At 69.4% G+C, this 54267-nt stretch carries 56 protein-coding genes and 3 pseudogenes (2 of these 59 cut by a window edge); 27 read left to right on the top strand and 32 right to left on the bottom strand.

Translation table 11 applies throughout. The features are described from left to right. From LCY71_RS06725 to LCY71_RS06770, 9 genes and pseudogenes are all read right to left on the bottom strand, one after another. Positions 1-832 carry the 5' portion of an acetolactate synthase large subunit gene (locus LCY71_RS06725; protein ID WP_225335593.1) on the bottom strand. 743 nt of this gene lie to the left of the window's left edge, so only the first 832 of its 1575 coding nucleotides appear in the window; its start codon is at positions 830-832; the stop codon falls past the left edge of the window. Next, complete coding sequence (locus LCY71_RS06730; RefSeq protein WP_225335594.1) at positions 829-2190, bottom strand: NAD-dependent succinate-semialdehyde dehydrogenase; 1362 nt, start codon at positions 2188-2190, stop codon at positions 829-831. The genes LCY71_RS06725 and LCY71_RS06730 overlap by 4 nt, the downstream gene beginning before the upstream one ends. A 198-nt stretch (positions 2191-2388) precedes the next feature. Continuing rightward, entirely contained in the window at positions 2389-3717 is a 1329-nt protein-coding gene (locus LCY71_RS06735) for a DUF389 domain-containing protein (protein WP_225335595.1), read from the bottom strand. Positions 3718-3819: 102 nt separating this feature from the next. Next, on the bottom strand, positions 3820-4209 hold the full coding sequence (locus tag LCY71_RS06740) for a hypothetical protein (protein ID WP_225335596.1): 390 nt from the start codon (positions 4207-4209) through the stop codon (positions 3820-3822). 73 nt (positions 4210-4282) lie between these two features. After that, positions 4283-4752: pseudogene (locus tag LCY71_RS21660) on the bottom strand (GNAT family N-acetyltransferase); the annotation flags it as partial. An 11-nt stretch (positions 4753-4763) separates the two neighbouring features. Beyond that, entirely contained in the window at positions 4764-5399 is a 636-nt protein-coding gene (locus tag LCY71_RS06755) for an IS6 family transposase (protein ID WP_225335599.1), read from the bottom strand. Positions 5400-5539: 140 nt separating this feature from the next. Continuing rightward, complete coding sequence (locus LCY71_RS06760) at positions 5540-7267, bottom strand: excinuclease ABC subunit C (protein WP_225335600.1); 1728 nt, start codon at positions 7265-7267, stop codon at positions 5540-5542. Positions 7268-7350: 83 nt separating this feature from the next. Next, positions 7351-8013: a hypothetical protein gene (locus LCY71_RS06765; RefSeq protein WP_225335601.1), complete on the bottom strand. Its 663-nt coding sequence runs from the start codon at positions 8011-8013 to the stop codon at positions 7351-7353. A 103-nt stretch (positions 8014-8116) separates the two neighbouring features. Continuing rightward, positions 8117-9303: pseudogene (locus tag LCY71_RS06770) on the bottom strand (RNA-guided endonuclease InsQ/TnpB family protein). A gap of 345 nt (positions 9304-9648) precedes the next feature. On the opposite strand from LCY71_RS06770, the gene LCY71_RS06775 reads away from it, so the two are divergent. Next, positions 9649-10590 (top strand): branched-chain amino acid transaminase, encoded by a 942-nt coding sequence (locus LCY71_RS06775; RefSeq protein WP_225335602.1) that lies wholly within the window; start codon positions 9649-9651, stop codon positions 10588-10590. Positions 10591-10754: 164 nt separating this feature from the next. Here LCY71_RS06775 and LCY71_RS06780 read toward each other — a convergent pair whose 3' ends face one another. Then, entirely contained in the window at positions 10755-11429 is a 675-nt protein-coding gene (locus LCY71_RS06780; RefSeq protein ID WP_225335603.1) for a DUF502 domain-containing protein, read from the bottom strand. An 84-nt stretch (positions 11430-11513) separates the two neighbouring features. Next, positions 11514-12350: a proline dehydrogenase family protein gene (locus LCY71_RS06785; RefSeq protein ID WP_225335604.1), complete on the bottom strand. Its 837-nt coding sequence runs from the start codon at positions 12348-12350 to the stop codon at positions 11514-11516. A 112-nt stretch (positions 12351-12462) separates the two neighbouring features. On the opposite strand from LCY71_RS06785, the gene LCY71_RS06790 reads away from it, so the two are divergent. The 7 genes from LCY71_RS06790 to LCY71_RS06820 all read left to right on the top strand — a co-directional run bounded on the left by LCY71_RS06790 (position 12463) and on the right by LCY71_RS06820 (position 18196). Then, complete coding sequence (locus LCY71_RS06790) at positions 12463-13008, top strand: CDP-2,3-bis-(O-geranylgeranyl)-sn-glycerol synthase (RefSeq protein ID WP_225335605.1); 546 nt, start codon at positions 12463-12465, stop codon at positions 13006-13008. A 78-nt stretch (positions 13009-13086) separates the two neighbouring features. Further along, positions 13087-14268 (top strand): hydroxymethylbilane synthase, encoded by a 1182-nt coding sequence (gene hemC, locus LCY71_RS06795; protein ID WP_225335606.1) that lies wholly within the window; start codon positions 13087-13089, stop codon positions 14266-14268. Beyond that, positions 14265-15065, top strand: coding sequence for a uroporphyrinogen-III C-methyltransferase (cobA, locus tag LCY71_RS06800; RefSeq protein ID WP_225335607.1), 801 nt, complete (start codon positions 14265-14267; stop codon positions 15063-15065). The genes hemC and cobA overlap by 4 nt, the downstream gene beginning before the upstream one ends. Continuing rightward, complete coding sequence (locus tag LCY71_RS06805; RefSeq protein WP_225335608.1) at positions 15058-15864, top strand: uroporphyrinogen-III synthase; 807 nt, start codon at positions 15058-15060, stop codon at positions 15862-15864. The genes cobA and LCY71_RS06805 overlap by 8 nt, the downstream gene beginning before the upstream one ends. A 74-nt stretch (positions 15865-15938) precedes the next feature. Then, on the top strand, positions 15939-17477 hold the full coding sequence (gene recJ / locus LCY71_RS06810; RefSeq protein ID WP_225335609.1) for a RecJ family nuclease: 1539 nt from the start codon (positions 15939-15941) through the stop codon (positions 17475-17477). Positions 17478-17550: 73 nt separating this feature from the next. Further along, a complete protein-coding gene (locus LCY71_RS06815; protein WP_225335610.1) occupies positions 17551-17784 on the top strand; it encodes a hypothetical protein in 234 nt (77 codons plus the stop codon). Between the two features lie 91 nt (positions 17785-17875). Next, positions 17876-18196 carry a DUF5783 family protein gene (locus tag LCY71_RS06820; protein ID WP_225335611.1) on the top strand — a complete coding sequence of 107 codons (321 nt, stop codon included), beginning with the start codon at positions 17876-17878 and terminating at the stop codon, positions 18194-18196. 42 nt (positions 18197-18238) lie between these two features. On the opposite strand, the gene LCY71_RS06825 is transcribed toward LCY71_RS06820, so the two are convergent. Both LCY71_RS06825 and LCY71_RS06830 read right to left on the bottom strand, forming a co-directional pair. Beyond that, a complete protein-coding gene (locus LCY71_RS06825) occupies positions 18239-18907 on the bottom strand; it encodes a class I SAM-dependent methyltransferase (protein WP_225335612.1) in 669 nt (222 codons plus the stop codon). 43 nt (positions 18908-18950) lie between these two features. Continuing rightward, the gene (locus tag LCY71_RS06830) at positions 18951-19397 is read right to left on the bottom strand and encodes a helix-turn-helix domain-containing protein (protein ID WP_225335613.1); all 447 of its coding nucleotides are present in this window, start codon (positions 19395-19397) and stop codon (positions 18951-18953) included. A 127-nt stretch (positions 19398-19524) separates the two neighbouring features. On the opposite strand from LCY71_RS06830, the gene LCY71_RS06835 reads away from it, so the two are divergent. Further along, positions 19525-20130 (top strand): DUF8170 family protein, encoded by a 606-nt coding sequence (locus LCY71_RS06835; protein ID WP_225335614.1) that lies wholly within the window; start codon positions 19525-19527, stop codon positions 20128-20130. 81 nt (positions 20131-20211) lie between these two features. Next, on the top strand, positions 20212-20592 hold the full coding sequence (locus tag LCY71_RS06840) for a NifU family protein (RefSeq protein ID WP_225335615.1): 381 nt from the start codon (positions 20212-20214) through the stop codon (positions 20590-20592). 78 nt (positions 20593-20670) lie between these two features. Here the strand turns inward: LCY71_RS06840 and ligA are convergent, their stop codons facing one another. The 4 genes from ligA to LCY71_RS06860 form a co-directional block, all read right to left on the bottom strand. After that, positions 20671-22941 carry an NAD-dependent DNA ligase LigA gene (gene ligA, locus LCY71_RS06845; protein ID WP_225335616.1) on the bottom strand — a complete coding sequence of 757 codons (2271 nt, stop codon included), beginning with the start codon at positions 22939-22941 and terminating at the stop codon, positions 20671-20673. A gap of 93 nt (positions 22942-23034) precedes the next feature. Then, the gene (locus LCY71_RS06850; protein ID WP_225335617.1) at positions 23035-24147 is read right to left on the bottom strand and encodes a pyridoxal-phosphate-dependent aminotransferase family protein; all 1113 of its coding nucleotides are present in this window, start codon (positions 24145-24147) and stop codon (positions 23035-23037) included. Positions 24148-24257: 110 nt separating this feature from the next. Continuing rightward, entirely contained in the window at positions 24258-24944 is a 687-nt protein-coding gene (locus LCY71_RS06855) for a hypothetical protein (RefSeq protein ID WP_225335618.1), read from the bottom strand. A 77-nt stretch (positions 24945-25021) separates the two neighbouring features. Beyond that, positions 25022-25579 carry a hypothetical protein gene (locus tag LCY71_RS06860; protein WP_225335619.1) on the bottom strand — a complete coding sequence of 186 codons (558 nt, stop codon included), beginning with the start codon at positions 25577-25579 and terminating at the stop codon, positions 25022-25024. Positions 25580-25744: 165 nt separating this feature from the next. On the opposite strand from LCY71_RS06860, the gene LCY71_RS06865 reads away from it, so the two are divergent. The 3 genes and pseudogenes from LCY71_RS06865 to LCY71_RS06875 all read left to right on the top strand — a co-directional run bounded on the left by LCY71_RS06865 (position 25745) and on the right by LCY71_RS06875 (position 27731). Further along, positions 25745-25939 (top strand): hypothetical protein, encoded by a 195-nt coding sequence (locus tag LCY71_RS06865; protein WP_225335620.1) that lies wholly within the window; start codon positions 25745-25747, stop codon positions 25937-25939. Positions 25940-26065: 126 nt separating this feature from the next. After that, positions 26066-26700 (top strand): annotated as a pseudogene (locus LCY71_RS06870) (IS6 family transposase). A gap of 56 nt (positions 26701-26756) precedes the next feature. Continuing rightward, positions 26757-27731, top strand: a complete 975-nt coding sequence (locus LCY71_RS06875; RefSeq protein ID WP_225335621.1) for an aldo/keto reductase — start codon at positions 26757-26759, stop codon at positions 27729-27731. Between the two features lie 30 nt (positions 27732-27761). Here the strand turns inward: LCY71_RS06875 and LCY71_RS21395 are convergent, their stop codons facing one another. Together LCY71_RS21395 and LCY71_RS06880 are read right to left on the bottom strand one after the other, a co-directional pair. After that, positions 27762-27890, bottom strand: a complete 129-nt coding sequence (locus tag LCY71_RS21395; RefSeq protein WP_263654239.1) for a hypothetical protein — start codon at positions 27888-27890, stop codon at positions 27762-27764. Positions 27891-28156: 266 nt separating this feature from the next. Then, a complete protein-coding gene (locus LCY71_RS06880) occupies positions 28157-29017 on the bottom strand; it encodes a sulfurtransferase (protein ID WP_225335622.1) in 861 nt (286 codons plus the stop codon). A 356-nt stretch (positions 29018-29373) separates the two neighbouring features. On the opposite strand from LCY71_RS06880, the gene LCY71_RS06885 reads away from it, so the two are divergent. Further along, positions 29374-30168 (top strand): sulfurtransferase, encoded by a 795-nt coding sequence (locus tag LCY71_RS06885; protein WP_225335623.1) that lies wholly within the window; start codon positions 29374-29376, stop codon positions 30166-30168. An 84-nt stretch (positions 30169-30252) separates the two neighbouring features. Here the strand turns inward: LCY71_RS06885 and LCY71_RS06890 are convergent, their stop codons facing one another. Next, positions 30253-31251, bottom strand: a complete 999-nt coding sequence (locus LCY71_RS06890; RefSeq protein ID WP_225335624.1) for an AI-2E family transporter — start codon at positions 31249-31251, stop codon at positions 30253-30255. A gap of 256 nt (positions 31252-31507) precedes the next feature. Here LCY71_RS06890 and LCY71_RS06895 point away from each other — a divergent pair, with 256 nt between their 5' ends. Beyond that, entirely contained in the window at positions 31508-31933 is a 426-nt protein-coding gene (locus tag LCY71_RS06895; RefSeq protein WP_225335625.1) for a Pycsar system effector family protein, read from the top strand. Between the two features lie 176 nt (positions 31934-32109). On the opposite strand, the gene LCY71_RS06900 is transcribed toward LCY71_RS06895, so the two are convergent. Continuing rightward, positions 32110-32793, bottom strand: a complete 684-nt coding sequence (locus LCY71_RS06900; RefSeq protein ID WP_225335626.1) for a class I SAM-dependent methyltransferase — start codon at positions 32791-32793, stop codon at positions 32110-32112. 255 nt (positions 32794-33048) lie between these two features. On the opposite strand from LCY71_RS06900, the gene LCY71_RS06905 reads away from it, so the two are divergent. Together LCY71_RS06905 and LCY71_RS21815 are read left to right on the top strand one after the other, a co-directional pair. Then, positions 33049-33627 carry a DUF7090 family protein gene (locus LCY71_RS06905; protein ID WP_225335627.1) on the top strand — a complete coding sequence of 193 codons (579 nt, stop codon included), beginning with the start codon at positions 33049-33051 and terminating at the stop codon, positions 33625-33627. 95 nt (positions 33628-33722) lie between these two features. Next, on the top strand, positions 33723-33881 hold the full coding sequence (locus LCY71_RS21815; protein WP_226011219.1) for a DUF7563 family protein: 159 nt from the start codon (positions 33723-33725) through the stop codon (positions 33879-33881). A gap of 123 nt (positions 33882-34004) precedes the next feature. Here the strand turns inward: LCY71_RS21815 and glmM are convergent, their stop codons facing one another. Both glmM and LCY71_RS06915 read right to left on the bottom strand, forming a co-directional pair. Next, positions 34005-35312: a phosphoglucosamine mutase gene (gene glmM / locus LCY71_RS06910; protein WP_225335628.1), complete on the bottom strand. Its 1308-nt coding sequence runs from the start codon at positions 35310-35312 to the stop codon at positions 34005-34007. Positions 35313-35394: 82 nt separating this feature from the next. Further along, positions 35395-35556, bottom strand: a complete 162-nt coding sequence (locus LCY71_RS06915; protein ID WP_225335629.1) for a hypothetical protein — start codon at positions 35554-35556, stop codon at positions 35395-35397. Between the two features lie 78 nt (positions 35557-35634). Between LCY71_RS06915 and rpiA the strand changes: the two genes are divergently transcribed. Further along, positions 35635-36318: a ribose-5-phosphate isomerase RpiA gene (gene rpiA, locus LCY71_RS06920; RefSeq protein WP_225335630.1), complete on the top strand. Its 684-nt coding sequence runs from the start codon at positions 35635-35637 to the stop codon at positions 36316-36318. Between the two features lie 295 nt (positions 36319-36613). Here rpiA and LCY71_RS06925 read toward each other — a convergent pair whose 3' ends face one another. After that, positions 36614-36781 carry a DUF1931 domain-containing protein gene (locus LCY71_RS06925; RefSeq protein ID WP_225335631.1) on the bottom strand — a complete coding sequence of 56 codons (168 nt, stop codon included), beginning with the start codon at positions 36779-36781 and terminating at the stop codon, positions 36614-36616. Positions 36782-37050: 269 nt separating this feature from the next. On the opposite strand from LCY71_RS06925, the gene larB reads away from it, so the two are divergent. The 3 genes from larB to LCY71_RS06940 all read left to right on the top strand — a co-directional run bounded on the left by larB (position 37051) and on the right by LCY71_RS06940 (position 38511). Further along, complete coding sequence (gene larB / locus LCY71_RS06930) at positions 37051-37818, top strand: nickel pincer cofactor biosynthesis protein LarB (RefSeq protein ID WP_225335632.1); 768 nt, start codon at positions 37051-37053, stop codon at positions 37816-37818. Positions 37819-37889: 71 nt separating this feature from the next. Further along, a complete protein-coding gene (locus LCY71_RS06935; protein WP_225335633.1) occupies positions 37890-38039 on the top strand; it encodes a DUF7563 family protein in 150 nt (49 codons plus the stop codon). Between the two features lie 226 nt (positions 38040-38265). Continuing rightward, the gene (locus tag LCY71_RS06940) at positions 38266-38511 is read left to right on the top strand and encodes a GIY-YIG nuclease family protein (protein WP_225335634.1); all 246 of its coding nucleotides are present in this window, start codon (positions 38266-38268) and stop codon (positions 38509-38511) included. 28 nt (positions 38512-38539) lie between these two features. Here LCY71_RS06940 and lipP1 read toward each other — a convergent pair whose 3' ends face one another. Continuing rightward, positions 38540-39481 carry a LipP1 family hormone-sensitive lipase gene (gene lipP1, locus LCY71_RS06945; protein WP_225335635.1) on the bottom strand — a complete coding sequence of 314 codons (942 nt, stop codon included), beginning with the start codon at positions 39479-39481 and terminating at the stop codon, positions 38540-38542. A gap of 144 nt (positions 39482-39625) precedes the next feature. Here lipP1 and LCY71_RS06950 point away from each other — a divergent pair, with 144 nt between their 5' ends. Next, complete coding sequence (locus LCY71_RS06950) at positions 39626-41017, top strand: phosphoglucomutase/phosphomannomutase family protein (protein ID WP_225335636.1); 1392 nt, start codon at positions 39626-39628, stop codon at positions 41015-41017. 165 nt (positions 41018-41182) lie between these two features. Here the strand turns inward: LCY71_RS06950 and LCY71_RS06955 are convergent, their stop codons facing one another. From LCY71_RS06955 to samp2, 4 genes are all read right to left on the bottom strand, one after another. Next, positions 41183-42925: a hypothetical protein gene (locus tag LCY71_RS06955; protein ID WP_225335637.1), complete on the bottom strand. Its 1743-nt coding sequence runs from the start codon at positions 42923-42925 to the stop codon at positions 41183-41185. Between the two features lie 819 nt (positions 42926-43744). Continuing rightward, positions 43745-44155 carry a hypothetical protein gene (locus LCY71_RS06960; protein ID WP_225335638.1) on the bottom strand — a complete coding sequence of 137 codons (411 nt, stop codon included), beginning with the start codon at positions 44153-44155 and terminating at the stop codon, positions 43745-43747. A gap of 92 nt (positions 44156-44247) precedes the next feature. Continuing rightward, positions 44248-44628: a GNAT family N-acetyltransferase gene (locus tag LCY71_RS06965; protein ID WP_225335639.1), complete on the bottom strand. Its 381-nt coding sequence runs from the start codon at positions 44626-44628 to the stop codon at positions 44248-44250. Between the two features lie 5 nt (positions 44629-44633). After that, positions 44634-44834 (bottom strand): ubiquitin-like small modifier protein SAMP2, encoded by a 201-nt coding sequence (gene samp2, locus LCY71_RS06970; RefSeq protein WP_225335640.1) that lies wholly within the window; start codon positions 44832-44834, stop codon positions 44634-44636. A gap of 92 nt (positions 44835-44926) precedes the next feature. Here samp2 and LCY71_RS06975 point away from each other — a divergent pair, with 92 nt between their 5' ends. Beyond that, positions 44927-45898 (top strand): replication factor C small subunit, encoded by a 972-nt coding sequence (locus LCY71_RS06975; RefSeq protein ID WP_225335641.1) that lies wholly within the window; start codon positions 44927-44929, stop codon positions 45896-45898. 15 nt (positions 45899-45913) lie between these two features. Here the strand turns inward: LCY71_RS06975 and LCY71_RS06980 are convergent, their stop codons facing one another. Then, positions 45914-46699, bottom strand: a complete 786-nt coding sequence (locus LCY71_RS06980) for an ABC transporter permease subunit (RefSeq protein WP_225335642.1) — start codon at positions 46697-46699, stop codon at positions 45914-45916. Continuing rightward, complete coding sequence (locus LCY71_RS06985; protein ID WP_225335643.1) at positions 46696-47604, bottom strand: ABC transporter ATP-binding protein; 909 nt, start codon at positions 47602-47604, stop codon at positions 46696-46698. Before LCY71_RS06985 ends, LCY71_RS06980 begins: the two co-directional genes overlap by 4 nt. Positions 47605-47799: 195 nt before the next feature. On the opposite strand from LCY71_RS06985, the gene alaS reads away from it, so the two are divergent. The 3 genes from alaS (at position 47800) to LCY71_RS07000 (ending at position 51525) form a co-directional block, all read left to right on the top strand. Next, complete coding sequence (alaS, locus tag LCY71_RS06990; RefSeq protein WP_225335644.1) at positions 47800-50589, top strand: alanine--tRNA ligase; 2790 nt, start codon at positions 47800-47802, stop codon at positions 50587-50589. Between the two features lie 118 nt (positions 50590-50707). Continuing rightward, on the top strand, positions 50708-50998 hold the full coding sequence (locus tag LCY71_RS06995) for a UPF0175 family protein (protein WP_225335645.1): 291 nt from the start codon (positions 50708-50710) through the stop codon (positions 50996-50998). After that, a complete protein-coding gene (locus tag LCY71_RS07000) occupies positions 50995-51525 on the top strand; it encodes a PIN domain-containing protein (RefSeq protein ID WP_225335646.1) in 531 nt (176 codons plus the stop codon). The genes LCY71_RS06995 and LCY71_RS07000 overlap by 4 nt, the downstream gene beginning before the upstream one ends. Before the next feature lie 33 nt (positions 51526-51558). Here LCY71_RS07000 and LCY71_RS07005 read toward each other — a convergent pair whose 3' ends face one another. Further along, positions 51559-53409 carry a cation:proton antiporter gene (locus tag LCY71_RS07005; RefSeq protein ID WP_225335647.1) on the bottom strand — a complete coding sequence of 617 codons (1851 nt, stop codon included), beginning with the start codon at positions 53407-53409 and terminating at the stop codon, positions 51559-51561. 102 nt (positions 53410-53511) lie between these two features. On the opposite strand from LCY71_RS07005, the gene LCY71_RS07010 reads away from it, so the two are divergent. Next, positions 53512-54267: the 5' portion of an alpha/beta fold hydrolase gene (locus LCY71_RS07010; RefSeq protein WP_225335648.1), read on the top strand. 18 nt of this gene lie beyond the right edge of the window; only the first 756 of its 774 coding nucleotides appear in the window; the start codon lies at positions 53512-53514; its stop codon lies off the right edge, out of view.

Consider the following 54267-nt stretch of genomic DNA (forward strand, 5'->3'; position numbering starts at 1 on the left):
GGTCGTGCTCGGCGACGTCGTAGCCGACGGCCACGAGCAGGTCGGCCGCCGCGATGGCCTCCGCCGCCGCGCCGTCCCCGGAGGCGACCGTCATCAGCGAGCGCTCGTCGGCGTCCGAGACGGCCCCCTTGCCCATGTACGTCGAGACGACGGGGAGGTCGGCGGCCTCGACGAGGGCCCTGAGGCGGTCGACCGCGCGGGCGCGGACGGCGCCGTTGCCGGCGACGACCAGCGGTCGGTCGGCCGCCGCGAGCAGGTCGACGGCGCGGTCGAGCGCATCCGGGTCGGGAGCGCCCGGACGCACGGGCTCCCGTTCCGGAAGGGGACGCTCCTGGGTGGCCTCGCCCGCCACGTCCTCGGGGAGTTCCAGGTGGGTCGCGCCGGGCTTCTCGTACTCGGCGACTTTGAACGCCTTGCGGACGGCCTCGCCGACGACGTCGGGGTCGTCCAGCTGCGCGTTCCACTTCGTGACGGGCTCGAAGAGGCCGACGACGTTCAGCGCCTGGTGGCTCTCCTTGTGGAGGCGTTCGAGCCCGCCCTGTCCCGTGACGGCGACGAGCGGGCTCTTGTCGAGGTGGGCGTCGGCGACGCCGGTCAGCAGGTTCGTCGCCCCCGGCCCGAGCGTCGAGCAGCAGACGCCGGCCCGCCCGGTGAGGCGGCCGTGGACGTCGGCCATGAACGCCGCGCCCTGCTCGTGACGAGTGGGGACGAAGGTCACCTCGGAGTCGTCCAGCGCGAACAGCAGGTCCTCCAGTTCCTCGCCGGGGATGCCGAAGACGTGCTCGACGCCCTCTCGTTCGAGGCAGGCGACCAGCAGCTCGGCGGCGTTCATTCGATCCACACCGTCTTGCGGTTGACGAACTCGTGGATTCCGGGCTCGGAGAGCTCGCGGCCGTAGCCCGACTCCTTGACGCCCCCGAACGGCACCCGCGGATCGGACTTGACGAGCTGGTTGACGTAGGTGCAGCCGGCGTCGATCCGCCGGGCGATCCGCTCGCCGCGCTCGCGGTCCTCGGTCCAGACGCTCGCGCCGAGGCCGAACTGGGTGTCGTTGGCCTTCTCGACGGCCGCGTCCTCGTCCTCGACCTCCCAGACGGCCGCGACGGGGCCGAACGTCTCCTCGTCGTCGGCGGGACACCCCTCCGGCACGTCGGTCAGGACCGTCGGCGGGTAGAAGGCCCCCTCGCGGTCCATGGGCTCGCCGCCCGTCACGACGGTCGCGCCGGCCTCGACGCTTTGCCGGACCTGCTCGTGGAGGTCCTCCATGAGGTCTTCGCGGGCCTGCGGGCCGACGTCGGTGTCCTCGTCCGTCGGGTCGCCGACGGTGAGGTTCTCGATCTCGTCGACGAATCTGTCGAGGAAGTCGTCGTAGACGTCCGTGTGGACGATAAAGCGCTTGGCGGCGATGCAGGACTGGCCGGCGTTCTGGTTGCGGGCCCACGCGCCCGTCTCCGCGGCCGCGTCGAGGTCGGCGTCGTCGAGGACGACGAACGGGTCGCTGCCGCCCAGCTCCAGGACGGTCTTCTTGAGGTTCTCCCCGGCGGTGGCGGCCACGGACCGGCCGGCGGGGCCGCTGCCCGTCAGCGTCGCGGCCCGGACGCGGTCGTCCTCGATCGCGTCGTCGACGAGGTCGGAGGGGATCAGCAGCGACTGGAAGACGCCCTCGGGGTAACCGGCCTCGCGGAACACCTCCTCGATGGCGACGGCGCAGCCCGGGACGTTGGAGGCGTGCTTCAGGAGGCCGACGTTGCCCGCCGTCAGGTAGGGCGCGGCGAAGCGGAACACCTGCCAGAACGGGAAGTTCCACGGCATCACCGCTAGCACGGGACCGAGCGGCTCGTAGACCGTCTTGACCGTCGAACCCGGGGGGCTCGGGTGGTGCTCGGGCTCCAGGTAGCTGCTTGCGTTCTCGGCGTAGTGGTCGCAGGCCCAGGCGCACTTCTCGACCTCCGAGACGCCCTGGTCGATCGGCTTGCCCATCTCGCGGGCCATGATCTCGGCGTACTCGCGCTTGTTCTCCCGCAGCACTTCGGCCGCGTTCTCCAGGAGTTGCTCGCGTTCCCGCAGCGGGCGGTCCTTCCACTCCGCGGAGGTCTCCGTCGCCCGGTCCAGCGCCTCGTCGACGTCGGACTCGGAGTGGTCCTCGTACGATTCGACCGCCTCGCCGGTGGCGGGGTTGACGGAGTCCATGCGAGCGGGTTCGGTCCCCAGACGGTTAACCTTGAACAGCTAACAGGAATCTGGGGTTCGGCCGATGAAACGCGGGTGATAGCTGTCTCAGGGGCTCTACTGTGGATTCCGCAGTACCGCTCTGGACCACCGTTCCTCGGCCGTAAATCGATAGCTGCTATATCGAATCTGCCCGGTACCGCGAATCGGCGTCCGGGGTCATGGGGTCACTGTCGCCGTGGACTCGGTTCCGTTCGCGGTCGCGTTCGCCTCGCTGTCCACCTGATAGGTGACGAACTCGACCCGCACTCGCGGGTTCCGGTCGGTCGCGTTCGCGATGCGGCGGTCGATGGCCTCGGCGATCGACGGCGGGTCGCCGCTCCCGGAACGACTGAGCGTGACGGTGACCGTCTCGTTCGGTCCCCAGGGGAGCACCCCGGCGTACTGGACGCGGACGGAGATCGGTTCGAGCCCCGCGTAGGCCGGTCGCTCCAGCGTCGCCTCGACTTGCTGGTCGACCGCCCGCTCGTACTCGATCTGCTGGACGGTCGCTACCCCGACGCCGGCGACGAGCACCGCGAGCGCCAGCACGCTGGCCGCGGTGAGCGCGCGCCGCGTCGCGCCCTTGGGGAGGACGCTCCACTCCTCGTCCGCTCCGTAGCCAAGCGCCCGGAGGACGGCGATCGTCCCGGCGTTGACGACGAGCAGCGTCAGCGCGACGAGCGCCAGCGACCCCGCGGCGATCCGGGGCGCGTCCCAGACGGCGGCGACGCCGACGGTGGCGGCGGCCGGGACGAGCGCGGCTGCGATCATCACGCCGATAAGGGACGTCGGGCCCTTGGTCGCGATGCCGAACGCGGCGGCCGCGCCGGCGGCGAGGCCGATGACGACGGTCAGCAGCGACGGCGCGATCCGCAGCGCGATCAGTTCGATCGAGCCGACGTCCAGCCCTGCCGGGACGAAGCCGGCCGCCTTGACGCCGTAGGCGAACGCGGCGGCCCCGAGCATCGCCGTCGCCAGCCCGGCGACCTGGAGGGCGACGCTGTTGCGGAGCATCTGTCCGTCCCCGGTGATCGCGCCGACCGAGGCGGTCAGCACCGGGCCGACGATGGGCGCGATCACCATCGAGCCGACCACGACCGCGGGCGAGTCGACCAGGAGCCCGGCGGTCGCGATGACCGCGCTCAGCAGGATCAGCGAGAGGAACGACCGCGCGTCGTGGCTGATGTCGTCGGCCTTGGCGCGGAGCTCCTGGCGGGTCAGCGGGTCGAAGTCCGTGGCGAACCGGTCCTGCAGCGCCTCGGAGCCCGGCGTCATCGCGACCTCGAGGCTGCCGACGACGGTGTACCGCTCCGGGTCGACGTCGGCCGCCTCGAGCCGGTCGAAGACGAACCCCACGGCGTCGGTCGGAACGGGGGCCTCGACGATCCACTGCTCCTCGCCGTCGCGCCAGGCCCGCTGCCGGACCGCGTCGATCCCCTTCTCGTCGAACGCGTCGAGCACCGCATCGAGGTCGTCGTCCGGGACGAGGACGCGGATCAGTCGCACACAGATCGTAGGGTTGCCACCCGAAAAAGCGTTGTCTGGAGTGACTGTTCCGGGCAGTGAGAGGGGCGGCGGCTCCGGAGCGCCGCCAGGGCCGCTGCTCGCTCAGCCCCGTCCCAGGTCGAACTGCTCGTCAAGCCGCTCGCGGAGATCCCTGATCGTCTCCGCCTCGCCCTCCGAGGAGCCCTCCTGCTCGGCCAGCGCGCGGTCGACCTCGGCGGCCTCGCCGCGGGACAGCTGTACCTCGTGGGTGCCGTCCTCCTCGTCGCCGAACAGGTTCGACGGGTCCAGCGTGAGGATCCCGTCGTCGTCGCCGGGGTCCGACTCCTGGAAGTCGGGCTCCTGGAAGTCGAACTCCCGCTGCAGGAACTCACGGACGTTGAGCGCGCGCTCCTCCTCCGGTCCCGACTCGGTGGCGATCTCCGTCGAGAGCGCGTTGATCACTTCCTGGGCCTCCGGCCGGTTCAGTTCGATGGTGGCGGTGTCGTCGGCCATGCTGATGCCTCGCTCAATTATTGTTGGCAAAGCAATAAATGGGTGTCCGCGGCCCGCGGGCGGACGCCGGCGATCAGAAGGTGTGGGCCATCATGATCTCGTCGACCGCCTCGTCGTCGATAGTGTAGTGGTCCCGTCGGATTCCCTCGGTCTCCCAGTCGTACGCTTCGAGAAACGCCATCGCACGCTCGTTGTGCGCCGGGACGCTGTTGTACACCTTGCGGTAGCCGTTGGCTTCGGCCCAGTCGAGACCCCGCTCCATCAGTCGGTCGCCGATGCCCTCCCGGCGGTGCTCCCCGCGCACGCCACGGTCAACTGGGCGATGTCCTGTAGCTTGTCGACCTGCGGCAGGTCCAGGTGCGTCCACCCCACCACTTCGCCGTCGACGGTCGCGACGAAGAACACCCGCGAGCTGACCGTGTTGTGCCGGTGGACGGTGTCGTCGTACAGCAGTTCCTCGGCGACGGTCTCCGCGACGACGTAGGGCTCGTCGTCGGTGGCGTCCCTGATCGCGTCGACGATTCCCTCGAAGTCGTCCTGCTTGGCGGTAGTGTTCAGATTAGCTGATTCCATGCGAAGCTGAACGATTTGAGCCAGTCGTCGGCTGTGTCCGCTTCGGCGTTGCTGAAGCAGTTTGAGAACGAAGATGTCCGTCGTTTTATTTCTCGAAAGACACGTTCGACACTGTTTCGATTTCCATGGCGTTCATATCTGAAATCGAGGCCGTGTCGCTGGCAGGCGTCTTTCAGCGGTGTCGCACCATCGACGAGAAAGACGGCGTCGTCGACATCGTGTTTCTCGCGGAGCTCGGTGAAGAACGCACGAGCGAGAACGTTTGTTTTGGTCGGTTCAAGCTTTGTATGGAGTAATTCGTTCGTGTCTGGATCGACGGCAGCGTACAGCCAGTAGTGCTCGTCATCGAGTTGGATCACGGTTTCGTCGACCGCGACGTGATCCGGTTCTCGCCCATCCTGGGGCTGTAGATCGGCTTTGTGAACCCAGTTGTGAACGGTTGACCGAGCGCGTTGGACACCGAATACCTCAAGAAACGAGACAGTATTCGAAAGCGAGAGTCCAGCCAGATGCAACTGAATACTGAGCTTCATCAGTAGTCGCGGTGTCGCTTCTCGCTCCACAAACTCTAACTCGATCAGGTCCAAACAACCGCTGAGGCGGTCGGTTTTTGGCATAGAGCACTAAAAAACCGCATCTGCCTCACCTTTCAAGCTTATCTGAACACCGCCTCGAGTTCCCCCATAATACACGAACGTTCATGACGAACTCGGTTAGTTCTTGCTGAAGCGTCGCAGTCCGCGCGCGGGCTCACCTCTTACGAGAGGTGGCTGGCGATGGTGTCTGCGGTCGCCTCGCCGACGCCGTCGACGGCCAGCAGTTCGTCCTCGGAGGCCTCGCGCACGCCGTCGACGCTGCCGAACCGGCGGAGCAGACGCTTGCGTGTCTCCGGGCCGACGCCGGGCACCTCGTCCAGCGCGGTCCCCACGTCGTCGCGGACAGTCTGGTGGTACTGGACGGCGAAGCGGTGGGCCTCGTCGCGGACCCGCTGGAGCAGATGGAGGCGCTCGTCGTCGTCCGCCCAGTCGCGGGTGCCCGACGGCGTCACGACCAGTTCCTCCTCCTTGGCCAGCGCGACGGCGGGCACGTCCCACCCCGCCATCGCCAGCGCGTCGCGGGCCGCGCCGAGCTGTCCCTCACCGCCGTCGATCAGCAGGAGGTCGGGATCCGGCCGGTCGTCGCGGCCCTCGACGGCGCGTTCGGCCCGCCAGCGGACGAGTTCTCGCATGTTGCCGTAGTCGTCGTTCTCCTCGGTGAGCTTCTTGCGGCGGTAGTCGGCCTTCTCCGGGCTCCCGTCGACGAAGGTCACGTTCGAGCCGACCACGGACGTCCCGTGGGCGTGGCTCACGTCGAACCCCTCGACGCGGTCGGCGGCGTCGAGGCCGAGCGCGTCGGCCAGCGCCGCCGTCTCGTCGCGGGCGGGACCGGACCGGCGGGCGTTCTTCAGCGCCAGGTCGACGAGCGTGGCCTCGCGGCCGGCGCCGGGGACGCGGACGTCGACGCCCTCGCCAGCGAGCCACTCGACGACGTCCCCGTCGGGCCGCTCCGAGCACAGCACCGCGTCGGGCAGGTCCCGCTCGGCGTAGTACTGCGTGACGAAGGCACCGAGCACCTCCCCGACGCCGTCGCCATCGGGAGCGTCCAGCCGGTGGCGCTCGCGGTCGACCAGCTGGCCGTCGCTGGCGTGGAGCCGGGCGACGGTGGCCCGCTCGCCCTCGCGGACCGCGCCGAGCACGTCCATCGCGCGCTCGTCCCGTGTCGTCTGGACGGCGTCGTCGGCGTCGCCGTGCAGCGCCTGCACGGCTTCCAGTTTGTCTCGGAGGTTCGCCGCCCGCTCGAAGGACGCCTCCTGCGCGGCGGCCTCCATCTCCCGCCGGAGGGGGTCGGCGAGCACGCCCGTCTCGCCCTCGAAGAACCGCCGGACGCTCTCGACGTCCTCGGCGTAGGCGTCTTCGCTTATCTCGCCGGTACAGGGCGCGGTGCAGATCCCCATCTCGTAGTCCAGGCAGGGCCGCTCGCGACCCTGGTACTTGTGGTCCGAGCAGCCCCGCAGTCCGTAGGTCTCCCGGAGGGCCTTGACGACGGTCTCCACGCGACCCTTGTCGGTGAACGGGCCGTAGATGGTCGCCCCCTCCTCCGGGTCGCGAGTGACCTGGATCCGCGGGACGGGGTGGTCCGTCAGCTGGACCAGGGGATAGGACTTGTCGTCCTTCAGCCGGACGTTGTAGGGCGGCTGGTGGCGCTTGATGAGGTTGGCCTCCAGCAGCAGCGCCTGCGTCTCCGTGTCGGTGACGCTGTACTCGATCCCCTCGGCGCGCTCGACCATCCGCGCGATGCGGGTCGAGCGCGGGTCCGCGTACGACCGCACCCGGTCCCGCAGGTCGATGGCCTTCCCCACGTACAGCACCCGGTCGGCGACGAAGTGGTACACGCCGGGCTCGGTCGGCAGGTCGGCGGCCCGGTCGAGAACCGTCGCGGCGTCCATCGATCCTCCCTTTCCGCTCGACGGGGTTCAACGTCACGCACCGCGGACGCCCCGACCGCAGGACGAGGGGCCCCGCCGCGCGTTCAGGACTCGCCGGGCCGGATCGCCCGCTCCAGCCTGTCGACGGGATCTGCCCCGGGCCCGTCGCCCGGTGAACCGGCGGCGTCGACAGTCCCGTCCTCGTATCCGTCCGGCACGAATCCGTCGCCCCCGCTCCCGCCGTCACCGTCCGACAGCGACACTGTGACGTCCTCGTCGCCGGCGACCTCGACGACGAGGACACGCTCGCGCGTCCGGGCGTAGGCCCCGAGGAGGACGACCCCCACCAGCAGCGCCAGCGCCCCGACGACGGTCACGACCTCGTCCAGGTGCGCCAGCAGGTCGAGCATCGTCTGCACGGTCGAGAGAACGCCGCCCATGCCGACGGCGCCGGTCCCGCTCGACAGCGAGACGTCGCCTATCAGCGAGTTCATGTCGATCGCCAGCCCGGCCCCGGTCAGCGCGAGGCCGACGACGACGACCTTCGCCGCGACGCCCAGGAGCCGGTCCTCGCCGGTCGCCCGCCGCTCGACGCCGGCCACGTTCGGTCGCTCGACGGCCTCGTAGTTGCTCCCCTCGGCGTCGGGCGTGAACGCCAGCACGCGGTGAGTCGTGACCACGACGCCGCCGCCCCCGACCGTCACCCGCTCGACCGTCTCCTCGCCCTCGTAGAGTAGCTCTTCCGCCCGGTCGAGCCAGCGCGTCATACCCTCCGCTCTCTCGCCGCGGGCCATGAACGCTCGGGGCCGATTATCAGCAGTGTAAATCGCCTCGGGGTCAAGCCCCGAGGCTTTCGCGTGGACTCCCGTTCTATGCCTCAACCGAGGCAGGGGGGACGTACTCCCCGCTCACGTTCAGCGTCCCGCGATTCAAGCGCACATCTACGGGTGCGCCTCCATCGTCTGCGTTTTGCCGACGACGGAGATACTGCAAACCGATGTGCTTGGAAGCGTTGTAGTCCGCGTGGTTCTCGTACCCGCACTGCTGACACTCGAACGACTCCCCGTTACGGTTATCGTCGTGGGTAAACCCACACGTCGAGCAACGCTTCGACGTGTTGCGCGGGTCAACCTGTACGGCTTCAACACCGTGTTCTTCGGCCTTGTATTCGACGTACTCGTAGAGGCGTCGGAACGCCCAGACGTGTTGCCACGTCGCCTCGGGGATGTTCTCCCGAATGTAGGTCAAGTCCTCGAACACGATGTGCGAACAGTCGGTCTCGACGGCCTCCTCGATAAGTTCGTTCGCCACCGTGTGCAGGTGTATCTCGAACCGTCCATACTCTTTCTGTCCGACTGACTCGATGTTTTCGTGGGCGTGACGAGAACCACACTGCTGGAGTGATGCACGACGTTTCTCGTATTCTCGTCGCCAGTGGTTGAACTCGTCTGCCGACCAGAATCGCCCCGTCGAAGCGACGGCGAGGTTGTTCACGCCCACATCCACACCAAGGACTGTTCTGTGCTTGGACTCGGATTCGGACGGTTCCTCGTCTGGTTCGACTTTCCGCATCGAAGCATGGAGATACCAGTCGCCGTCGCGGTACTGTAAGTGCGCCATCCGAAACTCGAAATCCGCGTCGGAGACGTACTTCGTCGGCGGTGTCTCCGAGTCGTCGGGGAGAATGTAGTTGCACTCGACGCGCCCGTCTACGGTCGAAAGCGAAACGTGGTCGCGGTGGAACGTCGCACTCCGCTTGTCGTAGACTGCGCTGTCTGCCGAGAAGTACGGTTGCGACGTGTTCTCGCCACGTTCGAGACGCCGCTTTTGACGGCCTCGACCGCCCTGCGAATCCCCTTCTGGACGAGATTCGCGGTGAGGTCTGTTTCGTCGCGGAGTCGGTCGTAGAGGGCGCGTTCGGCTTTGGCTTTCGAGGTGACGTGGTAGCCGTCGTCGCCGTGCCAGCACCAGTCGCTCGCGGTGTTGGCGCAGTGTTTGAACTGCTCGACAGTCTCTCGAAGCGAATCGTCGGCTCCTTCGGGAGTGTCGAGTTTGATGACGGCGGTACGACGGTATTCTACTGTGTTTCACATATATGGACGGTATTACTTATATGTTGGAGAGTCGGCCTGCCATCGTAGTGTGGTTTGTGTCATCGGTTGTCGGCTTCCTCCCCGACCTCAAGGGTCGGGGCATCCGCCTCGTATCGCCTGTGAACAGCCAGCCAGGGCTTTCTGGCTCGCTCCACTCGTCGATACAGGACACTCACTGCGTCCGCGCCGGTGCGGGAGGCGCTGGCACGGATAGTTAAGGCTCTTAACGGTGGCCATCTAGGGAGCCGATATGGCTCCAGAGACACCGCGTGAACGGGGTACCGAGGCCGAACTCCGGGGGGACCGGCGATGACCGACCGTCCGGAGATGTTCGAGGGCGTCGACCGCATCTGGCAGGACGGCGAGTTCGTCAACTTCGAGGACGCGCAGGTCCACGTCCTGACCCACGCGCTCCACTACGGCACGGGCGTCTTCGAGGGCGTCCGGTGTTACGACACCGCCGAGGGGCCGGCCATCTTCCGGTGGGACGAGCACCTCGAGCGGCTCTACGAGTCGGCGAAGGTCTACGACATCGAGATCCCCTACGAGCCCGCGGAGCTGACCGAGGCGACGATCGAACTGATCCGCAGCGAGGGGCTGGAATCCTGCTACATCCGACCGATCGCCTTCTACGGCTACGGCCCGCTGGGACTGAACCCCAGCGAGTCGCCCGTCGAGACCGCTATCGCGGCCTGGCCGTGGGGCGCTTACCTCGGGGAGGAGGCCCTCGAAGAAGGCGTCGACGTCGCCGTCTCCTCCTGGCGGAAGTACTCCTCCGACGAGATCCCGACGAACGCCAAGACGACCGGTCCGTACGTCAACAGCGTCCTCGCGTCGCTGGAGGCGCGGGGCAACGGCTACACCGAGGCCGTCGTCCTCAACGAGGAGGGCAACGTCGCGGAGGGTCCCGGCGAGAACGTCTTCCTGGTGCGCGACGGAGAAATCTACACGACCGGTCTATCCGAGTCGATCCTCGACGGGATCACCCGCCAGACCGCCATCACGCTCGCCGAGGACATGGGCTACGAGGTCCACGAGACGACCATCTCCCGGGGCGAACTGTACACCGCTGACGAGCTGTTCTTCACCGGGACGGCGGCAGAGGTGACGCCCATCCGCAGCGTTGACGGCAACCAGATCGGCGCCGGCACGAAGGGCCCGGTCACCGACGACCTCCAGTCGGCGTTCTTCGACCTCTTCGAGGAGCGGCCTGCCGAGTACGACGACTGGTTCACCGACGTCGAGGTGTAGCGGAATCGAACCGGGGGATCGACCCCGTCGCTCTGTCTCCGCAGCGAATCGACCACTCGCAAGCGTCCGGGGAAACGTATCGTCCGGCGCCTGAGAACACACCTGTCGTCGACGTTCACCGCCGTCGGCCTCGAGGCCCAGCGGCGACCGGAGCGCGGCCCGCTTCAGTCGTCCGTGGCCTCGCCCTCCTGGCCGTCCTGGGCGTTGATCGGGAGTTTGACGTTGTCCCGGTCGGAGTCGCCGAAGCCGGCCGAGAGGATCCGGGTCAGCGCGTCCTCGACGCGCTCGTTCAGTTCCTCGTACTCGTCGGGCTCGACCTCGACGACGTAGCCGGTGGTGATGTTCGGCGCGGTCGGGAGGAAGAGGACGTCTCGCCCGTCGTTGGTTGTCTTACCGGTCTTGAACGCGGTCATCCGCATCCCGTCCCAGGTTTCGATCTTCACGGGCTTCTGGAGTTCGTCGGTGCCCGAGACGGCCGTCTCGACGGCCATCTTCGACGCGTTGTACACCACCCGCAGCCCGGGGACCTGGTTCATGAGGTCGTCCAGCGCGCTCTCCATGAGATCGCCGAAGGCCGTCCGCATGAGATAGCCGATCGAGAACACGAGCAGCACGAACACGCCCAGCGTCGTCACGACCCGGATGAACGTGACGACGGCCTCCGCCTGGAGGTATCCGGGGAGGCCGAGATCGTTGAGCGTCGCGACGTTGATGTCGGCCGCGAACGGCAGTCCGGCCAGGATGCCGTAGAGGTACGCGAGGACGTAGATGGTGACCAGGACGGGGAGCAGGACGATGAGTCCGCTCGCGAAATCGCGCTTCCACGAGGCCGGCGCCATGTCAGCCGAGTGGCCCGCCCCGGTTATCAGCCTTCCCTTCTCCCACGCCACCGGGCGGGAGGCCGCTTCTGGTCCGCCCCTCACTCACCCGCTCAGAACGGCCCGGAGCGCGAACAGGGCGTTCTGCCGGCGCTCGGCGACCCGCCGGTAGAAGTAGGAAAGCCACCTGTCGCCGTAGGGGACGTACTGCCAGACCTCGCAGTCGTCCGCCAGGTCGAACAGCGCGTCCTCCCGGACGCCCATCAGCATCTGCACCTCGTAGGGCGTGCCGAACTCCTCGTGGAGCGAGTCCGCCAGCGACAGCATCTCGGGGTCGTGGCTCCCCACCGCCACGCCGTCCTCGAAGTTCGCGAACATGTATCGCAGGCAGTCCCGGAACTCGGCGTCGACGCGTTCCTTGCGCCGGTAGGCGACCTCTTCCGGCGGGTCGTAGGCCCCCTTGACCAGTCGGACCGAGCCCGGCAGGTCCCCCAGCCGCTCCAGGTCCGTCCGCGTCCGCCGTAGGTTGGCCTGCACGCAGACGCCGACGTCCCCGCCGGTCGCCTCGGCGTGGTGCTCGTAGGCGTTCAGCGTCGCGTCCACCGCCGGATGGTCCTCCATGTCCAGCCAGACGAACACGCCGCGGTCGTCGGCGCGGTCGACCACCCGCGCCAGGTTCTCCCGGAAGACGTCCTCGCCGACGTCCAGACCGAGCTGGGAGGGCTTGACCGAGACGCGGGCTCGCAGGCCGGCGTCGGCGACGTCGTCGACGAGCCGGCAGTAGGCAGCCGCGTCCTCGTCGGCCGGCCCGCGCTCGTCGTAGTGCTCGCCGAGGCGGTTGCAGATCGTCCCCACGTCCCGGGCCTGTAACCGCCGGGCCCGCTCCAGCACCTCGGCGGCCGTCTCCCCGGCGACGAACCGCCGGGCGAGTGGCGGAATCATCGTTCGTAGGCAGGTACCCCGGCGGCAAGAGGTTTGTCACGTTCCCGAGACCCTCGCCTCGCGGCAGCGTCGTCCGCCGCCGTTAAGCCCCCGGGCGTCACACGTCCGCGACATGACGCTGTTCGGTGCGCTCGCGACGGCGCTGTGGGCGATGCTACCGGCCTACGTGCCGAACAACGCGGCCGTCCTCGCCGGCGGGGGACGGCCCATCGACGGCGGCCGGACGTGGAACGGCCGCCGGGTGCTCGGCGACGGCAAGACCTGGCGCGGTACGGCGGCGGGGACGCTGGCCGGCCTCGCGCTGGCGCTGGCGCTCAACCTCGTGGTCGAACCCGCCGGCGCGGCGCTGGGCGTGGACCTGCCGGCGTTCCCCCTGCTGGCGGGCCTCGGCCTGGCGCTGGGGGCGATGGCGGGCGACATCGGCGCTTCGTTCCTCAAGCGCCGGACTGGCCGAGAGCGGGGTGCCGCCTTCCCCGGGCTCGACCAGCTCGACTTCGTGATCGGCGCGCTGGCGCTCGCGGCGCTGTTCGCGCCCGACTGGACGCTCTCGACGTTCACGCCGCCGGTGCTCGTCGCCGTCCTGATCGCCACGCCCGTCCTCCACGTCGTGACGAACGGCATCGCCTACGCGCTGGGGCTGAAAGACGAGCCCTGGTAGGGCAGCCCCGGCGTCGCTGCCCGGCTCGACCATCGCCGTATCTGTACACTTTTCAGGGGTCGTCGCCGATGGACGGGTATGAGTACATCGCGGACGCTGCGACTGGCCACGCGGGGCTCGGACCTGGCCCTGCGCCAGGCCGCCGCCGTCGAGGAGGCCCTCGGTCGGCGGTTCGACGTCGAGATCGTCGAGGTCGAGACGACGGGCGATCAGGTCCGCGACGAGCTGATCCACCGGCTGGGCAAGACCGGGGCGTTCGTCCGGAGCCTGGACGAGCAGGTCGAGGCGGGCGACGTGGACGCGGCCGTCCACTCGATGAAGGACGTCCCGACGGAGGGCGACGGGCTGGTCGTCGCGGCCGTCCCCGAGCGGGCCGATCCGGCCGACGTGCTGGTCACGCCGGACGGGAAGACCCTCGACGAGCTGCCCGAGGGCGCCACCGTCGGCACGTCCAGCCTCCGCCGGACGGCCCAGTTGCTCGCCGAGCGGCCGGACCTCGACGTCCAGCCCCTTCGGGGTAACGTCGACACCCGAATCGAGAAGCTGCTGGCGCCGAGCCTGCAGGCCGAGCACGAGGACCGCAGCGAGGCCGAGAAAAAGCGGAAGGCGACGGCGGGAGAGACCGTGGAGACGCCGGAGGGCGACGAGGCGGACGTCGAGGTCCCCGACGACTGGGAGTTCCCCTACGAGGAGGACGTCGAGGAGTGGTTCAGCGGCCTGCGCGAGATCGAGCGGCAGGCCCTGGGCCGGGACGTCGACGTGGCGTACGACGCCATCGTGCTCGCGCGCGCGGGACTGGAACGGGCGGGCCTGCTCCACCACGTCGAGGCCCAGTCGCTGCCGACGGAGACGTTCGTCCCGGCACCGGGTCAGGGCGCGCTGGCGGTGACGGCCGTCGACGGCGACCTGGCGCGGGACCTCAACGGCGCGCTGGACCACCCGCGATCGCGCGTCGAGACGACGGTCGAGCGGACGATCCTGGGCGAACTCGGCGGGGGCTGCGTCGCTCCGCTGGGCGTCTACGCCGTCCTGCAGGGCAGCGTCGTCCGCACGACGGTCCGCGCGCTCTCGCGGGACGGCGAGGAGGAGGTGTCGCTGACGCGGGACCTGCCCGCCGACCGCCACGGCGAGGCGGCCCGGGAACTGGCCCGGGACCTGGCCGATCAGGGCGCGCGGGAACTGATCAAGCGGGCCAAGCGCGAGAGCGGCGCGGCGGCCGAGGACGACGCGGCCACGGCCGCGGAGACGAGCGAGGAATGACGGGCACCGTCTACCTCGTCGGCTCCGGCCCCGGCGATCCGGACCTGCTGACGGTCAAGGCGAAGCGACTGCTGTCGGAGGCCGACGTCGTCCTCCACGACAAGCTCCCGGGCCCGGAGATCATCGAGCAGATCCCCGAGGAGAAGCGGGAGGACGTCGGCAAGCGCGCCGGCGGCGAGTGGACGCCACAGGAGTACACCAACCGCCGGATGGTCGAACTGGCCGAGGAGGGCAAGGACGTGGTCCGCCTGAAGGGCGGCGATCCGACCGTCTTCGGCCGCGGCGGGGAGGAACTGGTCCACCTCGCCGAGCACGAGGTCCCCGTCGAGGTGGTGCCGGGAATCACCTCCGCGGTGGCCGGTCCCGCGGTCTCAGGGATTCCGGTCACCCACCGCGACCACGCCTCCTCCGTCTCCTTCGTCACGGGCCACGAGGACCCCACGAAGGAGGAGTCCGCTATCGACTGGGCGGCGCTGGCCGCGACCGGCGGCACCGTCGTCGTCCTGATGGGCGTCGGCAGGCTCCCGGAGTACACCGCCGCGCTGCGGGAGGCCGGCATGGATCCGGACACGCCCGTCGCGCTGGTCGAGCGGGCGACCCGGCCCGACCAGCAGGTGGCCACGGGGACCCTCGATACGATCGTCGACGTCCGCGACGAGGCCGGCATCGAACCGCCGGCGATCACCGTGATCGGCGACGTGGCCGGCCAGCGCGACCGGGTGATCGAGTTCCTGCGGACCGACTACGGCGGGAGCGGCGACGGGAGCCGGACCGACGGAGGGGATCCCGATGCGTGAGGAACCCCGCCTCCGGGTCGCGTTCTTCCGTCCCGACGACGAGCGGACCGACGATGCCGTCGAACTGCTGGAGTCGCTGGGCGCCGACCCCGTGCCCGATCCGATGCTGGCGGTCGAGCCGACCGACGCGACGCCCAAGACCGACGCCGTCGGATCCTCCGGCTCCGACGAGCCCTCGCCCGTTGTCCCTCGCGAGGACGCCGACTACGCGGTCCTCACGAGCAAGACCGGCGTCGAACTCGCCGCCGAAGCCGGCTGGGGCCCCGGCGAGGCGGCGGTCTGCGCCATCGGAGAGCCGACGGCCGACGCGCTGCGTGCGGCCGGCTACTCGGTCGATCTGGTGCCCGACGAGTACTCCTCGTCGGGCCTCGTGGACGCGCTCGCGGACGACGCCGCAGGCGCGCGCATCGAGGTGGCCCGCTCCGACCACGGCTCTGACGTGCTGACCGACGGGCTGGAGGACGCCGGCGCATACGTCCACGAGACGGTCCTCTACCGGCTGGTCCGTCCCGAGAGCGCCGGTGAATCGGCCGAACTCGCCGCCGGGGGCGACCTGGACGCGGCGCTGTTCACCTCGTCGCTCACCGTCACGCACTTCCTGGCCGCCGCCGACGAGCGCGGCGTCCGGGACGCGGCCGTCGACGGGCTGAACGACGCCGTCGTCGGCGCCATCGGCGAACCGACCCGCCGCACCGCCGAGGACGCCGGGATCGAGGTCGACGTCGTGCCCGAGGCGGCCGACTTCGACGCCCTCGCCGCCGAAGCCGTCGAGGAAGCCGCACCCAGCTACGACGAGTAGGGCGGGGAGGGTGCGGTCGGAAGCCGGGCACGCGACCGGAAGTTTATATCCGGGCAGGCGCGAACGTCGCCTCGATGGGACCCGCCCCCGACCTCGACGACCGCGCGCGGACCTGCGCCCGCCGCCTGCTCGACGCCGACGCGGTGCTGCTGGCATCGCACATCGACGCCGACGGCCTGACGAGCGCGGCCGTCGCCGCCACCGCGCTGGAGCGGGCGGGGCTCCCCTTCGAGACCGTCTTCAAGAAACAGCTCGACGCCGAGGAGATTGCCTCCATCGCCGCACGCGAGTACGACACCGTTCTCTTCACTGACTTCGGCAGCGGGCAACTGGACGCCGTCTCCGAGCACGTCGCCGCGGGCGACTTCGAGGCCGTGATCGCCGACCACCACCAGCCCGCCGCGCCGGAGGACTGCCACCCCGACGCGGTCTCCGAGACGGACGGCTACGCCGACTTCGAGTACCACTGCAACCCGCTGCTCGTCGGCATCGACGGAGCCTCCGAGCTGTCCGGAGCGGGCGCCGCCTACGTCCTCGCGCGGGCGCTCGCCAAGGAGGGCGGCGCTGCCACGGACGGCGGCGAAACGGCCGCTGACGGGGATACAGCGACAGCGGCTGGCGACGCCGCGGGGACGGACGGCGACCCGCTCAACCGCGACCTCGCCGGCCTCGCCGTCGTCGGCGCCGTCGGCGACATGCAGGCCACGAGCGGCGAGCTCGTCGGCGCGAACCAGGGCATCGTCGAGGAGGGCGTCGAGGCGGGCGTCCTCGCGGAGGGGACCGACCTCACGCTCTACGGCAAGCAGACCCGGCCCCTCCCGAAGCTGCTGGAGTACGCCACGGAGGTCCCGATTCCGGGCATCTCCAACGACGAGGCCGGCGCCGTCCGCTTCCTGGAGTCGCTGGGGCTGGACCTCAAGCGGGACGGCGAGTGGCGCACCTGGGCGGACCTGACCGACGACGAGCGCCAGACGGTCGCCAGCGGCCTCGTCCAGCGGGCCGTCGAGCGCGGCGTCCCCGCCGACGACATCGACTCCCTCGTGGGCACCACCTACACGCTGACCGCCGAACCGGTCGGCACCGAACTGCGGGACGCCAGCGAGTTCTCGACCTTGCTGAACGCCACCGCGCGCTACGAGCGGGCCGACGTCGGACTGGCGGTCTGCCTGGGCGACCGCGAGGGCGCGCTGGAGCGGGCCCGGAGCCTGCTCGCCAACCACCGCCGGAACCTCTCGGAGGGCCTGTCGCTCGTCCAGGAGCGCGGGGTCACCCGGGAGGACAACGTCCAGTGGTTCGACGCCGGCGACGCCGTCCGCGAGACCATCGTCGGCATCGTCGCCGGGATGGCGCTGGGCACCGACGGCGTCGACTCCGACAGGCCCATCGTCGCCTTCGCGAGCAAGGGCGACGAGGAGACGAAGGTCTCTGCCCGCGGCACCGGCCCGCTGGTCGGCCGCGGCCTGGATCTCTCGGTCGTGATGAGCGAGGCGGCCCGCGCCGTCAGCGGCGACGGCGGCGGCCACGACATCGCCGCCGGCGCGACCGTCCCCGCGGGCGAGGAAGCGTCCTTCATCGAGGCCGCCGACGAGATCGTCGCCCGGCAGCTGGACTGAGGGCGAGGTTCCGACCGGAGGGAGGAACCTCGCTGCCAACAAGACTAACTTCATCGCCACGAGAGAGCCACCGATGCGAGAGCGCGACGTCTTCGACCTGTTGCTCGTCGCGGCCGTCGGGGTCGCCGCGTACGTTCAGGCGTTCGGCATGGCCGACCCCATCGCGACCTTCGACGAGCTCGTGACGACGCTGGCCGCCGTCGACGAGGGCGTCTACCTCGTGCTCGGGGGCGTGGTCGGCATCTTCTTCGTCGGCTATCTGGTGCTGTACCTCCCCAAGAAGGACGCCGGGCGAGCGCCGCGATAGCCGCTCTGACTACCCTGTCCGCACGGCGGCCGCTGGCGACCGCTGGCCGCCCATCGGCCGACTTTTTAGGTGCGCTCGCCGACTGTCCTACATGGCCGAGTTCGACCCGGAGAAGTTCGATGACAAGTACCAGCACTACTTCACTGAGCTCCAGAAGGCCTACAAGCAGGCCTTCGAGGTGATGAACGACCAGTACGACTCGGAGCTGATCCACGCCATCGACCAGCAGATCCTCAACGAGTCCGAACCGGTCTACGAGGGCGACGGCGAGTTCGGCATCGACCTGCCCGAGGACCCGATCGATCGCGTGACGGCGATCATCGTCGACGACGAGAAACTGGCAACCGTGCTCGACCGGTACGTCGACGAACTGGAGCGCCAGCACCGCCTGATCTTCGGGTTCGAGGAGTAAGCGCGCCCGCCTCTCATACGGGCACAGCGACGCCAGTCCGTCTCAGCGCGGGACGGTCCCCGCGATCGCGTAGTAGTCGTGGCGCGGCTCGCGCCCCCACAGCACCGGATCGTCCAGCGGTTCGTACTCGACGTCCCGGAGCCCCGCCTCCCGGAGGAACTCGCGTAGCTCCCCGGGCGGGCGGCCGTGATACAGCGGCAGGTCGCCGTGGATCGCCTCGTACTCGTCCCGGGGCTCGGGGTGGTCCCAGTACCCCTCGATCAGGAGGAGCCGGCCGCCGGGGCCGACGACGCGCTGCCACTCCTCGACGGCCGCTTCGGGATCCGGGAGCGTCCAGAGGAGGTGGCGCGCCGTCGCCAGGTCGACCGCGTCGTCCTGAACACCGAGGCCCTCCGCGTCGCCGCGCTGGAACGCGACCGACAGGCCGGCGCGGCGCGCCTTCTCCCGGGCCTGCTCGAGCATCGCGGGCGCGACGTCGACGCCCGTCACGTCGTGTCCCAGGCCCGCCAGCAGTAGCGAGACGACGCCGGTCCCGCACCCGACGTCGAGGACCCGCTGCGGCGGCTCGCCCGTCCGCTCGCCGAGGACTGACAGCCACCGCTCGCGCTGGTCCTCGCCGTGGATGCCGTGGTGGACTTCGTCGTCGAACGTCTCCGCGCGGTTGTTCCAGTGTCGCTCGACGAGTTTCTTGACGTCGTCGCGTTCGGTCACGCGTACCGTCCTCCGATCGCTTCCATCCGCAGAACGCGTGCGTTCACTCGCGGGTCGTCGCCGGACGCGGCATCTCCTCGATCTCCCGGATCCGGGGCGTCTTCTCGACCGACTGGTACTGGCGCCGCCACGCCTCCTCCGGGAACAGCCCGTTGCGGTCGAACAGTTCCCGGGCGTCCTCGGTGAGCGCGTAGAACTTGTAGGGGTAGTCCCGGAGGCGCTCGCCGGGCTCGAACTCGCATTCCCGAACGACGCCGACGTCGGCCAGCGTCCGGAGGTGACGGCGGATGGCGTCCTCGCTGAGGGGCGGATTCATGTAGTCCAGCTCCTCGACGCTGGGCGCTCCCTTCGGGTGGCCGACGACGTCCGCGAGGATGTCCGCCCGCTTCTTGTCGGTCGCCTTCTGGAGCGCTCGCCACTCGCTGAACCCCTCGCTGGCGACACCCCGGGCACCGCGCCCCGAACCGGCGCTCTCCGTGTCGGGCCTCATACTCGTGACTTAGTTCGCCACTACCATAAATACTCTCACTGAGATGAGTTTGATATCGCAGACGGTATCGTAACTAATCAGACGGAGAACGAATATTTGATATAGGTGCCAATTCCGCGTCCGATTGATGGATTCAGACGACGGCGGGCCTGAACTGGGGGCAGGGGACGAGCCGGCAATACCGAGCGAGGAGGAGATTCTGGCCGAAATAGAGGGCGTCAGCCTCACACCCAGCGAGCACCAGCGCGTCAAGGACCTCGTCAACGGCGAGCAGATGACCCGCATCAAGGGTCACGACAGGCGATACCTGGTCGCGGGGGCGGGCGGTGAGACGGGCGCTGCGACACGACGGACGATCGTCTACGATCTCCTCGACGCGCGCAGGAATCCGCCCGCAGTCGCGTTCCAGCTGGAGGACTTCGGGCTCACGCCCGAGGAGATTCGGCTCTGGCACCGCGTATTTGATATTCTCTGCGGCATGGCGACCCACATCGTCGGGGTCGTAGAGGACTTCGACGGTGGCTACGTCTGGGAGCTCGGACTGCTGTTCGCGCCCTCGTACCGGGAGAACGTGTGGGTGCTGAAGCGGCGCTACCCGAACGACGAGGAGGAACGCGAGCGGTACGATAACGGCATGGCTGCCTCGCACGTACAACAGCTCCTGACGGGCGACCGCTGTCACGAGTGGGCGGACACCGACGAGCTGCGAGACGCCGTCGAACACGTTCCGTGACGGAACGTGTACTGTCCAGCGACGGCGAGAAAGATGTGAGTCCAAAGGTCTAAGCCCCGTCGCGGACTACCGGTAGGTACTATGAGCACCGAGACCGAGGACGGCGGCGACGACGACCTGCGCGAGCGGATCACGAACTTCCTGCGCCGCAACTTCCCGCAGATCCAGATGCACGGCGGCAGCGCGGCGATTCAGGAGATCGACCGCGAGGAGGGCAGCGTCACGATCCAGCTGGGCGGCGCGTGTTCCGGCTGTGGCATCTCGCCGATGACGATCCAGGCGATCAAGACCCGCATGACCAAGGAGATCCCGGAGATCGACACCGTCCACGCCAACACCGGCATGGAGGGCTCCGAGGGGATGGCCGGCGGCGCCGGCGGCATGAGCCCGTCGATGCCCGGCGACTCCCGCGGCGGTTCGATCGGCGACGACGACGACGAAGGCCCCGAAGCCCCCTTCTAACTCCGGCTCTCTATCTCCCCGTTTTCCAGCCGAACAGCGGCGGCACTGGACTGAACAGTACGCACTGAACGCCGCCGGCTACAGCACGCCCCGCTCTTCCAGCAGCGCCTCGAACTTCTCCTCGTCGACGATGTCGACGCCCTCGGCCTCGGCGTCGTCCCGCTTGCTCTGGCCGGGGTCGTCGCCCGCGACGAGGTAGTCGGTGTTGCTGGAGACGCTGCTGGTGGCGGACCCGCCGTGGCGCTCGACCAGTTCCTGTGCCTCGCTGCGGGTGTAGCCGTCCAGCGAGCCCGTGAACACGAACGTCTCGCCGTCGAGTTCGTCGCCGCCCGTCTCCTCGGCGGGCTGGGGGTGGACGTGTTCGAGGAGGGCCGCGAGCACCTCGCGGTTGCCTTCGCTCTGGAAGAACTCGACGATGGAGTCCGCCACCTCGGGGCCGACGTCCTCTACGGCGAGGAACCGCTCGCGGGCGGCCTCGGGGTCCTCCACGACCGCTTCGACGGCGGCGTCGGCGTCGTCGCTCTCACTGTCGCCGTCCGCGTCGCCGTCGCCCTCGCCGTCCCCGCTCCCGTCGTCCTCCACGAACGCGGAAAGCGTCGCGGTCTTGCCGTCGACGGTCCCGGGGCCGGTCGATCCGCCGTCGCCGACTTTCCCGGCGAGATCGCCCGCGCCGGCGGCCGCCAGGATCGACTCGAAGTCGCCGAACTCGTAGGCGAGGTTGCGGGCGACGACGGAGCCGACGTCGTGGATGCCCAGCGCGGTCAGGAAGTCGGGTAGTGACGGCTCCCGGGTCCCCTCGATGGCGGCGACGAGGTTCCGGGCGCTGGTCTCGCCCCACCCCTCCAGGTCGGCCAGGTCGTCGACGGTCAGTTCGTAGAGGTCCGCGGGCGACTCGATCAGGTCCGCTTCCAGCAGTTGCTCGACGGCCTTCTCGCCGAGGCCCTCGACGTCCAGCGCGTCGCGGCTGGCGTAGTGCCGGATCGCCCGCTCGCGCTGGGCCGGACAGGAGAGTCCGCCCGAGCAGAAGGCCATCGGGCCGTCGCGCTCGACAGGACTGCCGCAGACGGGGCACTCGTCGGGGAACGCGTAGGTGCCCTCTGCGTTCTTCTCGACGACCTCCACGACGTCGGGGATGACGTCGCCGGCGCGCTTGATGCGGACCTCGTCGCCGCGGTTCACGCCCAGTTCCTCGATCTGCGCGGGGTTGTGCAGCGAGGCCCGGGAGACCGTCACGCCGCCGACCTCGACGGGGTCGAGCAGGGCGACCGGCGTCAGGCGGCCGGTTCGACCGACCTGGACGGCGATGTTCCGCAGGGTGGTGCGCTCCTTGCGCGCGGGGAACTTGTAGGCGAAGGCCCACCGCGGCGCCCGGGCGGTCCACCCGAGCTCCTCGCAGGCGTCGAGGTCGTCGACCTTGACGACGACGCCGTCGATCTCGTAGTTCAGGTCGTCGCGCGCCTCGAGCTGACGGTCCCGGTAGTCGACGGCGGCGTCGACGTCGCCGACCGTCTCGATGCGCTCGGTGACCCGCAGGCCCCACTCGGGAAGCCGCTCGTGGATCCCGGTGTGGCTCTCGAACTCGGTCGAGGCGTCCAGCACGCCGAAGAAGAAGATCGACAGCGGACGCTCGGCGGTGATCGACGGGTCGAGCTGGCGGAGCGTCCCGGCGGCGGCGTTGCGCGGGTTGGCGAAGGCGTCGTCGCCGGCCTCGACGCGCTCGCGGTTGAACTCGTTGAACGCGTCGCGGGGCATGTACACCTCGCCCCGTACCGCGAGGAAGTCGGGGTAGTCGCCGCGCAGGCGCTCGGGGACGCTGGCGATGGTGCGGACGTTCTCGGTGACGTCCTCGCCGACCTCGCCGTCACCCCGCGTCGCCGCGCGCTGGTAGACCCCGTCCTCGTAGACGACCTCCACGGAGAGGCCGTCGAACTTCGGCTCGCAGAAGTACTCGACCTCGCCGACGCCCTCGCGGACCCGGCGGTCGAACTCGCGGACCTCGCTCTCCTCGCCGCCCTGGTCGATAGAGAGCATCGGCGCGACGTGCTCGACCTCACCGAGTTCGTCCAGCGGGTCGCCGCCCACCCGCTGGGTCGGGCTGCCCGACCGGTCCAGATCGAAGGCGTCCTCCAGGTCCCACAGCCGCGAGAAGAGGGCGTCGTACGCCCGGTCACCGATGACCGGGTCGCTCTCGACGTAGTAGCGGTGGTCGTGATACCTGACGGCCTCGCGGAGCCGCTCGGCCTGCTCGCGGGCCTCGTCCTCGCTCAGTTCCGCGACGGGGTCGAACTCCGTCGGCGGGTCCTCGACGTATGGGTTGTCGCGGAGTCCGGGGTCGTCGACGGCAGTCATGTGACTGGGACGCGGGCCCGGACGCTTAAAGCGCACTACTCCCGGCCGGCGCTGCTCGGTCCCGGCCAAGGCACCAGTGATCGCGGCGGTCGGTCACAGGCCGGCGACGTCCTCGATAGCGTCGGTCAGCGCCTCGATCGACTCGACGTCGTGCTCGCCCATGTGGCCGATGCGGAACGTCTTCTCGCCGAGTGCCGACCCGTAGCCGTTCGAGAAGACGAAGTCGTACTCCTCGGAGACGGCCTCGATGGTCTCGGCGACGTCGATGCCCTGCGTGTTCTCGATGCAGGAGACGGTCTGGGACTCGTAGCCCTCCTCGGGGAACATGTCGAAGTGCTCGCGGGCCCACTCGCGGGTGTACTCGGCCATCTCGCGGTGGCGCTGGTCGCGGGCGTCGTGGCCCTCCTCGAGCATGTACTTCATCTGCTTGCGGTAGGCCAGCATGACCGGGATGGCGGGCGTCGAGTGGGTCTGGCCCTTCCGGTCGTAGTAGTCCAGCGAGCGCTGGAAGCCGCCGTACCACGAGGCGGACTCGCTCTCGAGTTCGCGCTCGTAGGCGTCGTCGCTGACGACGCAGACGGCCAGTCCCGGCGGCATGGCGAAGGCCTTCTGGACGGAGGTGAAGATGACGTCGATGCCGTGCTCGTCGATGTCGACGTAGTCGCCGCCCAGCGCGGAGACGGCGTCGACGACGAAGTAGGTGTCGGGGTACTCCGCGACGACGTCGCCGATCTCCTCGATGGGGTTGCGGACGCCGGTCGAGGACTCGTTCATGACGCAGGTGACGGCGTCGTAGTCGGTGTCGCGGGTTTCGAGGGCCTCGCGGACGTCCTCGGGTTTGACCGCCTGACCCCACTCGTACTCGAGGGTATCGACGTTCTTGCCCAGCCGCTCGGCCACGTTGGCCTGGCGCTCGCTGAAGCTACCGCAGGTCGTGACCAGCACGTCCTCGTCGACGAGGTTGAGCATCGCGCTCTCCATGAACTCGGTCCCCGAGGCCGTGAGGACGATGAGCTCGTTGTCCGTGTCGAGGAAGTCCTTCGTGTCCTCGACGACGGTCGTGTAGAGGTCCGTCATCCGGTCCATCCGGTGACCGAACATCGGCTGGCTCATCTCCTCGATGACGTCCTCGCGCACCTCGGTCGGGCCCGGGATGTACAGCGTCTTGTCGGGGTACTCCCCCGTGTATTCGCGTTTCTCGGTCACGGAAACCACCTAGTGTGGCGTACCTCTCGACCGGACGGTATGGTAGTTATGATGCTGTTTCGCCCGCGGCGCACCGGCCGTCTCGTGCGGGTCGTTGACGACTCCCGCTCTCACTCGGCCTCCTCGCCAGTGGGCGCTCGCTTGCCGATCCAGTAGCCGGTCCCGGCGATCAGCGCGGCGACGGCTCCGAACGGCACTTCCGCGATCGCGAACAGGAGCACCTGTCCCGCGAACGTGCCGCCCTTGGCCGCGTCGGTGAGGACGATCGTCGGCACGCAGACCACAAGGACGGCGACGGCGTAGCAACCCAGCCGCGCCGTCTCGTGGACGCTCCGGCGGGTGATCAGGTAGCCGGTCCCGGCCAGCCAGAGCGCGAGCGCGACGAGCAGGCTCCACACGCTCCGCGTGAGAACGAGGCCCAGCAGCGCCGCGCCGACGCCGACGACGACGCCGAAGCCGACGCCCGCCACCAGCGTCAGCGCGTCGTCGGCGAGGCCGTCCGGATCGAGCAGCGGCGCGTCGTCGCTCGCCGCCGCTCCGCTCGCGTCTCCCGGCGAGGGGCCGCCGCTCGCGCCCGTCGACGGCCGGTCGCCCGCGCCGCCGCCGACGGCCGCTTCGACGCTCGCCCCGACGTCGGGAACGGACACCCGCGCACCGAGCGAGTCGTCCTCGCCTCCGGGCGCGGGACCATCGTCTCCGACGCTCGGTTCGTCGAACTCGGCACCGCAGTGCATGCAGTAGCCGGCGCGGGAGCTGACCTTCCCGTCGCACTCCGGGCAGCGCGGATCTGCGGGCATCGGTCCGACGAGACGCAGGGTGCGGGGGCTCTTAATACCACCTCAGCCCGCGCTACTCGCCGCATTCCCGTCGATCGTCACCACCGGGACGACCGCGAGTCGATCCGGCCGTCGAGCCACTGGCCGGCGACGACCAGCGCGACGACGACCACCAGCGCGCCGCCGTCGAGTAGCGCCAGGAGGCCGCCCCCGCTGGAGGCGGCGAAGAACACCCGCAGGGCCACGACCAGCACGGCGGCCCCGTAGACGCTCCGGACCAGGACGGTCGCGGCGTCGTCCAGCTGGTAGAGGTAGTAACCGAAGGCGGCGCTGGCCAGGAGCGCGACGCCCGCGGTCACGCCGGTCACGGCGGATACCAGAAACCAGGTCACCCCGGCGGCGGCGACGACCAGCCCCTGCCGCGTCTCCTCGGAGCGGTCCAGCACCGACAGGACGTCGTCGACGTCGCTGACCTCGCCGGACGCGCTCGACCCGGGCGTCCCGGCGTCGGTCACCGCGGACCCGAGCAGTTGATCGAGCGCGCCCCCGCCCTCGGCGTCTACCGGGGACTCGAAGTCGCGCCCGCAGTGCATGCACCAGGCGGCCGTAGCGCTGACCTTCTCCTCGCAGTGCGGGCAGCGGGGATCCTCTCGCATCGGTTCCACGGTCAATCGGACCGCAATTAGCCTTTTCGACGGTACTCTGACGGGTTCGATTGCGGGGAGCGACCGTCGAACGAGCGAGCGGCCCGGCCGCCGGTCGTCACCGACCCAACGTGGTTTGGGAACGGCTCTATTGATAGTTACACGCTACCGCACACCATGGATGGAATTCTGAACACGACGACGAACACGGTTCACAAGCACCGGGACAGGAAGGCGACCGCGACGACGGCGTGCGGTGCCACCAGGCACGTCGCGGACGACCGGCTCGACCGGATCGACGTCGACCGGGCCGTCTCGGATCGGCAGGCGAGCAAGTGCGGGCGCTGTTTCAGCGACGGCGGCGGATACTGAGCCGTGCGGGCGCCGTCGGCGCCCGCACGGGGGCACGCGTCGTGACGGGACTTCAGCGTTCGGCCTTCACTGCAGGTCGTGTTTAGTTAAGCGTGAAAAGTGAGGCGGGTGAATTTCTTGGTGTCCATGCCAGAAATCGCCCGCCTCAGTGGTAGTAGCGACTGGATTGATTTGGGTTTTGTGGAGCGCGAGCGGACACCCGAGCCGGCGATGGCGCTGGGTATTCGATCGCACGTTGCGGGGCTATCGCTGTCGAATACCGTCGATTTACTCGCCAGCTGGGTGTCGATCGATCGCGGAAAGCGATCCACGATTGGGTGCAGAAAGCCGATTTACAGCCAGAATCAGGGAAATCGCCGAATCAGATCGCGATCGACGAAACGGTGATTCGGATCAACGATCAGCAATTCTGGCTGTACGCCGCTGGCGATCCTGCCACGAACGAGCTGCTTCACGTCCGGCTTTTTTCGACGACGACCACCGCTCTCACCGAAATATTTTTCCGCGAACTCCAGCAGAAACACGACGTCGAAACAGCCGAATTTCTCGTTGATGGCGCCCAACACCTCCAAACTGCACTCCAACGAATAGGCCTTCGATTTCAGATATCCCGCCACGGAAATCGGAATGCTATCGAACGAATTTTTCGAGAACGCAAGCGCCGAACCTCATCGTTCTCGAATTGCTTCAGCCACGTCGAACCAGAAACAGCCGAAAACTGGCTCCAGAGTTTCGCTCGCTGGCACAATGCTTCTAACTAAACACTACCGGGTCTGCGGGGACCAGCCTTTTGATCCCCCCGGTCATGGCGCGGGGTATGGAGTACACCACCCTCGGCTCGACCGGCATGGAAGTCTCGAAGATCTGCCTGGGCTGCATGAGCTTCGGCAGCGAGGAGGACTGGATGCTCGACCGCGACGAATCGCGGGAGATCATCGAGCGCGCCGTCGACCTCGGGATCAACTTCTTCGACACGGCCAACGCCTACTCCGACGGCGAGAGCGAGGAGATCCTCGGCGAGGTGCTGGCCGACTACGACCGCGACGAGCAGGTCGTCGCCACCAAGGTCCGGTTCTCCTCCGGCGGCGACCACCCCAACGCCGACGGGCTCTCCCGGAAGACGATCGAGCAGGAGCTCGAAGGTTCGCTGGACCGCCTCGGGATGGAGACGATCGACCTCTATCAGACCCACCGCGTCGACCCGGACACGCCGCCGGAGACGACGCTGCGGGCGCTGGACGACGCCGTCCGCCGCGGCGATGTCCGTCACGTCGGCACCTCCTCGATGTGGGCCCACCAGCTCGCGGAGCGCCTGCGGACCAGCGAGCGGGAGGACCTGGTCTCCTTCGAGACGATGCAGAACCACTACCACCTCGCCTATCGCGAGGAGGAGCGGGACGTGCTGCCCACGTGTGAGAAGGAAGACATCGGCGTCATCCCGTGGGGTCCACTGGGCCAGGGCTTCCTCGCGCGCCCGTTCGACGAACTGGAGCGTACCCAGCGGGGCGACCCCGAGAACTTCCACAACCCCACGCCCGAGTACGAGCGCGGCGGCGGCCGGGAGATCAACGAGCGCCTGCAGGAGGTCGCCGCCGACCACGGGATCACGATGGCCCAGGCCGCGCTGGCCTGGCAGTTCCAGAACGACTACGTCGACGCGCCCATCGTCGGCACGACCAGCGTCGAGCACCTCGAACAGGCCGTAGAGGCGCTCGAAGTCGACCTGTCGGCCTCCGACGTGGCCTACCTCGAGGAGCCCTACGAGCCGCAGCCGATCATCGGGCACGAGTAGCGACCCAGCCGCTCGCCTCGAGACGGTCCATTAGTTCGGAAGATGGCTCGTCCACTCGTTTTTCGCGTCGAAGGGATCCGTCGGCTCGGCGTCCTCGCCTCGCGTCTTCTCGTTGATCGCGCCCTCGAGTTCGTCGGCGAACTGGTCGCTGGTACCCATCGTTTCTAGTACGGCGAAAACGGTGATGAACGTCGGTCCGCGCGCAGAGAGCGGCGCAATCTCGGTCAGGAACGGCGCACAGCTACCCGACCTCGGGCTCGAAAGAAGCGGTTCGGACGACTACGCGTTACTCGCCCGGTTCCACGGCTCGCGCGGAGCGCTCGCCGTTCCACCACGAGGCCGAGTGCGCAGTCGTTCTCTCGGCCTCGCCGTGCTCTGCGGTTCCCTGCGGTCACCGCCTCGTAGCGAGGCCTCGATCGCTCTGCTTACTCGGCCTCGCCCGTCTCGATGGGCGCGCCCACGAGGTTGCCCCACTCGGTCCAGGAGCCGTCGTAGTTGACGGCGTCGTCGTAGCCCAGCAGCTCGTGCAGGGCGAACCAGGCGACGGAGGAGCGCTCGCCGATGCGGCAGTAGGCGACGGTCGTCTCGTCGCCGTCGATACCCTCCTCGGCGTAGAGCTCCTGCAGCTCGTCGAAGTCCTTGAACGTGCCGTCGTCGTTGGTGACGGCCGCCCAGGAGATGTTCTTCGCGCCGGGGACGTGGCCGCCGCGCTGGGCGGTCTCCTGCAGGCCCGGGGGCGCGAGGACCTCGCCGGAGAACTCCTCGGGCGAGCGGACGTCCACGAGCGGCAGGCCCTTCTCGACGGCGTTCTCGACGTCGTCGCGGTACGCGCGGATGGACTCGCGCGGGCCGGAAGCGTCGTACTCCGCCTCCGAGAACTCGGGGACCTCGTCGGTGGTCGGGTAGTCGTTGTCGAGCCAGTACTCGCGGCCGCCGTCGAGGAGACGGACGTCGTCGTGGCCGTAGTACTTGAACTGCCAGTAGGTGTAGGCGGCGAACCAGTTGGAGTTATCGCCGTACAAGACGACGGTGTCGTCGTCGCTGACGCCGTGACTACCGAGCAGGTCCTCGAAGTCCTCCTTCGAGAGGATGTCCCGCCGGGTCTGGTCCTGGAGCTGGGTCTCCCAGTTGAAACCGATCGCGCCGGGGGCGTGGGCCTCCTCGTAGGCCTCCGTGTCGACGTCGACCTCCACGAGTCGCAGATCAGAGTCGTCGCTCTCGAAGTCGTCGAGTCGGTCCTCGACCCAATCCGCGGAGACGAGGACGTCGTTGGCGTAGTCGCTCATAGTTGCACACGCACGTACGCGCCCCCTTCTTATACCCCTGCTTATGACGGCATGGTCCGCCACTCCTCCCCCTTTCCGGCAGAACCTGCGGATTCCAGACGCGACTACTGTGACTCACGGTGTCATCGCGAGTTCGGCGAATCGGGTGGGACGGGGGGAGGCGGGCCCTGTGCCGCGTACCAACCACGCACCTTACGGAAATCCTTGCCCCTATCTTCGAGCCGCCCAGTCGCCGACACGAGCGGGGCGGCAGCCGGTCGGACGGACGGTCGGGGCGTCACGGCGGTGCGCGATAGCCGCGCGGTAGCGGATCGAGACACACAGGTTCAAGCCCGCGGAGGGGAAAGTCGCAGGTGATGACCGACATCGTCTCCGCGGCGTGGGTGCGCGAACACCCGGACGCCCGGATCGTCGACGTCCGCGACGCCTGGGAGTACGAGGGCATCGGCCACCTCCCCGGCGCCGTGAACGTCCCGTTCGACGCCTACCGCGCGGACGCCCACGCGGCCGAGGGCGGCGAGGGCAGCGCCGGGATGCTCCCCGACGAGGGCGCGTTCGCGGACCTGATGCGCGAGGCCGGCGTCGCAAACGGCGACCACGTGGTCGCCTACGACGACACCCACGGCGTGTTCGCGGCGCGCCTGCTGGTCACGCTGGAGCTGTTCGGCCACGACCCCGCGAAGCTCCACCTGCTGGACGGGGACTTCTCCTCGTGGCAACTCGACCACGAGACGACCGACGAGGTCCCCGAGCCGGAGCCGACCGACTACGCCGTCGACCCGCCCGCGGAGACGCCGCTGATCGACGCCGACGCCGTGTCCGCGGCCGCCGAGAGCGGCGACGCCGTCATCGTCGACACCCGCGAGGAGCGGGAGTACGACGAGGGCCACATCCCCGGCGCCGTCCGGCTGAACTGGCAGACCCTCGTCGACGACGAGACGCGCGGGCTCCGGCCCGAGGACGAGGTCCGCGAGATCCTGACCGAGCGGGGGATTGCCCCGGAGGAGCGGATCGTGCTGTACTGCAACACCGCCCGGCGGATCAGCCACACCTACGTCGTCCTCCGGCACCTGGGCTTCGACGACGTGGCCTTCTACGAGGGCAGCCTGACCGAGTGGGAGCGGCAGGGGCGGCCGCTGGAGACCGCCTGAGACGGGCTGTCGTCGCCGCGCGCCGGTTCGACCGCCCGGCGACGGGTAGCCGACCGGTACTGATCGGCGACGGTCCGTACGCGGTCAGCCGGGCCGGGTCTCCGCCGTCGACCGGTCCGCGACCAGCAGGTCGACCGTCTCGACGAACAGCGCGACGACGAGCGGGCCGGCGATGAAGCCGACCAGGCCCACCGAGAGGACGCCGCCGGTGAATCCGACGAAGTAGAGACTCGCCGGGATGTCCGCCGTGTGCGGCGCCAGCTGCGGTCTGATGACCGCGTCCGGGAGGAACCCGACGAACACGAAGCCGAGCACCGCAACGGTCACGGCACCGGTCACGTCGCCGGCCACCAGGTCCGTCGCCGCGACGAGGGCGACGAGGACGCTGGGACCGATAACGGGGACGAACTGGAGGATGCCGGCGACGACGGCCAGCCCGAAGGCCGCCTCGTAGCCCAGCGCCCAGAAGACCACCAGCGCGATGGCGAACGTGCCCAGCGCCGTCGCCCCCTGGAGGACGTAGATGGCGTACAGCGTGTCCCGGACCCGCACGTGGAGTTGGCGGACGACGTCGTGGTAGGGTTCCGGGACGGTCCGGAACACCACCGCTGGGGCCGCGCTGGGGCGCAGCAGGACCGCGTACACCAGCAGCGCGAACAGGAACAGCTTCAGTCCCAGCACCGGCGTCTCGCCCGCCGCCGCGACGGCGAGGTCAGCGAGCGACCGGCGGAGGAAGGCGACGACCGTCCCGAGTTCGACGCTCACGGGGGTCCCGAACAGCTCCACGGAGACGCTATCGGGGAGCGACCGGAGGTAGGAAAGCAGCGCCCGCCTGCGGCGGTACAGCGACCACAGCGGCGGGACGATCAGCACCGCCACGGCCAGGAAGGCCACGCTCGTGCTCGCCGCGGCGGCCGTCCGCCGGCCGAACCCACGGTCGACGAGACGCCGGCGCAGCGGGTAGAGGACGTACGCGACCGTTATCGCGAAGAAGACCGTCGAGACCACGCCCCAGAGCAGAATCGCCGTCGCCAGCCCCGTGGCGACGACCAGCCCGGCGAGCACCCGCTGGCGGGAACGCATGGGACCACGGTTCGCGTCCGGAGACAAAAGGTCTCCGACGACGGAAGGAAGCCATTTGTCGGAGGAAATGGGACCGTACCGGGATCAGAAGCGACTGAGTGATCGATTTCGGCCATATTCGGTTGCTCCTCGATGCCGCAATCGGTATAAACCACCTACGTAACCTCGTAAGTAATGCCCGGGTCGTCGAGCCCCGAGAACGACGATATAGATCCGCCCGACGACACGTATCCGATCGCCCGTGAGGGCCCGTGAAGTGATCAGTGAACAGTTACAGACCTTACGCGACACGGATCAGAAAGCGATGTCTACGGCTCGAATCAACGGGCTCATTTTGGGTGTGCTCGCTTCTGCTGCATCACTTACTGATAATCCGGATGCTATCTTCGACGTCTGGGTCCACATAGGAGGGGCCCTTCTCCTCGGTTCGCTCTGTGTCGCTGTACTCACCTACACTGTCGACAGACCGAGTTACGGGATCGGACCCGGATATTTCGGCGCGGTCCTCAACGAGTGCGAATCACGGGAAGACGTAGAGAACGACATTCTTGGTCGGTACGCTGACTGGATTGACGACAACAGTGAGGAGATCTCGACGAACGGGAGTCACCTGCTTGCGGCTCAGACGCTGTTCATTGCCGGCCTCCTATCGATCGGCTCCGGAGTCTCTACCAGTCTCTGATCGATCAGACCAATGGTGATGTTTTATCACCGCTGGACGACTAAAACGAGACGTGACCGACCTGGATAGCGGGGAACGGGATCGTCCCGTGACTGCACGGGGATACAAGGGTCCCAAGTGGCTCATCAATAGGCTACCGCGCCTTGGCAGTTCGAACGGCGATTAGTAGCTAATTCTCATTCAGTCGCGACGCCGACGGTCAGCAGCGTCCCGTACTCGCGGTAGCGCTCGACCATCGCCTCGCGGGTTGCCCAGTCCTCGGTGGGGAACGCCGCCGCGGCCGGGATCTCAGTCTCCGTGTCGGGGATGCGGTCCTGCGAGGCGACGCGGAAGCCCGCCTCGCGGAACGCCTCGCGGTACTCCCGCTCGCTCCACAGCAGCATCGGCACGCCGACCAGCTCCTCCCACTCGTGGGAGTGAACGTTCTCCTCCCAGCGGTTGACGGCGCAGTAGAAGGTACCGCCGGGCCGGAGGACCCGCCGCAGCTCCGCGAGGACCTCGTGGGGGTCCTCGGCGTAGTAGAACGCCTCCATCGAGAAGCAGTGGTCGACGCTGTCGTCGTCGAACGGCAGGTGTGCGAAGTCGCCGACGACGAACGCGACGTTCGGATCGTCCGTGTACGAGCGGGCGTTGTCGGCCATCTCCCGGCTGGCGTCGATCCCGTAGGACCGGGCCGCGTCGTACGTCTCCCGCAGTGCGCGGCCGGCGTAGCCGCTGCCGCTGCCGAGATCGAGGACGACGTCGCCGGGCTCGACGGGCATCCGCGCGAGGACGTGCTTCGCGGTGTGCCAGTGACGCTCCTCCATCCCCTCGTCGCGGCCCTGCCGGGCCCACTCGTCGAAGGCCTCGCTGACGCTCATGGTGGACCGATGGCGCTACCCGGGCAAAACCCGTTCGGCTCGCACCGGCCAGGGAGTGGCCGCGCTCCGCCACGAGTGACCGCTCGCACTATCGAGGTCGCTCGCTTCGCTCTGTCCGAGGCCTCCCGCTGGTCGGCCTCGCTACCTCACGGCTCCCTGCGGTCGCCGTTCGATTTCGTGGAAGTCGCTCGCTGCGCTCGCGACCTCGCGGCCGACCCGCAGAGTTAATGCCGCCTCCGCGCCCCAGTCGGGGACATGGACTACGAACTCGCCATCGACAACACGCCCGACGCGATCCCGGGTGGGACGGGTATTCTCCTCCTTCATCCCAGTACGGGCGAGACGGACCGCCTCGACACGGACTTCCTGAGCACGGACACGGACCACCTGCTGGTCGTCTCCACGCGGACCACCGCCCGCGAGGTCGAGCAGAAACTGGAGTACTACGAGGTCGACGAGGAGCGCGCGACCATCCTCGACACGCTCTCGATCGAGCGGGGCTACACCCGCCGGGCCGGCGAGAACATCCGCTACGTCGCCTCGCCGAACAACTGGCAGGGCATCGCCGACGAGGCCGAGGCGTTCCTCGAGGATCACGACGGCAAGCTACGGATCACCTTCGACTCGCTGACCGAACTCATCTACTACGCCGACGAAGATCAGGCCCTCCAGGCCGTCGATCGGTTCCTCGAGCTGCTCGACGAGCACGACGCCGTCGGCATGTTCCACCTGGCGCGGGGCGTCCACGACGAGGCGACCTTAGAGCGGTTCCGCGAGCGCTTCGACGGCGTGATCGAACTCGGCGAGGACGGCGAGGTTACCAGCGAGTTCTGACGGGCGATTCCGGCGGTCCGAAACGCCCGATTTCGCGTAGTAGCCTCCCTCAAACCACAAACCGTTAAGAGGACAGACGCCCGATAGAGTGGTGTATGCCGGAATGTCAGAACTGCGGTGCCTTCGTAACGGCGGACTACGCACGGGTCTTCACACCTAACGGCGTCGACGCACCGCGGGTCTGCCCGCAGTGCGAGGACAAGATCCGCGACGGGGCCGGCGTGCGCGAAGCCAGGTCCACACGTCGCGGATAGTTTCTCGCCCGGAGTCGACCGCGCGACCGTCGCCCGGGGCGACGAGTCGCACTACGTGACCGAGCAGCGGGTCGGCCACCTCGCTCCACCTCCACGCGGTCCCCGCGCCGGGTCGTCGCTCGGTCACTCGCGAGCGCGAGCCACCAGCCCTGTGGCCGTCTCGAAGACGTCGTCGGCCCGGTCCGACTCGCGCGCCTCCGCGGTGATCCGGATCAGGGGCTGCGTGCCGCTGGCTCGCAGGAGGAACCACGCGTCGCCCAGGTCGACCCGGACGCCGTCGAGCGTCCGGACGTCGTCGTACTCGTCGGCGACCAGCGACGCGACGCGGTCCATGACCGCGCCCTTGTCCTCGACCTCGACGCTGTCCCGACGGATGGGGTAGTCGGGCACCTCGGCGACTCGCTCCCCGAGCGGTCGCTCGGCGTGAAGCTCGACCAGCCGGCAGGCCGCCAGCGGGCCGTCCGGACAGAGGGTGGCGTCGGGCCAGATCCAGGCGCCGCTGGGCTCGCCGCCGAAGGCGACGTCGTCCTCGCTGGCGGCCTCGGCCACGTAGACGTCGCCGACGGGCGTGTAGGTCACGTCCACGTCGGCCTCGGCCAGGAAGTCCTCGACGACGAGACTGGTGTCGACGGGGACGGCGACCGAGTCCCCCGCCTCCGCGGCCTCGCGACCGAACACCGCCAGCAGCTCGTCGCCGGAGACGAACGTGCCGTCGGCGGTGGCGGCCCGCAGGCGGTCGGCGTCCCCGTCGTGGGCGATGCCCAGGTCCGCGTCGGACTCGGCGACGAGCGAGGACAGCGACGTGCAGTGCTCCGCCGTGGGCTCGCTGGGTCGGCCCGGGAACGAGCCGTCCGGCTGGGCGTTGAGCGTCTCGACGTCGCAGTTGAGGCGGCCGAGCGCGTCGACGGTGACGCCGCCGGCGCCGTTGCCGAGGTCCACGATCACGGCCGGAGCTTCCGACACGTCGACGCTGGCCGCGAGCGCCTCGGCGTGGCGGTCGGTGGCGTCCCACTCCTCGCGCTCGCCGAAGCCGTCCCAGGCCGCGAGGTCGGCCTCCCCCGAGCGGATCCGGTCGCTGATCTCGGCCCGCAACTCGGCGTCGTAGGCCTGCCCGGAGGGCTGCCAGAGCTTGATCCCGTTGTCTGTGGCGGGGTTGTGAGAGGCGGTGACAGAGACGCCGGCGTCGGCCTCCCGCCAGCCGACGGCGCGGGCGACGGTCGGCGTCGACGCCAGTCCGAGGTCGATCACGTCCGTGCCGGACTCCCGCAGGCCGGCGGCGAGCGCGTCGACCAGCGCCGCACCGGAGTCGCGCGGGTCGCGGCCGACGACGACGCGGTCCGCGTCGACGCCGAGCGCCCGCCCCACGTCCAGCGCGAGCGCCGCCGTCACCTCGTCACCGACCGGGCCCCTGATGCCGCTAGTGCCGAACATACCCGAAGGTGACGCGTGGGGGTCGAAAATATGTACCGTCTAAGGGCGGACGCGGATCACCGTACGGGGCGGCCGGACCGCACTACTGGGGCGACCACTCGCAGGCCGCGCCGGCTGTGAGGCCCTCCGCTTCGACGTGCGATTGGAGGCAGGCGTAGTTGCAGAAGCTCCCCGTCGGCTCGCCGCCGGGGGCCTCGCTCACGTAGATGGGATCGTGAGTCGCGACGTCCGAGCCGCAGTACATACAGGTGCGTCCCGTGCACAGGGCTCCGGCCGTCCGAGGCGCAGGCGTTTTGCCCGTGCCCGCGGAGCGCACACACACATGGACAGAGACGACGCGAAGCGGCGGGCGGCCGCCTCCGCGGTCGAGGCGGTCGAGGACGGCATGGTCGTCGGTCTCGGCTCGGGGAGCACGGCGGCTCACGCCGTCCGCGAACTGGGCGACCGCGTGGACGCCGGGCTGGACGTGCGGGGCGTGCCCACGTCCTTCCAGGCCCGTGAAATCGCCCGCGAGGCGGAGATCCCGCTCGCGGACCTCGACGAGGCGAACGTGGACCTCGCCATCGACGGCGCAGATCAGGTGGCCGACGGCGACCTGGTGAAGGGCGGCGGGGGCGCCCACGCCCGCGAGAAGATCGTCGACGCGGCCGCCGACCGCCTCCTGATCGTGATCGACCCGACCAAGGAGGCCGACGTCCTCGACCATCCGATCCCGGTCGAGGTGCTGCCCGACGCCAGGACGACCGTGGCCGAGGCGGTCCGCGAGCTGGGCGGCGATCCGAACCTCCGCTGGGCGGAGAACAAGAGCGGCCCCGTCGTGTCCGACAACGGCAACCTCCTGCTGGACTGCGACTTCGACGCCGTCGAGGACCCGGCCGGACTCGCGGCCGACCTCGCCGGCCTGCCCGGCGTCGTCGAACACGGCCTCTTCGTCGGCATCGCCGACGAGGTCCACCGCGGCGACGAGGGCGGAGTCACAGTCCGGCGACTCTATAGTAGCAATTGACACTATTTACACGTCGAGGGGCACCCCGGGTGCCCCCTCGAGTGTGTCAGTGCGTTCAATTGCTACTATAGACGTCCGCCGGGAGTCGCACGGTGCGGGACCGCTCCACCGCCCCGAGGCGGCCAGCGACCGGCCGCCGTCGAGCGACCGGCGCGGAAACCAGTGTCGACCGCGCCGAAGCCAGCGGCTACCGGTTCCGGAACTGACAGACAGCGACCGGTTACTCGCGGCAGTTGACGAGCGCGACACAGCAGCAGCTACCGGGTCGGCGTCGAAAGAACGGAGGAACGCGACCTTACAGGTCGCGCGGCTGAACGGTCTTGCGGTCGTTGGCCTCGGCGCGACGAGCGGCGTCCTCGAGCAGCGCCTCGACCTCGTCGTCGAGAGAGTCGTAGAAGTCGGAGGCGACGTTCATGTCATCGAGCGCTTCCTTGACGGCGGCTTTGACGATTAGGTCTGCCATACAAGCGCTCCTAACCGTGGGGTGTCTTAAATACTTTCCTGAATCCGGAGCCTCTCGCCGGTACTCACGGCCGTTTGAGCGGCTCTCGAGGCCAGAAGACCTTTATAAATAGGTGTGTCGTCCGACAATTCCCTCGTTGTGACCCGACGAAGGCGGTAAACGACGGGTAAATCGAGGGGGTGCGGCGCTCGCGCGCGCCGTCGGGCGACTGCCGCTCGCCGGCGCGCGGAGACCGACGGATAAGAGTGGCCCGGGACCGGAAGGGGGGTATGCGCGAGATACTGGAGGCGGTCGCCGCGGGCGAACTCAGTCCGGCGGCGGCCGAGGCCGAACTGGCAGGGTACGCTACCGGCGAGGCCGGTCGGTTCGACGCGGCCCGGGTCCAGCGATCCGGGGTCCCCGAGGCGGTGCTGGCCGAGGGGAAGACCGCCGCCGAGGTGGCCGACCTGGTGGCCACGTCCGTGGAGACGACCGACCGCGGCATCGCGACGCGGCTCGAACCCGACGACGTGGCCGCCATCCGCGAGCGACTGGCCGAGGAAGCCCCCGACGCGACGATCCGCTGGGACGAGCGGTCGCGCTGGCTGGTCGCGGAGACGCCGGCCTTCGAGCGCCCGGACCTCGACGCCGAAGTGGGCGTCGTCACAGCGGGGACCTCTGACGCCGTCCCCGCCGGCGAGGCGGTTATGATCGCCGGCGAGATGGGCGCGACCGTCCACCGGATCTCCGACATCGGCGTCGCCAGCCTCGCCCGGGCCATCGACCGCCTGGACGAGCTGCGCGAGCTGGACGTGCTGATCGTCGCCGCCGGCCGCGAGGGGGCGCTCCCGACCGTCATCGCCGGCCTGGTCGACGTCCCCGTGATCGGCCTGCCCGTCTCGACGGGCTACGGCCACGCCGGCGAGGGCGAGGCGGCCCTCTCGGGGATGATCCAGTCCTGCACGGCGCTGACGGCGGTCAACGTCGACGCCGGCTTCACCGCGGGGGCACAGGCCGGCCTGATCGCTCGCCGGATCGACGCCGCGAGCGACACCTAACCCAGTTGGGTGTGGAGGTATCCCGCTCGGCGGCGGATCTAGAGGCGCCGGCACGGAGACCGGCGTCGACGATGCCAGACTGTGACCACTGCGGCGCGCACGTCTCGGAGCGGTTCGCGCGGGTGTTCGCCGTCGAGCGCGGCGAGATCCGCGCGTGCCCCCAGTGCTCGGCCAACGCCGGCATCGCCGAGGCGGCGAGAGAGCGCGCCCGCCACGCCTGATCCGCCCGGGGTGCACCGCGACCGCTGTCGGCCGATTGTTCCCGTACGCCTGGCCGGGGCCAGCGAGGCCGCGAGCGGAGCGAGCGGCCTCGAACCGACGCCGACAGTGCGGTACCACCGGACGGACCCCTGCGGCCGTCGCCGACACCGCCCGGCGGCGACGGCACCGCTCTGCAGCGACTGCGACGTCGACACTGACTTGCCGTCCGACGCCCGCTCCCCGAGCGTGAGCGATCACTACGTCTACGTGCTCCGGTGTGCCGACGACACGCTGTACACCGGCTACACCACCGACGTCGAGCGGCGCGTCGCCGAGCACGACGCCGGCGACGGGGCCAAGTACACGCGCGGACGCACGCCCGTCGAACTCGTCCACGTCGAGGCGTTCGACGAGCGCGGCGCGGCCATGAGCCGCGAGCACGAGATCAAGCAGCGCTCCCGGACCGAGAAGGAGCGGCTGATCGACGACTGATCCCGGGGTCGGAGAGCCGAAGCCCGGTTTAGGCCCCGAACGAGTCCCGGAGCCGCCCGGCCGACCGCTCGATGGCGTCGTGCGCGGCGTCGAGGTCCGGCTGATCGAGCATCCCGAAGAAGCCGTGGATCATGTCCTCGTAGTCCGCGTGCTCGACGGGGACGCCGGCCGCCTCGAGGCGCTCGGCGTAGCGCACGCCGTCGTCCAGCAGCGGGTCGAAGCCCGCCGTGATCACCGTCGCGGGCGGCAGGCCCGAGAGGTCCCGGGCCTTCAGCGGGTAGGCGTAGGGGTTGGCCGCGTCGACGGGATGGGCGACGTACCTGTCGTCGAACCACTCCATCTCGGCCGTCGTGAGGCCGTACCCCTCGCCGTTTTCATCGCGCGAGGGGAGGTCGGCGTCCGTGGTGACGGGATAGACCAGTAACTGGTGATCGAGGTCGGGCCCGTCGCGGTCGCGGGCCTGCAGCGCCGTCACGGCCGCGAGGTTGCCGCCGGCCGAGTCGCCGCCGACGGCGATCCGGTCCGGGTCGCCACCGAAGGTGCCGACGTGCTCGGCGGTCCACTCCAGTGCCGCGTAACACTCCCGTGGCTGGTCGGGGAAGGGGTGCTCCGGCGCGAGGTTGTAGCCGACCGAGACGACCACGCAGTCGGCCTCGACGGCCAGCGACCGGGCGACCGCGTCGGCCGCCTCCAGCGATCCGAGCACGAACCCGCCGCCATGGATCCACAGGAGCGTCGGGTAGGGACCGTCGGTGCCGGGGCGGTAGATCTGTAGACCGATCGGCTCGTCGGCGACCGGGCTGGGGGTCTCCAGGTCCCAGGTCCGCTCGACGTCGGGACCGGTGCCCGTCGCCGCCATCTGCTCGTGCTGGTCGCGGGCCGCCTCGACGGTCAGCGCCGCGACCGACGGGACGCCCAGTTCCTCCTCCATCGCCAGCATCCGCTGCAGTTCGGGGTGGGGCTCGCCCATGGGACGTGGAGGCACGTGCTCCCGCTTGAATCCCCCGCCGACAGCGGTCGGCCACCGACCGGGCGAGCGGACCGTCTCGGGGCCGAGCCGAGCCGGATTGTCGCCTCCCGGACCTTTTTCCTCGGTCGACGCGGAGCAACGAGCATGGACGCCGAGGCCATCGAGTTCGGCACGGACGGGTGGCGAGCGACCCTGGACGAGTTCACCGAGGAGCGCGTGGGGATGGTCGGGCAGGCCGTCGCCACCTACCTCCGGGACCGCGGCGACGACGACCCCGTCGCGATCGGGTACGACGCCCGGGAGCACTCGCGGGGCTTCGCCGAGCGGCTGGCGCGGGTGCTCTGCGGCAACGGCTTCGACGTGCTCCTGCCCGAACGGGACACGCCCACGCCCGTCGTCGCCTGGACGGTCAAGGACCGCGGGCTGGCGGGCGCCCTCCAGATCACCGCCAGCCACAACCCGCCGGAGTACAACGGCGTGAAGTTCGTGCCCGGGGACGGCGCGCCGGCGCTGCCCGAGACCACCGAGCGCATCGAGGCGAACCTGTCCGAGCCCGATCCGCTGCCCGAGGACGAGTGGGGCGAGGTCCGCGAGGAGGACCTGATCGAGCCGTACCTCGACCACGCGGCCGAGGTGGCCGATCAGTTCACCGACGACGTCGACCTCTCCGAGCTGATCGTCGCTTACGACGCGATGCACGGCAGCGGCCGCGGCGTCACGGACGCGCTCCTGGAGCGGGCCGGCGCGGACCTCGTCCGCCTGCGCACCGAGCGCGACCCCGACTTCGGCGGCGGCGCGCCGGAACCAGTGGCCGAGCGCGTCGAGGAGTTGATCGCGACGGTCCGTGACGAGGCCGACTTCGGCGTCGTCAACGACGGCGACTCGGACCGCATCGGCGTGGTTACGCCCGACCGCGGCTTCCTCGACCCGAACCTCTTCTTCGCGGCCGTCTACGACTTCCTCCTGGAGACCGCGAGCGGCGACGTGGTGCGGACCGTCTCGACCTCCAGCATCGTCGACCGCGTGGCCGAGGCCCACGGCCAGGCCGTCCACGAGACGGCGGTCGGGTTCAAGCACGTCGCCGGCGCGATGGCCGACCACGACGCCCTCATGGGCGGCGAGGAGTCGGGCGGCTTCGGCGTCACGAGCCACCTCCGGAACAAGGACGGCGTCCTCGTGGCGCTGCTGGCCGCCGTCGCCGAGAGCGACGAGTCGCTCGACGCCCGCGTCGACCGCCTGCTCGCCGAGCACGGCGAGATCCACCAGGACCGCGTCAGCGTCGACTGCCCCGACGACCGCAAGGCGGGCGTGCTGGCCGATCTGGAGGCAGACCTCCCCGAGTCCGTCGCCGGCCAGGGCGTCGCCGACGTCTCCACCGTCGACGGGTTCAAGATGACCCTGGAAGACGGCACCTGGCTGCTCGTGCGGCCCTCCGGGACCGAGCCGAAGATGCGCATCTACGCCGAGGGCGGCAGCGGGGAGCGCGTACAGGAGCTGCTGGAGGCGGGCCGCGGCGTGGTCGAGCCGCTGGTCTGAACGCGGCGCTGTCTATCGCGCGCTGAGTCGCGGCGTCGTCGGCTAGCCGCAGCAGCGCGTCGGCAGCCTTCCGGTTACCGTCAGCCAGCGCCCGCAACGCCCGCTTGCCGCCGCTACCAGTGACTTCGAATAGCCGCGCGGTCTTCGCGCCGGGCGCTTCGACGTCTATCTCCGCGATGTAGTCCCGCGTCGATTGCTTGACCCCATCTGGTCGACGAGCCGCTGACGGATCGCCGGCGACATGTCGCTCAAGCGGTTGCCCAACCGCGCCGTGTCGATGCGGTCGCTCTCGGGCAGGGCTTTGCGCACCTGCTGGGCGCGGGCCATCGCCCGCGTGGAGACGCCGGCTTTGAGCCCGGACTTGGCCGAGTCGACGGCCTTCAGCGCCCGGTTGAACTTGCTCGACTGGCGGGTGATCCGCGTCACCGCGCTACCGACGCCGCTGCTCGCGGCCTCCTTCGCGACCGAGCCGGAGCCGTAGCCGACGTACCACCCCGTCGCGAAGGTGCCGTACTGGCCAGTCCCGTCTTGGAAGGGATTACGCGTGTCCTGCGTGTCCTGGATCTGCTCGACCAGCAACTGCGGCAATTTGGTGATGGCTCCGGGGTTGTCCGCGAAGAATGCCGCCAGCTGCTTCATGTCCTCGACGATCGAGGCCGGATCGGTCACGAGCTTCTTCAGCTGCAGCAGCGTCTGGCCGACGACCGTCCCGAAGCCAGACGAGAAGCTCATGATCAGGATCGCTTCCCGCTTGCCCACATCCACGGGCGACTGCTCGATCACCCGCGCCGCCTGCGCGAAGGAGTCGGGACCGGTGAACGTCTGGCGGTTGCTGTTGTCGTGGACGTCGCGGGCCTCGACGTCGACCGACGCGCCCGTGACGAAGCCCGCCGCGCCGACCTGGATCTTCTCCAGCGTGTCGCGCTCGACGGTGAACTCGACGTAGTCGTAGCCCCACTCGGTGTCGCCCTGGCCGGCGATGGCCCCCTGGACCTCGCCCTTCTTGTAGAAGCGCGTCTCGCCCAGGCCGCTGGGGTCGGTCAGCCGCAGCGTGACGTTGTAGGAAGTCCGCGCCGCGTCGCCAGTCTTGATCGACCGGACCTGGACCGTCGGCGCCGTGTGGTCGTGGATCGCCGCTTCCGTGCTGCCGGCACGCTCCTCGCCGTCGGTGATGCCGTCGCCGTCGGAGTCTTCGTCGTCGGGATCCAGTTTCAGGCGGTACTCGGTCAGGTCCGAGAGGCCGTCGTCGTCGGTGTCGGCGTACAGCGGATCCGACGTGACCGGCGGGCGATCGAGGACGGACACCGGATCCGTCGCGTCGTCCTCGCGGGCTTCGGCGAACTCGTCGCCCTGTTCGGGCGAGGTAGCCAGCGCCGCCCGCCAGCCCTCGCGTTCTTCGGCGTCGGTCAGTCCGTCGCCGTCGGAGTCGACCGCCGTCGGGTCGCTGGCGAGCTTCCAGTAGGACTGGGTGACCTTCCGCTGCTGGCCGTCGACCGTGACCGTCTGCGTCCGTTCGGCCAGTTCACCGATCTCCTCGCCGTCGGGGATCCCGTCGTCGTCGGTGTCGGGATCGGACGCGTTGGTCCTGAGGACCTCGCCCGTCCCGGTGCGGAACCCGCGTTCGACGAAGTCCTCGACGCCGTCGGCGTCGCGGGTGATCCGCAGGCCGTCGATCCGCAGACCCGCGAGGCCGGTCGTCTCGGCCGCGATCCGCAGCGTCGTCGTCTCGCCCTCGGTGCCGACGTCCGTGAACGTCTCGTCGATCTCGACGGTGCCGTTATCCGAGGTCGAGACGAGCGTCTCGTCGACCGGGCCGCTCACGGTCACGCGCGCCTCGGAGTTCTTCACCGCGACTGCGCGACCGCTGCCCTCGATGGTCAGTTCCTCGACGTGGCCGTCGATCGGCACCTCGACAACCGAGGTGGCCGTGGGCGGGCATTCGACCTCCTGGATGCCGTCGACCGGGTCACAGAGGTCCTCCTGCCGGGGCGTGTTGACCGACCCGGAGTCGTCGTCATCGTCATCATCGATTGGGACCGGGTCGATGTCGATACTACCGGTTGTGAACGTATCGGCATCGTGAACGTACAGCGGGACGTGTAACTGCCCTCCCTCTCGAACGAGCTCACTGTCTGATACCCTGGCGCTAACGTCGATATGCTCCCCTTCAACGCCATCGGAAGTACTGTAAACGACTTCCTCGCCGAGTAAGAGTTGGGCTGTCGACCCCGATTCGGGCTGCAGCGTCAGTCCATCGACCTCGAGATTCGCCTGAACTGGGCCAGGAACTGACGGTTCCGAATAAATGGGGTCACCGAAGCTGTGCGACTGAATAGAGATACCACCAGAAGCCCCCTCTTGATCCGCAGTATGTTTCGTCTGCTCTGTTGAATCCAGTGACGATGGCTGGATCGCTGGACCAGCATCTAGTGTTTGAGCAGCAGTCAGCGACAGATCGCTGTTCGGAACCAGCATTCGCTCTCCAAAACCGCCTATCGTTCGAAGTCCGCTTGTGAGAATCCGTCACAACTGGCGTCTGATGACGTGTGTTCAGCCCCGATCCCCGCGCTATCTGCGGATTCAACAGAGCACTTCAGCCACAGACGCTCACAGCTCTCGGCGTCGAGCACGGTGACGTGGACGATATCGGTGTGGACGCTGTTGGCGGACCCGACGACGTACGCCGTCGACCCGTCGACGCGCAGCCACCAGTTGTAGGCGTGGAGTTCAGACCCGTACCCCCCACTGGCGATCAACCTTGCCGTCGGCGCTGACGTGAACGACGTGATTGACGTCGTCGCCGTACAGGAGACGGCTGACGCCGCCGCCGTGTGTGGTCACGGCCCCGGTGCGAACGTCGTCGAGGTCGGCCCCGACGGAACGGCGCCAGCGGACCGAGCCGTCGGGCGTGATCCGGAGTAGCTCGTCAGGCTGGTCGTCATACCGTTCGATCGCGAGCGCGACATCGCCGTCCGGGAACTGTGCCGCGCCGGCATAGCCATCGTCGTCCCCGGCGAAGGCTTCCTCCCACAGTATCTCCGGCCGTTCGGCCGCGGCCGTCGCCTCAACGCTGATGAACTGCCCGAAGGCAGTACAGGCAGCCACACCGGCGAATGTTCGACGTGTGACGGACCCCATTATCACGGATAGCCGCGAGTTATTTTCAAGTGCTTCGTGGTAGAGACGCGGCCGAAGATCCGCGTGGTAGCCGTCAGCGTCAGAAGACTCCGCTATTCACAGTCCAGCCGTCCGCGACACCGCTCGCACTCGCCCTCGACCACGTTTATCTCGAACCCCAGCGACTCGTAGAAGGGCCGCACGTCGGCGTCGAACTCGGCGGTCAGTCGCTCCCGGCGCTCGGCCGCGGCCTCGACGAGCGCCGATCCGATCCCCTGGCCGCGGCGGCGTCGCCGGACGGCGACGGCGGCGATCCGGTTGCCGTCGAGGACGAGCGCGCCGAGGACGCGGTCGGTGTCGTCGGAGACGGCCACGAGCGTCTCGCCCACGTCCAGACTCCGGGCCAGAACGTCGTCGTCGACCGCCAGCACCGCGCCGTCGACGACGTTGGCGACGGCGGCGCGGTCGTCGGGCGTCGCCTCGCGAACGCGCACGCGGGTCACCCGCCCTTGATGAGGCGGACGACCCGGACGTGCTCGGCCTCGACGGGCTGGTCCGTCGGAACCGGGTCGCCGTCGACCAGCATCGACACCTCGTGGGGGCTCAGGTCGACCGGTTCCAGCAGGTCCGCGTAGGTGGCGTCCTCGGGAGCGTCCACTTCGTGGGTGTCCTCGCCGGCCACCTCGACGGTCACGCGCATGTGCGAGGATTCGCCCGGGCGGCCTTGAGGGTGTCGTCGAGCGCGTCCCTCGTCTCGGGATGTTTAAGACCGGCCGGGGCCTCCCTCGGACCATGAGCGAGGCCGAGTCAGAGCCGGGGCGCGGGGACGTCTGGATCGAGAAGTACCGCCCCCAGACCCTCGACGAGATCCGGGGCCACGAGGGCATCGTCGAGCGCCTGCAGAGCTACGTCGCGCGCAACGACCTTCCCCACCTCCTCTTCTCGGGTCCGGCGGGCGTCGGGAAGACGACCTGCGCGACGGCCATCGCCCGCGAGCTGTACGGCGACGACTGGGAAGAGAACTTCCTGGAGCTGAACGCCTCCGACCAGCGCGGGATCGACGTGGTCCGCGAGCGCATCAAGGACTTCGCGCGGACGAGCTTCGGCGGCTACGAGCACCGCATCATCTTCCTCGACGAGGCCGACGCCCTCACGAGCGACGCCCAGTCGGCGCTGCGCCGGACGATGGAGCAGTTCTCCAACAACGTCCGCTTCATCCTCTCGTGTAACTACTCCAGCCAGATCATCGACCCGATCCAGTCCCGCTGCGCGGTCTTCCGGTTCTCGCCGCTGTCGGACGCCGCGGTCGCCGACGAGATCCGCTCGATCGCCGACGAGGAGGGCATCGAGGTGACCGACGACGGCGTCGACGCGCTCGTCTACTCGGCCGACGGCGACATGCGCGCGGCGATCAACGGCCTGCAGGGCGCGGCCGCGACCGGCGAGGTCGTCGACGAGGCGGCCGTCTTTGCGGTCACCTCCACCGCCCGCCCGGAGGACATCCACGAGATGGTCGAGTCGGCGCTGGACGGCGACTTCACCGCCGCCCGCTCCCGGCTGAACGAACTCCTCACCGAGGAGGGCATCGCCGGCGGCGACGTGATCGATCAGCTCCACCGCTCGGTCTGGGAGTTCGACATGAGCGACCGCGAGGCCGTCCAAGTGCTGGAGCGGGTCGGCGAGACCGACTACCGCATCACCGAGGGCGCCAACGAGCGCATCCAGCTCGAGGCGATGCTGGCGTCACTGGCGCTGGACGAGTAGGCGGATTCTCTCCTCTCAGAGGTCGCTGTTCTCGAACCGCTGCAGCCCGACCAGCAGCAGGACGACCGTCCAGCCGAGCAGGACGAGGACGCCGAACCACGGCCGGTAGTAGACGGCGTCGGGGGCGGGAATCGGCGTCGCGAGGACGTTGACCGCCGTCCGGTAGGCGTTCGTCGGGTTCAGCTGTCTGAAGGCCGTGACCCACTCCGGTCCCGGCCCGGTGGGCATCGCGAAGCCGTTTGCGACGAACCGGAGCAGCGTCGGGACCTGTCCCCAGAGCATCGCCAGCAGCAGGAAGGTCCCGAAGACGGCGACGACGGCGCGGCTGGTCGTCCGGACGCTGGCGGAGAGGCCGACGGCGAGGGCGACCATCGCGACGCCGAGCCCCACCGCGAACAGCCAGCCGACGGCCAGAGAGGCGAGGTCGGGGACGCCGACCTTCACGAGGTAGACGGCCGTCGACGCTAGGAAGCCGACGGTGGTCAGCGAGGTGACCACGGCCGCCCGGCCGACGACGGTCCCGAGGAGGACCTCCCGCCGCGTGTGGGGAAAGGAGAGGACGACGCGGAGCCCGCCGTTCTCCCGGGGGCCGGCGACGGACTTGTACCCAACGAGCAGGGCGACCAGCGGCAGGAAGAAGGCGACGGTGCTCGCGTGGTACGTCGCCAGCGGCTGATCCGAACTGGTCTGGACGTGCGTCAGCAGGCCGAACACGAGGACGAAGACGGCCAGGTGCGCGAACAGCGAGCGCGACCGGTACGGATCGAGCGCGTCCCGTCGCGAGACGATCGTCCAGCTCATCGCTCCCCCTCCGTGTACGCGGCGAACAGGTCCTCCAGGGACGCGTCGCTGGTCTCGATGTCGACGACGCTCGCGCCGTCGGCCCGGAGCACGTCGACGACCGCGGCCTTCTTGTCGTCGGGGCAGGCGACGGTGACCGCTCGCCCGTCGACCGCGACGTTCGAGACGCCGGCGACGCCGCGGACCGTCTCGAGGGTCCCGTCCGGCCGGCCGTCGAGCGTGACCGTGATCGTCCCGCCGGAGCCGGCGGCCGCCTGCAGGCCCTCGATGGTGTCCTGAGCGATCAGTTCGCCGTCCTGTAAGATGGCGACGCGGTCGCAGACGGCCTCGACCTGCCCGAGGACGTGCGAGGAGAAGAAGACGGTCGCGCCCCGCTCCCGTTCCTCGCGGACGATGTCGCGCATCATGCGCGCGCCGTTGGGGTCCAGCCCGGTCGAGGGCTCGTCGAGGACGATCAGGTCGGGCTCGCCCACCAGCGCCGTCGCCAGCAGGAGCCACTGGGTCATCCCCTTCGAGAAACCTCCGACGCGTCGATCGATGGCACCGGCGAGGCCGACCCGGTCGAGGAGGGACGCCGGGTCGTCGTCGGCGTCCTTCGAGTCGACGGCGTACCGGAGGTGCTGGCGGGCGGTGAGGTGCCCGTCGAGGTGATAGGCGTCGGGGAGGACGCCCGTGCGCCGGCGGATCGCCTTCGCGTCCGCCTGCGCGTCGAGGCCGAAGACCCGCGCCTCGCCCCCGGTCGGGCGCAGGTAGTCGAGGACGATGTCGATGGTCGTGGACTTCCCCGCGCCGTTGGGGCCGAGGAAGCCGAACACCGCTCCCTCCTCGACGGTGAGGTCGACGCCGCGGAGCGCCACCACGTCGCCGAACCGCTTGCGGAGGGAGCGCAGTTCCAGCGCGGACATGCGCGCCGCTTCCCGAGGCGGTGACATAGGCTTTTCCCGTCGTCCGGAACTCCGAAAGAATCCCGGCGCGGCCGATAGGGGAGCGACGGGGGGGTCGTCACTCCCGGGGCTCGCGTCGTCACCATCCGGCAATCGTCGCCGCAACGGACCGGGGTTCGGAACAGTTTTAGGCGCTCCTCGGCGAAGACTACCGCAATGAGCGACCTCGCCGACGAGTATCGACTCGACTACTTCGAGGAGGAGGGGTTCGTCCGCCGGGAGTGTCGGGAGTGCGGCGACCACTTCTGGACCCGCGACGAGGAGCGGGAGATCTGCGGCGAGCCCCCCTGCGGTGAGTACCGGTTCATCGACAATCCCGGGTTCGACGAGGAGTACACCCTCGAGGAGATGCGCGAGGCCTTCCTCTCCTTTTTCGAGGACAACGGCCACGAGCGCATCGATCCCTACCCCGTCGCCGCGAACCGCTGGCGCGACGACGTCCTGCTGACCCAGGCCTCCATCTACGACTTCCAGCCGCTGGTGACCTCCGGCGAGACGCCGCCGCCGGCGAACCCGCTGACCGTCTCCCAGCCGTGCATCCGGATGCAGGACATCGACAACGTGGGCGTCACGGGACGGCACACGATGGCCTTCGAGATGATGGCTCACCACGCGTTCAACGCCCGGGAGGACCTCGATGACCCCGACCAGTACGCCTACCAGGGCGAGGTCTACTGGAAGGAGGAGACCGTCGAGTACTGCGACGAGCTGTTCGCGTCCATGGGCGCCGACCTCGACGAACTCGTCTACATCGAGGACCCGTGGGTCGGCGGCGGCAACGCCGGGCCCGCCCTCGAAGTGATCTACCGCGGCGCCGAGCTGGCGACGCTGGTCTTCATGTCGATGGAGCAGGACCCCGACGGCGAGTACGAACTGAAGGACGGCAACCGCTACTCGCCGATGGACACCTACGTCGTCGACACCGGCTACGGCCTGGAGCGGTGGACCTGGATGAGCCAGGGCACCGCGACCGTCTACGAGGCTATCTACCCCGACGCCATCGAGTTCCTGAAGGACAACGCCGGCATCGATCTCACCGACGAGGAGGAAGCGATCGTCCACGAGGCCGCGAAGCTGGCGGGCCACATGGACATCGACGAGGCCGAGGACGTCGAGGAGGCTCGCGGCGAGATCGCCGCCGAGGTCGGCGTCGAGACGGACCGCCTCGTCGAGCTGGTCGAGCCGCTAGAGGAGATCTACGCCATCGCCGACCACGCACGCACGCTGGCGTACATGCTCGGGGACGGCATCGTCCCCTCCAACGTCGGCACGGGCTACCTCGCCCGGATGGTCCTCCGGCGGACCAAGCGGCTGGTCGACAGCGTCGGCGTGGACGCGCCGCTGGACGAGCTCGTCGACATGCAGGCCGAGCGCCTGGGCTACGAGAACCGCGATACCGTCCGCGACATCGTCCGCACCGAGGTCGAGAAGTACCGCGAGACGCTGGACCGCGGTGGCCGGCGGGTCCGACAGATGGCCGAGGAGTACGCCGAGCGCGGCGAGCCGATCCCGACCGAGGAGCTGATCGAGCTGTACGACTCCCACGGCATCCAGCCGGACACGGTCGAGGAGATCGCCGCCGAGAAGGGCGCGGCGGTCGACGTGCCCGACGACTTCTACGCGCTGGTGGCCGACCGCCACGGCGGCGGGCAGGCCTTCGAGGAGGAGGAGGAGGGACGGCCCTACGGCGACCGCCTGGCCGAGCTCCCGGAGACCGATCGGCTCTACTACGAGGACCAGCAGCGCATGGAGTTCGAGGCAGTCGTGCTGGAGGTCTTCGAGCGCGACGACGGCGGCTACGACGTCGTCCTCGACCAGACCATGTTCTACCCCGAGGGCGGCGGTCAGCCCCCGGACCACGGGACGCTGTCGACCGACGACGCCACCGTCGAGGTGACGGACGTCCAGCGCTACGACGGCGTGATCGTCCACACCTGCGACGGCGACCCCGGCACCGGCGAGTTCGTCCGCGGGAAGGTCGACGGGACGCGGCGCCGCCGGCTGATGCGCCACCACACGGCGACCCACATCGTCATCCACAGCGCCCGCGAGGTGCTGGGCGAGCACGTCCGTCAGGCCGGTGCCCAGAAGGGCACCGAGAGCTCCCGGATCGACATCCGCCACTACGAGTCGATCAGCCGCGAGCAGGTCAAGGAGATCGAGCACCGCGCCAACGACATCGTCCGGGCGAACGGCCAGGTCAGCCAGGAGTGGCCCGACCGCCACGAGGCCGAGGACGAGCACGGCTTCGACCTCTACCAGGGCGGCATCCCGCCGGGCGAGCAGATCCGTCTGATCCACGTCGACGACGACGTGCAGGCCTGCGGCGGCACCCACGTCGCCCGGACCGGCGACGTCGGAGCCATCAAGATCCTCGGCACCGAGCGCGTCCAGGACGGCGTCATCCGGATCACCTTCGCCGCCGGCGACGCCGCGATCCAGGCCACCCAGGACACCGAGGACGCCCTCTACGAGGCGGCCGACGTGCTCGACGTCTCCCCCGAGGAGGTCCCTGAGACCGCCGAGCGGTTCTTCACCGAGTGGAAGGCCCGCGGCAAGGAGATCGAGGACCTCAAGGAGCAACTCGCCGAGGCCCGCGCCGCGGGCGGGGCCGACGCCGAAGAAGTGGACGTGGCCGAGGCCACCGCCGTGATCCAGCGCATCGACGCCGACATGGACGAGCTGCGCGCCCAGGCCAACGCCCTCGTCGAGGAGGGCAAGATCGCCGTGCTAGGTTCGGGTGCGGACGGCGCCCAGTTCGTCGTCGCCGTCCCCGACGACGTGCCCGTCAACGCCGGCCAGGTCGTCGGCGAACTCGCCGGCCGCGTCGGCGGTGGCGGCGGCGGCCCGCCGGACTTCGCGCAGGGCGGCGGCCCCGACGGCGAGGCGCTTGACGACGCGCTGGCGGACGCGCCCGACGTGCTGCGGCAGGTCGCGAACGCGTAGGACAACTGCATTTTCGCGGGTGGCAGCGCGGTTGTGGCGTCGTTCTACCAATCCTCTTTTCGCGACGAGTGCAAACTCCGTCGAAAGCTACGTAAACATCGCATACATAGCAAACTACATGGGAACGATCTCGGCGCGAGTACCGGACGACCTCGAGGAGGAACTCGACGCCTACGTCGAGACGGAGAACCTCGACCGGAGTACGGCAGTCCGGAAGCTCCTGACTGAGCGTCTGGCAGAAGTCCGTCGGGAACGTGCGCTGTCCATGCTCGACTCTGGCGAAGTGACCCTCTCCCGGGCGGCTGAGATCGCTGAGACCGACACCTGGGAACTGGCCCGGCTGGCTAAGGAACAGGGGATTTCGTGGGTCGACGACGACGGACTGGCGGCGGACCTCGAGGAACTGTGACGTTGGTCGTCGACGCGACACCGCTGATCGTCCTAGCGAAAGCGGACCACCTCGACGTGCTGACGGGCCGCGACGGGACCGCCGTCGTCCCGACTCGCGTCTACGACGAGGTCGCCGAGACGGGGCTGGCAGCGGGGTATCCCGACGCCCGTCGGATCGAGCGCACTATCGAGAACGGTCACTTCGCGGTCGAAGACGCCCCGGACTCGCCGCTGTTCGAGGAACTCGCGTCGAGTCCGGCTCTCAGTGAGGCCGACGCGGCGGTCCTCGCGCTGGCCGCCGACCGAGACGGGACTGCTGTCATGGACGAGCAGGCCGGCCGAGCGGCAGCGGACGCCGAGGGGATCGAGACCAGGGGGACCGCGTACGTCGTCCTCTCGAGCGTCGAGCGCGGCGAGCAGACGCCCGCTGAAGCGCGAACGATGATCGACGACGTCGTCGACGCGGGCTGGCACTGCACGACGGACCTGTACGCAAAGGTCGTCCGGAAGCTGGAAGAGATGGACGAAACGGCGGACGAGGAGTGACGGTCGCTCGTCGACGACTGCACGCGACCCCGCTCACCGCCGACAGCGCTCGACCGCCTCGCGCATCCCCTCGTTCTCCTGGCAGACGAGCGTGAGGTGGTCGCCGCGCCGCAGCCCGGTGTCGGGGTCGGGCACGCGGTCCTCGCCGTTCCGGCTGACCATCACCACCAGACAGCCGCTGGGCAGGTCGGCCGACAGCGACTGGACCGTCAGCTCGTCGGCGTCGGCGGCGGTGAGTTCCACCTCGAGCACGTCGCCGCTGCGGGTCTCGTCGGCCAGCCAGTGGGCCAGCGCGGGCCGCTCGATGGCGTCGTCCATCGCGTCCGCGACGGCGAAGCTGGCCGAGATCGTCTCGACGTCGAGGTCCTCGAAGGCGGCGACGTTGTCGGGCTCGTTGGCGCGCACGACGACCGTGGCCACGCCGTAGCGCGATCGGGCGAACTGCGCGACCACGAGGTTCACGTCGTCGTCGGCCGTGGCCGCCGCGACGACCGCGGCGTTGCCGGCGCCAGCCTGCTCGAGCGTGTCGGCGTCGGTCGCGTCGCCCAGCACCGCGCGGTGTCCCTCCCCGCGGACCCGCTCGACCGCGGCCTCGTCGCTGTCGACGACGACCACTTCCTCGCCGCGGGACTCGAAGCGAGCGGCCAGTTCTCGCCCGATCCGGCCGCCGCCGACGACGATCGTGTGCATGGGTATGACGTCCAGCGCCTGTGCGACATGACGGGCCAGCCCCCCTTGAAAGGTCACGGTGACGAAGATGACCAGGAAGACGGTACCGACGAGGATCGACGCCTGATCGGCGTTCTGGAGCTCGATGGCGAACAACGTCGCGACGCTGGCGGGGACGATGCCGCGCGGACCGATCGCGGCGACGAAGATCCGCTCGCGGACGCTGAGCCGCCCGCCGAGCGTCGAGAGGAAGACGCTCAGCGGCCGGATGAGGAAGACGACGGCCAGGACCACGGCCAGGCCGGCCAGGCCCAGGGTGGCGAGGTCCGAGACCGACAGCAGCGTCGCCAGCACGACGAACACGAACGAGAGGACCAGCAGGGTCACGTCGCCCTTGAACTCCGCGATCACGTCCTCGTGGGGGACGTCGGCGTTGCCGAGCGTGACGCCGGCGACCGCGGCGGCGGCGATGCCGGCCTCGGGCAGGCGGGTCTCCGCGAGGGCGTAGGCCGCGAGCGCCCCGACGAGGACGATCAGGCGGGCGTTCCGCGGCGCGTTGTCCGTCGAGAGGTCGACGCGGCGCAGCAGGACGGCCAGGGTCAGCCCGACGCCGATCCCGACGGCCAGCCCGAGCGCGAGTCGCGCGCCGAACGCCTGGAGGACGACGACCGGGGTCTCTCCCGGGCTGGTGACGAACTCGAAGGTGGCGACAGCGAGGACGGCCGCGGTGACGTCGTTGACGATGCCCTCCGTCTCCAGGGCGGCGGCGACCCGCTCGCGGACGGGGACGACGTTCATGATCGGCGTGATGACCGTGGGGCCGGTGGCGATCAGCAGCGACCCGACGAGGACGGCGAGGTCCCAGTCGGCGCCGAGCGCGACCCGGACGGCGACTGCGGTGCCGACCAGCGACACGAGCGCGCCCACGGTGACCAGTCCGAGCGTCTCCCGGGGTGCCTCGCGGACGCGGTCGACCGAGAGGTGGAAGGACCCCTCGAAGACGATGATGCCGACGCTCAGGCCGACGATGGCCCGGAGCGCCTCCGTGCTGAACAGGTCCGGCGAGACCAGTTCCAGGCCCTCTGGCCCGACGAGCACCCCGGCGAACAGCAGGAACGCGACGCTCGGGACCGAGAGCCGATCGGCGATCACCTGCGCGGCCACGCCGAGGCCGATGATCAGGACGACTGCGCCGATCAGTACTCCCGCGCTCACACCCGGTGGCTCTCCCGGGACTGACAAAGGCGCTATGCCACGACCGGCGCCGCCACCGGCCGATAGGCAGCGTCTTTTGGGAGCCCCCGCGTACGGAGACGCATGCCCACGGTCGACAACGGCGGCTGCGAACTGTACTACGAACGGGAGGGGTCGGGTCCGACCGTCGCGTTCGTCAACGACGTCGGCGCGGGCGCCTGGCTGTGGGGCTGGCAGCACGGCGCCGTCGCCGGCCCCTGCGAGGCGCTGACCTGGGACCTCCGCGGCACGGGCCGCTCTGACGCGCCGGACGGGCCCTACGACGTCCGGACGCTCGCCGGCGACCTGGAGGCAGTGCTGGCAGACGCCGGCGTCGCGGACGTCCACCTCGTCGGGGCCGGCCTCGGCGGGATGATCGCGCTGGCCCACGCCCACCGGTACAACCGGGCGGAGTCGTTGGCGCTGATCGGCACCGCCGCCGACGGGAGCGAGGTGACCGACCGGCTGGACGACCTGCGGGCCGACCCGGACGACCGCGCGGCGCTTTCGGCCTCGCTGCGCGCGGCGTTCGACGTCGACCTGGAGAGGCACCCGGACGTCCGCGACCGGATCGTCGACTGGCGGAGCGAGGACGACGCCGGCCTCGACGGCTGGGACGCGCAGGCGGCCGCAATGCGGGGTTTCGAGGCCCCGCCGCTGTACGAGGTGACCGACCCCGTGCTGGTCCTCCACGGCGTCGACGACGTCGTGGTGCCGGCCGAGGCAGGCGAACGGCTGGCCGGGGACCTCCCCCGCGGCGAGTACCGCGCCGTCGAGGGCGGCCACTGGTGTTTCGTCGAGACGTCGGACGCGGTCTCCGACGCGCTGGCGGGGTGGCTC

This window comes from Halomicrobium urmianum (genome assembly GCF_020217425.1).
Taxonomy (GTDB): domain Archaea; phylum Halobacteriota; class Halobacteria; order Halobacteriales; family Haloarculaceae; genus Halomicrobium; species Halomicrobium urmianum.

Excerpts from the sequence above, each read along its gene's own strand:
- LCY71_RS06765 (WP_225335601.1), bottom strand. The coding sequence starts at position 8,013 with ATGACGCGCTGGCTCGACCGGGCGGAAGAGCTACTCTACGAGGGCGAG.
- LCY71_RS06865 (WP_225335620.1), top strand. The coding sequence starts at position 25,745 with ATGGATGGAATTCTGAACACGACGACGAACACGGTTCACAAGCACCGG.
- LCY71_RS06975 (WP_225335641.1), top strand. The coding sequence starts at position 44,927 with ATGAGCGAGGCCGAGTCAGAGCCGGGGCGCGGGGACGTCTGGATCGAG.
- LCY71_RS06755 (WP_225335599.1), bottom strand. The coding sequence starts at position 5,399 with ATGCCAAAAACCGACCGCCTCAGCGGTTGTTTGGACCTGATCGAGTTA.
- LCY71_RS06740 (WP_225335596.1), bottom strand. The coding sequence starts at position 4,209 with ATGGCCGACGACACCGCCACCATCGAACTGAACCGGCCGGAGGCCCAG.
- LCY71_RS06835 (WP_225335614.1), top strand. The coding sequence starts at position 19,525 with ATGGATTCAGACGACGGCGGGCCTGAACTGGGGGCAGGGGACGAGCCG.
- LCY71_RS06790 (WP_225335605.1), top strand. The coding sequence starts at position 12,463 with ATGACGCTGTTCGGTGCGCTCGCGACGGCGCTGTGGGCGATGCTACCG.
- recJ (WP_225335609.1), top strand. The coding sequence starts at position 15,939 with ATGGGACCCGCCCCCGACCTCGACGACCGCGCGCGGACCTGCGCCCGC.
- glmM (WP_225335628.1), bottom strand. The coding sequence starts at position 35,312 with ATGTTCGGCACTAGCGGCATCAGGGGCCCGGTCGGTGACGAGGTGACG.
- LCY71_RS06805 (WP_225335608.1), top strand. The coding sequence starts at position 15,058 with ATGCGTGAGGAACCCCGCCTCCGGGTCGCGTTCTTCCGTCCCGACGAC.
- LCY71_RS06820 (WP_225335611.1), top strand. The coding sequence starts at position 17,876 with ATGGCCGAGTTCGACCCGGAGAAGTTCGATGACAAGTACCAGCACTAC.
- alaS (WP_225335644.1), top strand. The coding sequence starts at position 47,800 with ATGAGCGACCTCGCCGACGAGTATCGACTCGACTACTTCGAGGAGGAG.
- LCY71_RS06860 (WP_225335619.1), bottom strand. The coding sequence starts at position 25,579 with ATGCGAGAGGATCCCCGCTGCCCGCACTGCGAGGAGAAGGTCAGCGCT.
- LCY71_RS06840 (WP_225335615.1), top strand. The coding sequence starts at position 20,212 with ATGAGCACCGAGACCGAGGACGGCGGCGACGACGACCTGCGCGAGCGG.
- LCY71_RS21815 (WP_226011219.1), top strand. The coding sequence starts at position 33,723 with ATGCCGGAATGTCAGAACTGCGGTGCCTTCGTAACGGCGGACTACGCA.
- LCY71_RS06915 (WP_225335629.1), bottom strand. The coding sequence starts at position 35,556 with ATGTACTGCGGCTCGGACGTCGCGACTCACGATCCCATCTACGTGAGC.
- LCY71_RS06730 (WP_225335594.1), bottom strand. The coding sequence starts at position 2,190 with ATGGACTCCGTCAACCCCGCCACCGGCGAGGCGGTCGAATCGTACGAG.
- LCY71_RS06950 (WP_225335636.1), top strand. The coding sequence starts at position 39,626 with ATGGACGCCGAGGCCATCGAGTTCGGCACGGACGGGTGGCGAGCGACC.
- LCY71_RS06995 (WP_225335645.1), top strand. The coding sequence starts at position 50,708 with ATGGGAACGATCTCGGCGCGAGTACCGGACGACCTCGAGGAGGAACTC.
- LCY71_RS06925 (WP_225335631.1), bottom strand. The coding sequence starts at position 36,781 with ATGGCAGACCTAATCGTCAAAGCCGCCGTCAAGGAAGCGCTCGATGAC.
- LCY71_RS06985 (WP_225335643.1), bottom strand. The coding sequence starts at position 47,604 with ATGTCCGCGCTGGAACTGCGCTCCCTCCGCAAGCGGTTCGGCGACGTG.
- LCY71_RS06815 (WP_225335610.1), top strand. The coding sequence starts at position 17,551 with ATGCGAGAGCGCGACGTCTTCGACCTGTTGCTCGTCGCGGCCGTCGGG.
- LCY71_RS21395 (WP_263654239.1), bottom strand. The coding sequence starts at position 27,890 with ATGGGTACCAGCGACCAGTTCGCCGACGAACTCGAGGGCGCGATCAAC.
- LCY71_RS06885 (WP_225335623.1), top strand. The coding sequence starts at position 29,374 with ATGACCGACATCGTCTCCGCGGCGTGGGTGCGCGAACACCCGGACGCC.
- LCY71_RS06890 (WP_225335624.1), bottom strand. The coding sequence starts at position 31,251 with ATGCGTTCCCGCCAGCGGGTGCTCGCCGGGCTGGTCGTCGCCACGGGG.
- LCY71_RS06980 (WP_225335642.1), bottom strand. The coding sequence starts at position 46,699 with ATGAGCTGGACGATCGTCTCGCGACGGGACGCGCTCGATCCGTACCGG.
- rpiA (WP_225335630.1), top strand. The coding sequence starts at position 35,635 with ATGGACAGAGACGACGCGAAGCGGCGGGCGGCCGCCTCCGCGGTCGAG.
- LCY71_RS06775 (WP_225335602.1), top strand. The coding sequence starts at position 9,649 with ATGACCGACCGTCCGGAGATGTTCGAGGGCGTCGACCGCATCTGGCAG.
- LCY71_RS06900 (WP_225335626.1), bottom strand. The coding sequence starts at position 32,793 with ATGAGCGTCAGCGAGGCCTTCGACGAGTGGGCCCGGCAGGGCCGCGAC.
- LCY71_RS06880 (WP_225335622.1), bottom strand. The coding sequence starts at position 29,017 with ATGAGCGACTACGCCAACGACGTCCTCGTCTCCGCGGATTGGGTCGAG.
- lipP1 (WP_225335635.1), bottom strand. The coding sequence starts at position 39,481 with ATGGGCGAGCCCCACCCCGAACTGCAGCGGATGCTGGCGATGGAGGAG.
- LCY71_RS06830 (WP_225335613.1), bottom strand. The coding sequence starts at position 19,397 with ATGAGGCCCGACACGGAGAGCGCCGGTTCGGGGCGCGGTGCCCGGGGT.
- LCY71_RS06760 (WP_225335600.1), bottom strand. The coding sequence starts at position 7,267 with ATGGACGCCGCGACGGTTCTCGACCGGGCCGCCGACCTGCCGACCGAG.
- LCY71_RS06905 (WP_225335627.1), top strand. The coding sequence starts at position 33,049 with ATGGACTACGAACTCGCCATCGACAACACGCCCGACGCGATCCCGGGT.
- cobA (WP_225335607.1), top strand. The coding sequence starts at position 14,265 with ATGACGGGCACCGTCTACCTCGTCGGCTCCGGCCCCGGCGATCCGGAC.
- LCY71_RS06960 (WP_225335638.1), bottom strand. The coding sequence starts at position 44,155 with ATGGGGTCCGTCACACGTCGAACATTCGCCGGTGTGGCTGCCTGTACT.
- samp2 (WP_225335640.1), bottom strand. The coding sequence starts at position 44,834 with ATGCGCGTGACCGTCGAGGTGGCCGGCGAGGACACCCACGAAGTGGAC.
- LCY71_RS06855 (WP_225335618.1), bottom strand. The coding sequence starts at position 24,944 with ATGCCCGCAGATCCGCGCTGCCCGGAGTGCGACGGGAAGGTCAGCTCC.
- LCY71_RS06935 (WP_225335633.1), top strand. The coding sequence starts at position 37,890 with ATGCCAGACTGTGACCACTGCGGCGCGCACGTCTCGGAGCGGTTCGCG.
- LCY71_RS06785 (WP_225335604.1), bottom strand. The coding sequence starts at position 12,350 with ATGATTCCGCCACTCGCCCGGCGGTTCGTCGCCGGGGAGACGGCCGCC.
- LCY71_RS06875 (WP_225335621.1), top strand. The coding sequence starts at position 26,757 with ATGGAGTACACCACCCTCGGCTCGACCGGCATGGAAGTCTCGAAGATC.
- LCY71_RS06780 (WP_225335603.1), bottom strand. The coding sequence starts at position 11,429 with ATGGCGCCGGCCTCGTGGAAGCGCGATTTCGCGAGCGGACTCATCGTC.
- ligA (WP_225335616.1), bottom strand. The coding sequence starts at position 22,941 with ATGACTGCCGTCGACGACCCCGGACTCCGCGACAACCCATACGTCGAG.
- hemC (WP_225335606.1), top strand. The coding sequence starts at position 13,087 with ATGAGTACATCGCGGACGCTGCGACTGGCCACGCGGGGCTCGGACCTG.
- larB (WP_225335632.1), top strand. The coding sequence starts at position 37,051 with ATGCGCGAGATACTGGAGGCGGTCGCCGCGGGCGAACTCAGTCCGGCG.